This window comes from Rhodospirillales bacterium, assembly GCA_023898785.1.
In the GTDB taxonomy this organism is placed as follows: domain Bacteria; phylum Pseudomonadota; class Alphaproteobacteria; order Micavibrionales; family Micavibrionaceae; genus TMED27.
The window spans coordinates 1,554,333-1,610,548 of the sequence record CP060239.1 but is presented as its reverse complement, the minus strand read 5'-3'; the positions used below and the strand labels follow the sequence as shown (position 1 = coordinate 1,610,548).

63 protein-coding genes and 1 tRNA gene (2 of these 64 cut by a window edge) are annotated in these 56,216 nt (G+C 48.7%); 32 read left to right on the top strand and 32 right to left on the bottom strand.

Annotated elements, in window-relative coordinates:
- A protein-coding gene (locus tag H6859_08165; protein ID USO05122.1) for a DUF3108 domain-containing protein crosses the window boundary here: on the bottom strand, nt 1-693 show its 5' portion. Its footprint begins 195 nt before the window's first position; only the first 693 of its 888 coding nucleotides appear in the window; its start codon is at nt 691-693; the stop codon falls past the left edge of the window.
- A complete protein-coding gene (locus tag H6859_08160; GenBank protein USO05121.1) occupies nt 614-1,435 on the bottom strand; it encodes a GNAT family N-acetyltransferase in 822 nt (273 codons plus the stop codon). Before H6859_08160 ends, H6859_08165 begins: the two co-directional genes overlap by 80 nt.
- A 123-nt stretch (nt 1,436-1,558) precedes the next feature.
- Between H6859_08160 and H6859_08155 the strand changes: the two genes are divergently transcribed.
- The 3 genes from H6859_08155 (at nt 1,559) to dapE (ending at nt 4,472) form a co-directional block, all read left to right on the top strand.
- Nucleotides 1,559-2,338, top strand: coding sequence for a hypothetical protein (locus tag H6859_08155; GenBank protein ID USO05120.1), 780 nt, complete (start codon nt 1,559-1,561; stop codon nt 2,336-2,338).
- Nucleotides 2,339-2,442: 104 nt separating this feature from the next.
- A complete protein-coding gene (dapD, locus tag H6859_08150) occupies nt 2,443-3,300 on the top strand; it encodes a 2,3,4,5-tetrahydropyridine-2,6-dicarboxylate N-succinyltransferase (protein USO05119.1) in 858 nt (285 codons plus the stop codon).
- 41 nt (nt 3,301-3,341) lie between these two features.
- A complete protein-coding gene (gene dapE / locus H6859_08145; protein ID USO05118.1) occupies nt 3,342-4,472 on the top strand; it encodes a succinyl-diaminopimelate desuccinylase in 1,131 nt (376 codons plus the stop codon).
- Here the strand turns inward: dapE and H6859_08140 are convergent.
- The 6 genes from H6859_08140 to H6859_08115 all read right to left on the bottom strand — a co-directional run bounded on the left by H6859_08140 (nt 4,460) and on the right by H6859_08115 (nt 8,811).
- Entirely contained in the window at nt 4,460-5,143 is a 684-nt protein-coding gene (locus H6859_08140) for a PRC-barrel domain-containing protein (protein ID USO05117.1), read from the bottom strand. The genes dapE and H6859_08140 overlap by 13 nt on opposite strands.
- 72 nt (nt 5,144-5,215) lie before the next feature.
- Entirely contained in the window at nt 5,216-5,545 is a 330-nt protein-coding gene (locus tag H6859_08135) for a hypothetical protein (GenBank protein USO05116.1), read from the bottom strand.
- On the bottom strand, nt 5,538-6,314 hold the full coding sequence (gene truA / locus H6859_08130) for a tRNA pseudouridine(38-40) synthase TruA (protein ID USO05115.1): 777 nt from the start codon (nt 6,312-6,314) through the stop codon (nt 5,538-5,540). Before truA ends, H6859_08135 begins: the two co-directional genes overlap by 8 nt.
- Nucleotides 6,311-7,171, bottom strand: a complete 861-nt coding sequence (locus H6859_08125) for a DMT family transporter (protein USO05114.1) — start codon at nt 7,169-7,171, stop codon at nt 6,311-6,313. Before H6859_08125 ends, truA begins: the two co-directional genes overlap by 4 nt.
- Complete coding sequence (locus H6859_08120) at nt 7,168-8,139, bottom strand: methionyl-tRNA formyltransferase (protein ID USO06735.1); 972 nt, start codon at nt 8,137-8,139, stop codon at nt 7,168-7,170. The genes H6859_08125 and H6859_08120 overlap by 4 nt, the downstream gene beginning before the upstream one ends.
- 147 nt (nt 8,140-8,286) lie before the next feature.
- Nucleotides 8,287-8,811: a peptide deformylase gene (locus H6859_08115; GenBank protein USO05113.1), complete on the bottom strand. Its 525-nt coding sequence runs from the start codon at nt 8,809-8,811 to the stop codon at nt 8,287-8,289.
- A gap of 104 nt (nt 8,812-8,915) precedes the next feature.
- On the opposite strand from H6859_08115, the gene H6859_08110 reads away from it, so the two are divergent.
- Nucleotides 8,916-9,266 (top strand): hypothetical protein, encoded by a 351-nt coding sequence (locus H6859_08110; protein USO05112.1) that lies wholly within the window; start codon nt 8,916-8,918, stop codon nt 9,264-9,266.
- A 283-nt stretch (nt 9,267-9,549) separates the two neighbouring features.
- Here H6859_08110 and H6859_08105 read toward each other — a convergent pair whose 3' ends face one another.
- Nucleotides 9,550-10,467, bottom strand: a complete 918-nt coding sequence (locus H6859_08105; GenBank protein USO05111.1) for an IS1595 family transposase — start codon at nt 10,465-10,467, stop codon at nt 9,550-9,552.
- A 129-nt stretch (nt 10,468-10,596) separates the two neighbouring features.
- Here H6859_08105 and H6859_08100 point away from each other — a divergent pair, with 129 nt between their 5' ends.
- The 4 genes from H6859_08100 to H6859_08085 all read left to right on the top strand — a co-directional run bounded on the left by H6859_08100 (nt 10,597) and on the right by H6859_08085 (nt 12,446).
- The gene (locus H6859_08100; protein USO05110.1) at nt 10,597-10,824 is read left to right on the top strand and encodes a helix-turn-helix domain-containing protein; all 228 of its coding nucleotides are present in this window, start codon (nt 10,597-10,599) and stop codon (nt 10,822-10,824) included.
- Nucleotides 10,825-10,875: 51 nt separating this feature from the next.
- Complete coding sequence (locus H6859_08095) at nt 10,876-11,070, top strand: transposase (GenBank protein ID USO05109.1); 195 nt, start codon at nt 10,876-10,878, stop codon at nt 11,068-11,070.
- Nucleotides 11,071-11,200: 130 nt separating this feature from the next.
- Nucleotides 11,201-11,884 carry a hypothetical protein gene (locus H6859_08090; GenBank protein USO05108.1) on the top strand — a complete coding sequence of 228 codons (684 nt, stop codon included), beginning with the start codon at nt 11,201-11,203 and terminating at the stop codon, nt 11,882-11,884.
- Nucleotides 11,877-12,446 carry a hypothetical protein gene (locus H6859_08085; protein ID USO05107.1) on the top strand — a complete coding sequence of 190 codons (570 nt, stop codon included), beginning with the start codon at nt 11,877-11,879 and terminating at the stop codon, nt 12,444-12,446. Before H6859_08090 ends, H6859_08085 begins: the two co-directional genes overlap by 8 nt.
- 3 nt (nt 12,447-12,449) lie before the next feature.
- Here the strand turns inward: H6859_08085 and H6859_08080 are convergent, their stop codons facing one another.
- Nucleotides 12,450-13,229, bottom strand: coding sequence for a hypothetical protein (locus tag H6859_08080; protein ID USO05106.1), 780 nt, complete (start codon nt 13,227-13,229; stop codon nt 12,450-12,452).
- Between the two features lie 8 nt (nt 13,230-13,237).
- A complete protein-coding gene (locus H6859_08075) occupies nt 13,238-14,554 on the bottom strand; it encodes a D-alanyl-D-alanine carboxypeptidase (protein ID USO05105.1) in 1,317 nt (438 codons plus the stop codon).
- 404 nt (nt 14,555-14,958) lie between these two features.
- On the opposite strand from H6859_08075, the gene H6859_08070 reads away from it, so the two are divergent.
- The 4 genes from H6859_08070 (at nt 14,959) to clpA (ending at nt 19,462) form a co-directional block, all read left to right on the top strand.
- A complete protein-coding gene (locus H6859_08070) occupies nt 14,959-15,582 on the top strand; it encodes a phasin family protein (GenBank protein ID USO05104.1) in 624 nt (207 codons plus the stop codon).
- Nucleotides 15,583-15,762: 180 nt separating this feature from the next.
- Nucleotides 15,763-16,110 carry an ATP-dependent Clp protease adapter ClpS gene (clpS, locus tag H6859_08065; GenBank protein ID USO05103.1) on the top strand — a complete coding sequence of 116 codons (348 nt, stop codon included), beginning with the start codon at nt 15,763-15,765 and terminating at the stop codon, nt 16,108-16,110.
- Nucleotides 16,107-17,132 (top strand): sel1 repeat family protein, encoded by a 1,026-nt coding sequence (locus H6859_08060; GenBank protein ID USO05102.1) that lies wholly within the window; start codon nt 16,107-16,109, stop codon nt 17,130-17,132. Before clpS ends, H6859_08060 begins: the two co-directional genes overlap by 4 nt.
- Before the next feature lie 14 nt (nt 17,133-17,146).
- The gene (clpA, locus tag H6859_08055; protein ID USO05101.1) at nt 17,147-19,462 is read left to right on the top strand and encodes an ATP-dependent Clp protease ATP-binding subunit ClpA; all 2,316 of its coding nucleotides are present in this window, start codon (nt 17,147-17,149) and stop codon (nt 19,460-19,462) included.
- A gap of 11 nt (nt 19,463-19,473) precedes the next feature.
- Here the strand turns inward: clpA and H6859_08050 are convergent, their stop codons facing one another.
- Nucleotides 19,474-20,130, bottom strand: a complete 657-nt coding sequence (locus H6859_08050; GenBank protein USO05100.1) for a hypothetical protein — start codon at nt 20,128-20,130, stop codon at nt 19,474-19,476.
- 71 nt (nt 20,131-20,201) lie between these two features.
- Between H6859_08050 and H6859_08045 the strand changes: the two genes are divergently transcribed.
- Nucleotides 20,202-21,044 carry a response regulator gene (locus H6859_08045; protein USO05099.1) on the top strand — a complete coding sequence of 281 codons (843 nt, stop codon included), beginning with the start codon at nt 20,202-20,204 and terminating at the stop codon, nt 21,042-21,044.
- On the opposite strand, the gene H6859_08040 is transcribed toward H6859_08045, so the two are convergent.
- A complete protein-coding gene (locus tag H6859_08040) occupies nt 21,041-21,511 on the bottom strand; it encodes a RidA family protein (protein ID USO05098.1) in 471 nt (156 codons plus the stop codon). The genes H6859_08045 and H6859_08040 overlap by 4 nt on opposite strands.
- An 86-nt stretch (nt 21,512-21,597) precedes the next feature.
- On the opposite strand from H6859_08040, the gene H6859_08035 reads away from it, so the two are divergent.
- From H6859_08035 to H6859_08025, 3 genes are read left to right on the top strand one after another with little or no spacing between them, the layout of a single operon-like run.
- On the top strand, nt 21,598-21,993 hold the full coding sequence (locus H6859_08035) for an NADH:ubiquinone oxidoreductase subunit NDUFA12 (GenBank protein USO05097.1): 396 nt from the start codon (nt 21,598-21,600) through the stop codon (nt 21,991-21,993).
- 28 nt (nt 21,994-22,021) lie between these two features.
- Nucleotides 22,022-22,489 carry an outer membrane lipid asymmetry maintenance protein MlaD gene (mlaD, locus tag H6859_08030; protein USO05096.1) on the top strand — a complete coding sequence of 156 codons (468 nt, stop codon included), beginning with the start codon at nt 22,022-22,024 and terminating at the stop codon, nt 22,487-22,489.
- On the top strand, nt 22,470-23,006 hold the full coding sequence (locus H6859_08025) for a DUF2155 domain-containing protein (GenBank protein USO05095.1): 537 nt from the start codon (nt 22,470-22,472) through the stop codon (nt 23,004-23,006). The genes mlaD and H6859_08025 overlap by 20 nt, the downstream gene beginning before the upstream one ends.
- Here the strand turns inward: H6859_08025 and H6859_08020 are convergent, their stop codons facing one another.
- Nucleotides 23,007-23,702 (bottom strand): leucyl/phenylalanyl-tRNA--protein transferase, encoded by a 696-nt coding sequence (locus H6859_08020; protein ID USO05094.1) that lies wholly within the window; start codon nt 23,700-23,702, stop codon nt 23,007-23,009.
- Nucleotides 23,703-23,794: 92 nt separating this feature from the next.
- Between H6859_08020 and H6859_08015 the strand changes: the two genes are divergently transcribed.
- Nucleotides 23,795-24,130, top strand: a complete 336-nt coding sequence (locus H6859_08015; protein ID USO05093.1) for a hypothetical protein — start codon at nt 23,795-23,797, stop codon at nt 24,128-24,130.
- Here the strand turns inward: H6859_08015 and accC are convergent.
- The 7 genes from accC to H6859_07980 all read right to left on the bottom strand — a co-directional run bounded on the left by accC (nt 24,127) and on the right by H6859_07980 (nt 29,926).
- Nucleotides 24,127-25,467: an acetyl-CoA carboxylase biotin carboxylase subunit gene (gene accC, locus H6859_08010; protein USO05092.1), complete on the bottom strand. Its 1,341-nt coding sequence runs from the start codon at nt 25,465-25,467 to the stop codon at nt 24,127-24,129. The genes H6859_08015 and accC overlap by 4 nt on opposite strands.
- Before the next feature lie 9 nt (nt 25,468-25,476).
- Entirely contained in the window at nt 25,477-25,932 is a 456-nt protein-coding gene (gene accB, locus H6859_08005) for an acetyl-CoA carboxylase biotin carboxyl carrier protein (protein USO05091.1), read from the bottom strand.
- Nucleotides 25,933-25,968: 36 nt separating this feature from the next.
- On the bottom strand, nt 25,969-26,412 hold the full coding sequence (aroQ, locus tag H6859_08000) for a type II 3-dehydroquinate dehydratase (GenBank protein ID USO05090.1): 444 nt from the start codon (nt 26,410-26,412) through the stop codon (nt 25,969-25,971).
- Nucleotides 26,409-26,945: a copper chaperone PCu(A)C gene (locus H6859_07995; GenBank protein USO05089.1), complete on the bottom strand. Its 537-nt coding sequence runs from the start codon at nt 26,943-26,945 to the stop codon at nt 26,409-26,411. Before H6859_07995 ends, aroQ begins: the two co-directional genes overlap by 4 nt.
- Nucleotides 26,946-26,981: 36 nt before the next feature.
- Entirely contained in the window at nt 26,982-27,590 is a 609-nt protein-coding gene (locus H6859_07990; GenBank protein ID USO05088.1) for a thioredoxin domain-containing protein, read from the bottom strand.
- A gap of 22 nt (nt 27,591-27,612) precedes the next feature.
- Complete coding sequence (locus tag H6859_07985) at nt 27,613-28,365, bottom strand: DsbA family protein (protein USO05087.1); 753 nt, start codon at nt 28,363-28,365, stop codon at nt 27,613-27,615.
- A gap of 109 nt (nt 28,366-28,474) precedes the next feature.
- Nucleotides 28,475-29,926, bottom strand: a complete 1,452-nt coding sequence (locus H6859_07980; protein ID USO05086.1) for a M48 family metalloprotease — start codon at nt 29,924-29,926, stop codon at nt 28,475-28,477.
- Between the two features lie 33 nt (nt 29,927-29,959).
- Between H6859_07980 and H6859_07975 the strand changes: the two genes are divergently transcribed.
- The 4 genes from H6859_07975 to H6859_07960 all read left to right on the top strand — a co-directional run bounded on the left by H6859_07975 (nt 29,960) and on the right by H6859_07960 (nt 34,484).
- A complete protein-coding gene (locus tag H6859_07975) occupies nt 29,960-30,304 on the top strand; it encodes a hypothetical protein (GenBank protein USO05085.1) in 345 nt (114 codons plus the stop codon).
- A 155-nt stretch (nt 30,305-30,459) separates the two neighbouring features.
- The gene (locus H6859_07970; GenBank protein USO05084.1) at nt 30,460-31,125 is read left to right on the top strand and encodes an RlmE family RNA methyltransferase; all 666 of its coding nucleotides are present in this window, start codon (nt 30,460-30,462) and stop codon (nt 31,123-31,125) included.
- 180 nt (nt 31,126-31,305) lie between these two features.
- Nucleotides 31,306-32,790, top strand: a complete 1,485-nt coding sequence (gene guaB / locus H6859_07965; protein USO05083.1) for an IMP dehydrogenase — start codon at nt 31,306-31,308, stop codon at nt 32,788-32,790.
- A 395-nt stretch (nt 32,791-33,185) separates the two neighbouring features.
- On the top strand, nt 33,186-34,484 hold the full coding sequence (locus H6859_07960; protein ID USO05082.1) for an RsmB/NOP family class I SAM-dependent RNA methyltransferase: 1,299 nt from the start codon (nt 33,186-33,188) through the stop codon (nt 34,482-34,484).
- A 65-nt stretch (nt 34,485-34,549) separates the two neighbouring features.
- On the opposite strand, the gene metE is transcribed toward H6859_07960, so the two are convergent.
- The 3 genes from metE to metF all read right to left on the bottom strand — a co-directional run bounded on the left by metE (nt 34,550) and on the right by metF (nt 38,169).
- On the bottom strand, nt 34,550-36,886 hold the full coding sequence (gene metE / locus H6859_07955; protein ID USO05081.1) for a 5-methyltetrahydropteroyltriglutamate--homocysteine S-methyltransferase: 2,337 nt from the start codon (nt 36,884-36,886) through the stop codon (nt 34,550-34,552).
- 63 nt (nt 36,887-36,949) lie between these two features.
- Entirely contained in the window at nt 36,950-37,342 is a 393-nt protein-coding gene (locus H6859_07950; GenBank protein USO05080.1) for a hypothetical protein, read from the bottom strand.
- A complete protein-coding gene (metF, locus tag H6859_07945; protein USO05079.1) occupies nt 37,327-38,169 on the bottom strand; it encodes a methylenetetrahydrofolate reductase [NAD(P)H] in 843 nt (280 codons plus the stop codon). The genes H6859_07950 and metF overlap by 16 nt, the downstream gene beginning before the upstream one ends.
- 73 nt (nt 38,170-38,242) lie before the next feature.
- Between metF and guaA the strand changes: the two genes are divergently transcribed.
- Nucleotides 38,243-39,847, top strand: coding sequence for a glutamine-hydrolyzing GMP synthase (guaA, locus tag H6859_07940; protein ID USO05078.1), 1,605 nt, complete (start codon nt 38,243-38,245; stop codon nt 39,845-39,847).
- An 81-nt stretch (nt 39,848-39,928) separates the two neighbouring features.
- Here the strand turns inward: guaA and rfaE1 are convergent, their stop codons facing one another.
- A complete protein-coding gene (gene rfaE1, locus H6859_07935) occupies nt 39,929-41,488 on the bottom strand; it encodes a D-glycero-beta-D-manno-heptose-7-phosphate kinase (protein USO05077.1) in 1,560 nt (519 codons plus the stop codon).
- 209 nt (nt 41,489-41,697) lie between these two features.
- On the opposite strand from rfaE1, the gene H6859_07930 reads away from it, so the two are divergent.
- Nucleotides 41,698-42,624, top strand: a complete 927-nt coding sequence (locus H6859_07930) for a transglutaminase-like cysteine peptidase (protein ID USO05076.1) — start codon at nt 41,698-41,700, stop codon at nt 42,622-42,624.
- Nucleotides 42,625-42,790: 166 nt separating this feature from the next.
- Here H6859_07930 and H6859_07925 read toward each other — a convergent pair whose 3' ends face one another.
- Nucleotides 42,791-43,558 carry an RNA polymerase sigma factor FliA gene (locus H6859_07925; GenBank protein USO05075.1) on the bottom strand — a complete coding sequence of 256 codons (768 nt, stop codon included), beginning with the start codon at nt 43,556-43,558 and terminating at the stop codon, nt 42,791-42,793.
- Nucleotides 43,559-43,688: 130 nt separating this feature from the next.
- Nucleotides 43,689-45,119 (bottom strand): pyruvate kinase, encoded by a 1,431-nt coding sequence (pyk, locus tag H6859_07920; GenBank protein USO05074.1) that lies wholly within the window; start codon nt 45,117-45,119, stop codon nt 43,689-43,691.
- Nucleotides 45,120-45,519: 400 nt separating this feature from the next.
- On the opposite strand from pyk, the gene H6859_07915 reads away from it, so the two are divergent.
- The 3 genes from H6859_07915 (at nt 45,520) to H6859_07905 (ending at nt 50,319) form a co-directional block, all read left to right on the top strand.
- A complete protein-coding gene (locus H6859_07915; protein USO05073.1) occupies nt 45,520-47,340 on the top strand; it encodes a ribonucleoside-diphosphate reductase subunit alpha in 1,821 nt (606 codons plus the stop codon).
- Between the two features lie 116 nt (nt 47,341-47,456).
- A complete protein-coding gene (locus H6859_07910) occupies nt 47,457-48,554 on the top strand; it encodes a ribonucleotide-diphosphate reductase subunit beta (GenBank protein USO05072.1) in 1,098 nt (365 codons plus the stop codon).
- 349 nt (nt 48,555-48,903) lie between these two features.
- A complete protein-coding gene (locus H6859_07905; protein ID USO05071.1) occupies nt 48,904-50,319 on the top strand; it encodes an ammonium transporter in 1,416 nt (471 codons plus the stop codon).
- Nucleotides 50,320-50,329: 10 nt separating this feature from the next.
- On the opposite strand, the gene H6859_07900 is transcribed toward H6859_07905, so the two are convergent.
- On the bottom strand, nt 50,330-51,541 hold the full coding sequence (locus tag H6859_07900) for a threonine ammonia-lyase (protein USO05070.1): 1,212 nt from the start codon (nt 51,539-51,541) through the stop codon (nt 50,330-50,332).
- Between the two features lie 284 nt (nt 51,542-51,825).
- Here H6859_07900 and H6859_07895 point away from each other — a divergent pair, with 284 nt between their 5' ends.
- The 4 genes from H6859_07895 to H6859_07880 all read left to right on the top strand — a co-directional run bounded on the left by H6859_07895 (nt 51,826) and on the right by H6859_07880 (nt 54,205).
- Nucleotides 51,826-52,566: a PhoH family protein gene (locus H6859_07895; protein USO05069.1), complete on the top strand. Its 741-nt coding sequence runs from the start codon at nt 51,826-51,828 to the stop codon at nt 52,564-52,566.
- A 136-nt stretch (nt 52,567-52,702) separates the two neighbouring features.
- Nucleotides 52,703-53,236 carry a hypothetical protein gene (locus H6859_07890; protein USO05068.1) on the top strand — a complete coding sequence of 178 codons (534 nt, stop codon included), beginning with the start codon at nt 52,703-52,705 and terminating at the stop codon, nt 53,234-53,236.
- Nucleotides 53,223-53,459, top strand: a complete 237-nt coding sequence (locus H6859_07885) for a hypothetical protein (protein ID USO05067.1) — start codon at nt 53,223-53,225, stop codon at nt 53,457-53,459. Before H6859_07890 ends, H6859_07885 begins: the two co-directional genes overlap by 14 nt.
- Nucleotides 53,460-53,545: 86 nt before the next feature.
- On the top strand, nt 53,546-54,205 hold the full coding sequence (locus H6859_07880) for a hypothetical protein (GenBank protein ID USO05066.1): 660 nt from the start codon (nt 53,546-53,548) through the stop codon (nt 54,203-54,205).
- A 155-nt stretch (nt 54,206-54,360) separates the two neighbouring features.
- Here the strand turns inward: H6859_07880 and H6859_07875 are convergent, their stop codons facing one another.
- From H6859_07875 to H6859_07860, 4 genes are all read right to left on the bottom strand, one after another.
- Nucleotides 54,361-54,567 (bottom strand): DUF4102 domain-containing protein, encoded by a 207-nt coding sequence (locus tag H6859_07875; protein USO05065.1) that lies wholly within the window; start codon nt 54,565-54,567, stop codon nt 54,361-54,363.
- A gap of 59 nt (nt 54,568-54,626) precedes the next feature.
- Nucleotides 54,627-54,701, bottom strand: a tRNA-Gly gene (locus H6859_07870).
- 62 nt (nt 54,702-54,763) lie between these two features.
- Entirely contained in the window at nt 54,764-55,045 is a 282-nt protein-coding gene (locus tag H6859_07865) for a hypothetical protein (GenBank protein USO05064.1), read from the bottom strand.
- Nucleotides 55,042-55,365, bottom strand: a complete 324-nt coding sequence (locus H6859_07860) for a hypothetical protein (GenBank protein USO05063.1) — start codon at nt 55,363-55,365, stop codon at nt 55,042-55,044. Before H6859_07860 ends, H6859_07865 begins: the two co-directional genes overlap by 4 nt.
- A 138-nt stretch (nt 55,366-55,503) precedes the next feature.
- On the opposite strand from H6859_07860, the gene H6859_07855 reads away from it, so the two are divergent.
- On the top strand, nt 55,504-56,022 hold the full coding sequence (locus H6859_07855) for a prolyl-tRNA synthetase associated domain-containing protein (protein ID USO05062.1): 519 nt from the start codon (nt 55,504-55,506) through the stop codon (nt 56,020-56,022).
- Nucleotides 56,023-56,068: 46 nt separating this feature from the next.
- Nucleotides 56,069-56,216, top strand: the beginning of a protein-coding gene (locus tag H6859_07850; protein ID USO05061.1) for a co-chaperone YbbN. Its footprint extends 797 nt past the window's final position; the window shows 148 of its 945 coding nt (coding positions 1-148); it begins with the start codon at nt 56,069-56,071; the stop codon falls past the right edge of the window.

Genomic DNA, 56,216 nt, shown 5'->3' with positions numbered 1-56,216 from the left:
CATCCAGCCCCGTGGCTTTTTGTGCCATTCACCGTTTACGGGTACGACCTCGACTGTGCACTTTGCTGCCGGACCGCCATAAATATTATATTTTGATTCTGTAAGGGTTACGGCCTCTTCATGCCTGAATATCTGTTTAAAACGGCGTTTACCATCGAATATTTCCGATTCTCCAGCGCATGTCTCCATTTCATTATAGGCATCCAAAACCTGCAATGTTGCGCTCAAAATATCAACAGTGCCGTTGGTGACTTCGTCATCGACTTCACGCAACTCGGCGGCGCTATGCTCATCGGTGATGCGCAGGGATTTAAAGGAGCCATTTTTGTTATAAAGATATTCTTTTATATCGGCTTCGTTACGCCAAGTCGCCGTTGATTGGTGTCTTTCGGGCTGATATTTGCCGTCTTTGAGTATCCAGCCGTAACTTTCGAAAGAGCCTTCCCATGGAATTAACGAGCCTAGAAATCCACGGGTTTTGGCGTCGAGAACCAGACTGTATTTATTCTTTTTAGATAAATCGATATCCATGTGCGCCTGCACAGCGTGAATACCACCGGCATAGACTTCATAGACCAATTGCTGGCGCAGCGTTTCGCCAGCGGAAGCCGGATCAGCCGTAGAGACCAGCCAGAGTAATGCAGCGGCCGCCAAGCCCAGTCTTAAATTTTTTAACGCCTTGTGCGGTATCATCGTTTACGCCTCCAAGATCGAACGCTGAAAAACCATTCTCTTTTAAGTATAGCAAGCTTTGCCACAATAAGAAATTATGCGCTGATTTTTCCCGGCCCAGTTTGCTGGTGAAACCGATTTGATAGGTCGCGCTTTGACCATGAAACAGAATCAACACCCCGGCAATGGGCTTTCCATCCAGCAACGCTCGGCCTATCAAGAGTTCCTTTTCCTTTATACATATCTCAGCAAGCCTTTTCATAAATTGAACGGATGGACCGGGATAACCCTTCGTTGATTTATCCCGCGCATAACCCCGGAGTATCCAGTCTAGGTAACAACCTTCCACGTCCCATTCCACACTCAAACCGTTCTTCTCCGCTTGGCGAAGATGGCCGCGCCAATTGCTTTTTAAATTTGTCCGCAAAGTTTCTTCATCGTTGTTCAAATCCAGCCAAACTGTTTGGTAACCGGGTGCTTTTTTACGAAAGTCGTGCGCTTTCATAATGTTTTGAATTTCTTTGGAGTCTTCGATTTCGGGAATAAAACGCATAAATCGGCCTGGTCTGCGGGGAAATTCCCGGCGCAAAGCCGTACAAAAAGCGTCGAAATGCTCTGCGCTACCAAAACCATCAAACCATAATGGTCCGCGATCAAGCACTATAAAGTGAAGGAAGCCCTTGGCTATGCGGGTTTCAACAGTTTGCAGATAGCCCGCTTTGTGCCCATCAATCAATACCAGCGCCGCTTTTGAGATCTGCAAAGATGTGGGCTCTAGGGCAGACCTATACGAAAGAGCTTGTAAGATATTGGAATTTTTAACTTTTCCGAAATGTTCTTTCCTTATATTAGTAAATTGAGGTATCCAGTTAATCTGGCACTGTAAATGGGGCGGTTTCATACTTTTTCAATAACAAATTTTCGCCCTGATGATAAGGCATTGCAGGTTAATTTAGGAATTATTTTTAGGGGTGTGTACGTAAGCGGTATGAGTAAAACAGGGGTATCAGGAGATATAAGACTCAACGGAGAGCTATTGCAGTGCTTTTTTTCCGAATGCGAGCGGCATTTCAGGTTTTTAGAACAGCGCTACGGCTACATGTTTTTTTGCGGTCTTCTGGAATATCGCAATAATTATAAGATGATCAAACCCCTTAACCAACAAGAATTTAATGGGCCGTTTATGGCCGTAACTCGCTATGAAAAGGGTGAACAGGCATTTGAAATCACCTATAGCAGTATCCAGTTTCTTATAGAAGCCCATGCGTTTTATAACCCAATTGATAGATTTGAACTCAGCGAAATTATGACAGCGGCACGGAAATCTGATACGGCGTTGCGTGGCGATTGGGGCGTTAGTGATGTCAGTCTTATTAAAAAAACAATTCGTGAGATGGCACAGAGCTTTGAAAAACACAGCCGAATTTTACTAGAACCTGGCGATAAGCTGTTAAACCGCGCGATGACCATTCGCCATAAGCAGTTGGAACAAAGCATTCGTGAAAAACATAAGATCAGTATCGATGCAACGTGTCAGCATGCCGCTAAAGCTTACCGTGAAAAAAATTATCGGTTGGTTGTTCAGTTACTGGAGCCTGTTAAGCGCTATCTCAAGCGCGGGGAAATTAAAAAACTGGAGCGTGCGAAAAAGCTTCTTTTCACCTGAAAATATGCATGCCCTTTTGGCGAAATCCGCCTTCATCTTGATTTTTTATTCACTTCGTGGTCAAGTGCAGGCCATATTCGTTACTTATGCAAGGATACAGACATATGGGCCAGGCTGCAGCACAACATACCGATCTTGAAACCGCGATTGAAAGCGCATGGGATGCGCGTGATACGCTCAGCCCAGACACAAGTGGAGAAATGCGCGAGGCCATGAAGCAAGCGTTGGCGCTGCTGGATACGGGTGCGCTGCGCGTGGCAGAAAAAACAAGTGAGGGCTGGCAGGTCAATCAATGGCTGAAAAAAGCCGTCTTGTTGTCATTCCGTCTTAACCCCATGCAAAAAATTTCCGGCGGACCTGATGGTTCGGGTTGGTATGACAAGGTGGCCAGCAAGTTTGATGGCTGGGATAAGGCGGAATTTGAAAAAGCAGGTTTTCGTGCGGTCCCAAACTGCGTGGTGCGTTACAGTGCCCATATCGCCAAGGGCGCAGTGTTGATGCCCAGTTTTGTGAATGTTGGGGTGTTTGTTGATGAAGGCACGATGGTTGATACATGGGTGACAGTCGGTTCTTGCGCGCAGATCGGCAAGAATGTACATCTGTCCGGCGGCGTTGGCATTGGCGGCGTTTTGGAGCCCTTGCAGGCCGCACCGACGATTATTGAGGATAATTGCTTTATCGGCGCGCGTTCCGAGGTGGTTGAAGGCGTGATTGTTGAAGAAGGCTCTGTGCTTTCCATGGGCGTGTTTATCAGCGCATCCACAAAGATTATTGACCGCGAAACCGGTGAAGTTTTCCGAGGCCGTGTCCCGGCTTATTCTGTGGTGGTGCCGGGGACGATGCCGGGCAAGCCTTTACCCGACGGAACGCCGGGGCCAAATCTGGCATGCGCGGTGATTGTTAAGCGGGTAGATGCGCAAACGCGTTCTAAAACCAGTATTAACGATCTGCTGCGGGATTGATTGGATTCATTTCTAAACAATAATCCAGACAGGAAGTATTTATGGACGTTGTTAAACTCACACAAAAATTGATTGCTTGTCCCTCAGTGACGCCAGAGGATGCAGGGGCACAAGTACTTCTGGCTAATTTTCTGGAAGAGCTGGGGTTTGAATGCCATCATTTGCCTTTTGCCGAGGAAGGGTATGAAGTGCCCAATCTGTTTGCGCGCATTGGCTCTGAAGGCCCTCATCTGTGCTTTGGCGGGCATACGGATGTTGTGCCGCCGGGGCCGGAAGGCCAATGGACATTCGGTCCGTTTAACCCGGAAGTGAAAGACGGCGTACTTTATGGGCGTGGGGCCAGCGATATGAAAGGCTCGGTTGCGGCGTTTGCTGTGGCGGCGAGGGAATACCTTAAGAATAACGATCTTAAAGGTTCGATCAGCATGCTGATCACCGGGGATGAAGAAGATTTGGCCGTAGACGGTACGGTAAAGGTGCTGGAGTGGATGGAGAAAAATGGACATGTGCCGGATGTCTGCTTGGTCGGCGAACCCACCAATCCCGAACATTTAGGACAAGAGATCAAGGTGGGGCGCAGAGGGTCCCTGAATGGCCATCTCACCGTCAAGGGAAAGCAGGGTCATGTAGCCTACCAACATCTAGCAAATAATCCGATGCCACGGCTGGTAACGCTGCTTAATATATTAGCCCGCCATACTTTTGATGAAGGTTCGGAGTTTTTTCCACCGACCAATTTGGAAATTACGACTATTGATGTCGGAAATAAAGCGACCAATGTCATTCCTGAGCATGGATGGGCAACATTTAATATTCGCTTCAATGATCACTGGTCGAGCGCTAGTTTAAAAACCAAAATCACGGAATTACTAGATTCTACGGGGTTTGATTATAAAATTGAATTTGAAGGCAATGCTGAAAGCTTTATTACGCAGCCTGGTGCGTGGTCGGATATATTGATTGGGGCGGTTGAAGATGTTACCGGATTTAAACCGGAATGTACGACCGGCGGCGGTACGTCAGATGCGCGGTTTATTGTCAATTATTGTCCTGTGATTGAGTGCGGCGGCATTAATGAAAGCATTCACCAGATTGATGAAAATGCGAAGGTATCAGATCTTAAGGATCTGGTGAAAATTTATGGCCGTGTGTTGGAGCGTTATTTTTCCTGAGCAAAAGCCAATATGGTCTTTGCGTAGTCATTTTTAAGGGTGAGCTTACCTGCTTCGTAGTACGCCTCACGAAACGGTATAGCTAGCGATTTACCGCGAGCAGTTTTATGTGAAAACATAACATACAGCAATTCAGCGCGATAACCGTTACGATCAAATAAGACGTCTTTAATGGTGCCAAGTTTACGACCATCGGCGCTGTAGAATGTACGACCGACCAAATTTTTGATACTGTACGTATCTGTTTCCTGTCCGGATGCGCTTTCAAGACCAGCCAAAATTTGTGGTAGGCGTACGCGGATTTCGTCGTCGGTGTAGCTCGTTTTATAACCGTTGCTGGCCGGGCGCAGGCCCATATCATTATAATCAACCAGTATCGGGCCTGTTCCTAACCGCAAGCGGTTAAAATCGATATTGAGAGAGAAGATCGCGCCGTTGCGGTCCAACACAACATCACGGACTTCACCGATTACACGGTTGGTTCTATCCAGAACCCGATCAGAGATAACCGCTTTTGAGGAAATATATCTGGAGTTGCGCAATGGGCGTGATTTCTCGATTTTTTCGAGCTGTTCCCATGCGCGTGTGGTTTTGAGATCCTGAGCAAATGTGGCAGGTGCAGCAAAGCTTATAGCAAACATTATCATCAGGGGGCAAAAAATTAAACGCATGGTATGTGTCTCCTTGCGCTGATGTATAAAACAGGCAGACTCAAAAGTCCAATTATTTTTTACATAATCTATTCAGCCGTCAATAATCTGGCTATCGAATATCAGAATTACAGGTTCTTGCCAGGGGTGATGCTTTTTGAGGGCGGCGGTGAAATTTTCAAGAGCGGCAGGGTCATCAGGGATGGAAAATTCCATGCGAACGGATGGGGTTTGTTCGATCTCCCTATCCAGCGGACGGTATTGCTCCATGCCTTTTTCCGTTTTTGGTGTGCCCCACCAGCATACGGAATCGTAGCAGCCAAACAGATGCGGGATATATGCAGCCATAGACTTGGCAAATTCATTGGTGTGATCCGCCGGAACGAAAGTGACAACGCGTTTGGATTTTACCAGCTTACTCATAATCAACCCTTTCAAGGAATAACCCGGACGCCGGAGCAGTTGGCCCGCCTGCGCAGCGATCTTTGGCTTCTAATGCCGCAGCCACATCTGCAGCGCTCCATTTTCCCTCACCGACGAGACTGAGCGTGCCAGCAAGGTTACGCACCATATGGTGGAGAAAGGATTTAGCCTCAGCCGCAATACGGATTTCGATGCCTCCGCCAGTATCGTATTCGCGTGCGCTCACCTCAAGGCGATCAAGGGTACGCATCGCGGTTTTGGCCTGACATTCGGAATCGCGAAAGGTGGTAAAATCGTGATGGCCGAGCAGTACTTGCGCCGCTTCTTGCATTGCGGGGACATCAAGTGGACGCCGGATATGCCAGACAAAACCGCGCTCGATGGCCGGAAAAGCCTGACGGTTTAAGATACGATAAATATAGCGTTTGTTTTTAGCGCTAAAGCGTGCGTGGAAATCATCGGATACCTGCTCTGCAGATAAAATACAGATCGGCTGGGGGTACAGATGGGCGTTGATTGCCTTGGCAATTTCAAAAGGTTGCATGGGCCGGGTGAGGTCCTCCAGATCGACATGAGCGATTTGCCCGTACGCATGAACACCTGCATCCGTACGCCCGGACGATTGAACGGTCACATCTTGGCCGGAAAAAGCCTTGATGGCTTTTTCAATTTCGCCCTGAATCGTTTGTGGGCCGGCCTTTTCCTGGCGTTGCCAACCGGCGTAATCTGCGCCGTTATATTCGATCGTAAGGCGGTAGCGCTGAGTCATCGTTTGATCAGCCTCATAAGGTCTCGTAAATTGACAATGATGCAACCTGATACGATGAAGCTCGCACCCAGCGCAATCCAAATGTTGGCTGCCGTATAGCCGAATGCAATAAAAAGCAGAGTTGAGGCTAGCGGTACAAAATATGCCAAAGACGCTAAAAAAACAACATTACCGCCACGCATGGATTCATCCCAGAACAAATAGGATAGGCGAAAAAAACCTAGCAAAAGCACATACACCCACTCTATCCCCACCGGCATTACTGTTTTTTCAAACATCAAATGCAGGCCTGCACACAAAAAAGCCGAGATAAACATGGCTGGGGCCATTAATCCGGCAGGATAGGTTTTGTTTTTAGCCGAAGCAGAATAGGCCGCCCACAGGATAGCCGCAATCAGGGCTAAAAAATGTCCTGCTTGTAGACCGCCCATAAACCCGTTTGCGTGTGCAGGGACAAAAATAAGAAATGTGCCGATAAAGCCCATGACAATGCCAACAATTTTAGGTGCGTTGAGCCTGCCAGTATGAAACAGGGTGGCAAAAGCAACCAGAAGGATCGGCCAGAGATAGTTAATGGCATTGACTTCAAAAGGCGGCGCATGGCGGAAGGCCACATAAATCAGCGCGGTGTAAACACCAACGCCGCTGACCAAAAAGGCATAGTGTCTTGGCGGCTGACGCCAATAGGTGCGGATGGGTTGTCCCTTCACGGCTTGGTAAAGGGTCATGCCCAACGCGCCAAGGAAAAGTGACATCGCCGCCATTTGCAAACCGGGAATCGCATTGGTCAGCACGACCAGAATATTGCCGATAGTAAACATCACCAGAGCAATGAGGCCGTAAGAGGTCGTGCTCATGCGAGGACCTCGCCAATTTTGAGGTAACCACCATTGAGGGCGGCAGGAAGATCCATGGCCTGTTTCCCAGCGGGCTGAACGCGCTGGAGACACAAGATTGTGCCCTGCCCGCATTGGACATGGCCGGTTTTATCGATTAACATACCGACCGGTCGGTTTTTTTCTGCCTGCGTTGTATCGAGGGGGGAGGCGTCTGCAGGTTGTGCGGTGAGGATTTTGAGGCGTTGACCATCTGCGGTCTTGGTCCAGACACCGGGCCAGGGATTGAGGGCGCGGATTTGGCGATCAATTTGAGTCGCGCTTTGAGGCCAATCAACCCGGCCATCGTCTTTTTTGAGCAAATGCGCATATTCAACACCTGAATTTTCCTGTTCTTTTGCAGTTAAATGGCCTTTTATAGCCAATTTATCAAGCGTTTCAATAACCATATCAGCGCCCAGCGCGGCGAGGCGATCATGCAGGCTGGTGGTGGTTTCGCGCAGGTCTAAATCCAGAGCGGTTTTCATGATTTCCGGGCCGGTATCAAGCCCTTCATTCATCTGAATCAGGGTAACGCCGCTTTGTTTATCACCCGCCCAGATTGCGCGCTGAATCGGAGAGGCCCCCCGCCAGCGCGGTAAAAGCGACGCATGGATATTGATGCAGCCATATTTCGGCGCATTCAAAATAGCTTTAGGCAGAATAAGGCCATAGGCTGCGACAATGGCCACGTCTAAATTATGCGCTGTGAACTCGGCCTGTACGTCAGCAGATTTCAGAGATTTAGGATGAAATACGGGAATGCCGCGCTCATCGGCATATTGATGCACTGGAGAGGGCTGCAGTCTATGCCCACGCCCTTTGGGGCGGGGCGGCTGGGTATAGACGCACACCACATCATGCGCGCTGGCATCGATGGTCTTAAGTGCGCTGGCCGCAAAGTCCGGGGTGCCCATAAAGCCTACGCGTAAGGGTTTGGTTTCATTTATCATGTGACGCTTTTAGCACAGAAGCGGCGATTATAAATACGGATTTTGCAAAAACAGCCCATGTTGCCTTTTTATATCACCAACCGCAAAAAAGACCGACTGGTCGGTATTTCCTGTTCATGCTGCATTATAAAGGGGCATCGCACGCTAAAGAATAGTCTGTTTTTTGAGTTTTTCGACCTTGCGTACGATCATGTTACGCTTGAGCGTAGAGAGATAATCAATAAAAAGCACACCGTTGAGGTGGTCAATTTCATGCTGGACACAATGGGAGAGCAGACCGGAAGCTTCCAACTCGGCTTCTTTGCCATTGTAATCCAGATATTTAACACGGACATGGGCGGGGCGCTGCACTTCCGCATATTGCCGCGGAATTGAAAGGCAGCCTTCCTCCATCGTGCTCATTTCCTCAGATTCCCAGATGATTTCAGGGTTGGCCATGCAGATAGGCGTTTTTTCTTCGCCTTCGTCGGTGCGGGCCAGATCCATGACCAGTACGCGGTTAAGAAGATTGACCTGATTGGCCGCTAGACCAATGCCTGGCGCGGCGTACATGGTGGCGAGCATTGCATCCATTTGCTTTTGGATATCCAGATTGACACAGTTGACGGCCTGAGCAGTTTGTTTGAGCACCGGGTCGGGGATGATGATGATGTCGTACATCTTGGTCATAGAACTGAGGTAATCGGTTTTGCTCGTGCGGTCAAGCTTACAACGTTGCGGTTAACAAGCATTCTTATTTAACTTAGGCATAATGTTTTTCAAATGTAGGAGTATTGCGATGGCGTTATCAAGACGGGCGTTTTTACGGATTGCAGGTGCGGGTGTTTGTGGACTTGGCGCGGGCGGCGCAAGTGCGGGATGGAATATTTATGCGGTCCGTAGGACAGAACACCACGGGTTTACCCGTGGGTATCTATAAAAGCGATGAACAGGTTCAAACTGCCGTCAATAAAGGTATGACGCGCGATCAGGCCCGAAAAGTGCATACAAGCTTTACAATACGTCGAAGCCTTAACCTTGCGGCATTAGGAGCCTTTGTGGGAGCCGTAGCTGGTCCTGACGTCTGGAGTGATTTTGATACTCCGGATGAGCCTGATAACCCTGAATCGCGCCTTGAGGCCTAGGCGCGTTTTTTCTCACGGTTATCATCGGAGATCGGGGCAAGAGGGCGCGGGATTTTTTGAGTTCAAACGCAATGAACACCTCCGCCCCAAGGGGCGAGGTATCACGTCATTGCAAACCGCCAAAGACGGTGAAGCAATCCAGAATTTATCCTTGTGGCACTGGATCGCTTCGCTTCGCTCGCGATGACGATTACGCCGCAAGCGACGAGGAATTAAACCCGAAAGAGATTCAAATAACTCAATCAGCAGATTATAGTAATTCATGCCTATGCAGATGAGTGTCCTACCTACCAGATGTAGTGTTTAGGGCTTTTGCCGGGACCGGCCCGACCTGCAATGCCTGTTCAATCAATCTATAAAAGAGTTTGCCGCGCGAGCAAGATGTTCTGCGGTTGAAACGGAAGGTAAACTCATCAAGATAATAAGGCAAGTGCTCGTGCGATACGGCGCTTTGATGCGTGCCGAGGAGCCATCGTTTCAGAAGCGAGGCGACGAGATGGGCCGCCGGGGTTGCGTCTTGCTCGTTGGCGTTTTTATGGGCACAAGGCTCATGGATGTAGCCATGGTCCGGCAGGACGTTGTAGTCGCGCCAGCCGTACGTGCGGATCGCTGCGCCGGGTTCGACCATTTCAAGCGTGTTTGCTAAGAGCGTTTGCCCGGAAGCATCTGGGATACAGGCCAGCCGGATACGCCCGATGCATCCGTCTACCTCTTCCGCCGCAACCAGAACCTGTGCTTTGCGTGGATCGCTGCGGCCCAGGCGGCCTTCGTGAATGCCGCCGATGAGCGTTTCGTCCATCTCCACGATGCCATGAAGCCGATCGCGACCGGGGCGAACCATGGCCTTGCGCAGTTTGTGAAGCCATTCCCAGGCCGTATGATAGCTCCCAAGCCCCAAAGCTTTATGCAAACCCAACGCGCTCACGCCGTTCTTTTGATTGACCACGTACCAGATCGCCAAAAACCATAAACGAAGAGGTTTGTGCGTCCCCTCAAACAGCGTGCCTGCTGTGACAGACCCCGCATAACGGCAATCCCGGCAGCGGTATAAACCGCCGCTCATCTTCCACGCATCCCGACCCCCGCACCGCTGACAGATATAACCGTCAGGCCAGCGGATAAGGCTCAAATACTCCAGACACGCCGCTTCGTCCGGAAACATATCCATAAAATCCATAATGTCCGCAGGATAACGTGTCATCCATACGAATACTATATCTTGTGGTCAGGTTAGTAAACTGCATAGGCATAAGTAATTTTACTGGCTGAAGTAGCTAAAATACTGATATATAGTAGTTTAAAATATTGATTGGACGAGTTATGTTTTGGGATGCATTATCCGATCACATCTCGTCGCAAGGTTTTAGCGCACATAGAAGAAGGGATGAGCAAGCGCGAGGCTGCCCGTCTTTTCAAGATTTCCCCTCAGACATTATACAATTGGCTCTCTCGTAAGGACCTGCATCTGGCTCTTGCGAAGACCCGGCACCGCAAAAGCAAACAGTGGCTCGCCCCGATCCTGTTCGAAGGCTCATGCAAAGGGACAACCGTCCTGTAGTGAATCAAGGAGCCATTACTGGGAACCCTGACAAAACCAAGCGTCATCGTGATGGATAACACGCCCTTTCATCCGAAAGCAAAGGGCAAAGCCATCCTGGAAGAAAAAGGGCACAAACTCTTGTGCCTGCCCAAATATTCCCCGGACCTCAACCCTATCGAACAATCCTTTGGGGCTATAAAATCCAACTGGAAACATGCCGACAAAAACACAACGCTCGATAAACTTGTGACGTTCAATTGTTAATTTAAATTACTATAATTTATAGACTTCGGCAAAAGCTCTGTACCCGCCTTCACAGAATTGCTAGACTAATCGGCAGTGAATAAGCTTCACACTCACTTTATGATCTATTTTTGAATCAGGATTTTTACTTATGCGCACTGTTGTTGTTTCTTCTATGCTTGTATTGGCTCTTACCGGCTGTAAGCCGGTTTGGGACCCGACCTACATGCCCTCCGGTTATGCCCATCACCAGAAAGCCTATAAGGCTCCACCAGGTCCGGAAGCAGATACTATTGGCTATGAATACTCTGTCGCACAAAATGCGGCCGTACAAAGACAATGGCGCATGGTTGCCAATGACTTAATTCTCCGCGCACAGGCACACGACATGTTGGATGCGCCCGTCTTCTTGACCACAGATATAAAACCTGGCCCGTTTGCCTCGGCCTATGATTTTGCGCTACGTGAGGAACTGCGGGTGGCTGGCGTAATCCTTGCCGCCAACCAGGAAGAAGGCGCAGAGTTATTCTACTCTGCTTATGATCCTGATGAGGAAGGTCCGGCCGAATCACTAACCGGCTATAATGATGAGGCTGCTCACCCGAATAAAGATGGTGATTTCCTTCCGCCTTCAAAAACGTTGAAGTTTATTTTGGCAAAAACGCAAGACGGCATCATCAGCAAAAAAGTTTCCAGCATGCAAGAGGCCCCACTTTATGGCTTTAAACCTGCAGGTTACGCCCCATTGCATGAGCGCCCTCGTGAACTCGCACCGAAGCAATGTAGTCACCATGAAGCACAAGCAACATCGACAGATCCATCGTACAATGACTAAGCAACCCCTTTTATCAAAAAAAGACTGCTTATGTGCGTTAGCGGTGCTTATGCTGGCGTCTGGATGCTCACCAGAAGCGTTGAACACAGCGGCTTATGGTATTTTCCCGCAAGAGCAGACAAACTTTAAAGAGCAGAATTATGCAGCTGCGGATTATCTGATACAACAGGCCCGCACTTTTATTGGCCGGGGCGATTTACTGATTGCAAAACCCTTAAGCGATACGAACCAACCGAGTATGAGCTCAACCATCAGTAAAATGATTCCTGAGCAAATCGGCATTCGCCTGTCTCAACTCGGTTATCGTATGGATTTGTCTGGAGTGGCTACAGGGCCGGACATAAACTATCTCAAACCCTCAATCACGCGCGAAGAAAAACCAGACTTTGTTCTATCCGGAACATATTTACGCCGCCGCATTGAAATGGATGTAAGTTTGCGCATCGTTGATATTAAAGCCGGAAGGGTGGTTGCCTCCTATGATTATATCCTGCCGCTCAATCGTGAAACCGCTGAGCTTTCAAAGCCTCAGCCTAAAATCGTCCGTATGGATAACGAATAGCGATTAGCGTGCTAACAGCACATGGTAAAAGTGATAAGTAGGCCCGATTGCGCATTTTACGCAGGCTTGCGGCGCTGGCACGGCAGCGCCTGTATTGGGATCTTGTGTAAAGGTCGTTTCATCCACGGTGTTAATGGTTGTATAGAACTGCCTTGTATCATTAAATCTCCCCAGCGCACCAATATTCAAACACGCCCCCGGATCGCTGCCCGACGCCGCACTTGCTCCCGTATCCTCCGGTGGTCCCGGCGGATTAGGTAAAGAAAGTGGTTGATCGTTGATTTCATTAATCTTGTTACAAAAAGCCTGTGTAACGTTCGGAAGCACGGCAATCAGTTCCGCGCGGCTTGCCGTACCCATACCCGGAATATGGGTGCCGGCGTAAAATTCCCATGCGCTGCCATCGTTAATACCGCCGGGCGCTGCACGATAACTGGCTCCACCCCCAGAGACATGAAAGACCTGATCCGACGGATCGGCGTCAGCGCTGAGGTCTCCATAATCCGAGTGGGCATCGGGATGCGCAAAGCGCAAATCGGACTCACTTGCGCCGTTTTGCATGATGAAGGTTACTGCGCGCTCAAGCTCTGAGGCGTAACGCTGCACCTCACTGGCACGAATCACAAGCGTTTCGGCATCAATATTAGAGCCTTCCGAACGGTTGCTTGATTGAATGGCCGCTGTAAGCGCGCCGATCAAAACAATTGCCAGCAGAATAATGAACAGCACGTTTCCGGTTTCACTGTAACGCTGTTTAAGAAGAAAAGGGTTTTTAACGATCATGATCAACGCTAGTTTTGTGGAGCGACAGGCAGACAATCGCGGATATAATTACACGCAGCCAAAGCTTCATCTTTTGTGTAGCCGCTCAAACGTGCGCGAAACAACCATCCTTCGGCTGTACGTAAAGGTGCGATGGACGGCTGGGCATTTGAATAAGGATGCGGCAGCGTCTTCAGGATTTTTTGAATCTCTTTATCGGTGGCAGCACGGCTGGTAAAGGCTCCAATTTGCACAGACCATGGCGCGTTGTGATTGGTCAGTATCGGCCGCGCCGCCGCTGTAACGCTTGGCGCTTGATAAGTGCTGCGCGCCGTTCCGGAAGCCGGGGATGCAGAGGCCAAACGAATGCCCGGCATAGCTTCTTGCGCCGCAGCAATCTCTCCGGTGTGGGCCGCAATCGCCATCAGGCCGGTTTCAATGCGCCGGGAATTGGCAGGGTCAATATCACCTTCGCCTATTAATCTCTCAAAACCTTGCTGTAAAGTTGGACTGCTCAAGGCAGCGTAAGCTTGTGCGATAGCCGGTTTGTGAGATGGCAGGGGAACCTGCGCCTTTGCCACGCGGATATTTTCGATTTTGCCAAAGCCCTGATCAAGCAGCTCTTTCATATGCGCATTACGGGTTTTTGAACTCCGCCCGCCAAACACCACGCCGATAATTCGCCGATCGCCACGTACTGCCGAAGCAATTAAGTTAAAGCCGGAAGCTGCAACATAACCTGTTTTCATGCCATCCATGCCGCTGTAAGAATCCATCAGGCGGTTATGATTGCGATAAGTCTTACCGTTATAGGTGAAGTTTTTACGGGAAAAATAGCGGTAATACTCCGGATAAACCTGAATGACGTAGCGTGCCATTTTCGCCATGTCACGCGCTGTACTGACCTGGCGCTCATCATGTAGACCCGAAGCGTTTACAAAAGTCGTGCGTGTCATGCCGATGTCATGCGCCTTTAACGTCATGCGCTGGGCAAAATTGCGCTCTGAACCTGCCAGATGCTCGGCCAAAGCCACCGCCACATCGTTGGCCGATTTTGTTACCAGCGCGTAAATTGCGTCTTTAACCCGGATGCTCGAACCGGGAGACAGCCCCAACTTACTGGGCACCATATTTGCGGCGTGGTTTGAAATCCGTACCCGGTCGTTTAAACTGATACGTCCTTGTTCTAACGCTTCGAAGGTCAACAGCAACGTCATGACTTTTGTCAGTGATGCCGGATGCAAAGATTTATTCGCGTAGCGCTGATGCAAAATCAGCCCCGTATCTGCGTCCATCACGATCGAAGCATATTTTGGATTGCCCTTGGCAAATGCGCTTGTATGCACACTTGCAATCCCCAGGAAAAGTATGACAAGCGTAAATAAAAAAGCGGCGCGCCTAACCGATGCCGAAAAACCGTCAAAATGATTACAGCCTGTATATGCTCTGTTAAATGTCACGTCGTGCCTGCGTTCAAATGAAGAGGTTTTCAAGCCCTATGCCTAAACCTGAAAAGAGTAAAACGTCCAGTGCTGATGATACAGTTTTTTGTGTTCCTTGTCTAATGCAACATGTGGGAAACTTCTTTACCAGCGCCGATAATCTATTTTTGTGCGCTGCAATAAAAAATGTTGACGGATATAAAAAATATATGCTAAAAAATTTTCGTGTTGTGATGCACAATCAGACTTGCAAATTTTGTATTTGCTGTCATACTGCGCTTGCATAAAACAAAGAAGGATAAATTGTTATGGCTGTGAAGAAATCACCTGCGGAAAAGACCGTGTCGAAAAGATCGGCGAAAAAAACTGTGGCAAAAAAAACAACTGTGAAGAAAACAGCCAAAGCCAGCGTAAAGAAAACTGCAGCAAAATCTGCTGCTAAGCCTGCTGTAAAAAAAGTGGCTACAAAAGTTGTAACAAGCCTTCCTAAAATGCCGATGTCCCCGCCTGCTATTACGGGCGCATTGGACCCTTTTAAAGAAATGGAGAAGATCATGACAAAACAACCTTTCCAATTTGACAAAATGGCGCAAGACGCCGCTAATCAAAGCCGTGAGGGCATGGAAGCTTTTGTAAAATCGGGAACGATTTTTGCGAAAGGTTTTGAAGAAATTATCAAAACTGCAGCTTCAATGTCTCAAAACGTTGCAGAAAAACAAGCGGAGTTTGCCAGACAATTGATGAGCTCAAAAACGCTCAACGAATATGCTGAAGCGCAAAATAAAATTGCCCAGGCCAACTTCGATCAGTTCATGTCTGGCGCAACACAAATTTCAGAGATGAGCGTCAAGGTTTTGAACGAAGCGTCCGAGCCTTTGAATGCACAAATGACAAAAGCGATGGCTAAAGCCAATAAACAAATGGCGGCTTAAGCGCTTTAAAAGCTTTTAAAAAGCCCTGCAGATTCTTGCGGGGCTTTTAATTTACCCAAAAACACACATATCTATTCTCAAGCGGGCCTTTTATGATAAAATAATAGCGTATCCATAAACGATATGAAGTGAGTTCTGGCTAAAAATATGATGATTGGCGATAAAGAGATATTTCCACACATGAGTGACGAAGATCCGGCCTACAGCGATTCCGGCGATGATACGCAAGAATCCGATGAAACCGGCCTGATGCTCAAAACCCGGCCCAAGACTAAAAAACCCGCCATGTACAAAGTCTTGCTTTTGAACGATGATTTCACGCCGATGGAATTCGTCGTCCATGTCGTTGAGAAATTCTTCGCCAAAAACCGCGCCGAAGCCACCGAAATCATGCTCCATGTTCACCGCCGCGGCGTCGGCATCTGCGGCGTCTTCACCTACGAAATCGCCGAAACCAAAGTCGCGCAAGTGATGGATTTCGCCCGCGCCAACGAACAACCCCTCCAATGCACGATGGAGAAGGAATGAGATTCTTACATATAAAAATTATTCTCGTTCCATTTGCTCTTCTTTTTATTACTGCTCCTGCAAAAGCAGAATGTCTCGATAAAGACATAAACTATGAAGGAACGATAGAAGTTTTTAGTGCCATGGCTATGGCGCATGATAGTTTTTTATCCTCAAGAACAGATATCGAAAAAAGAGCGCAAGATGGTGATGAAAAAGCACAAGGGATCCTTAATTTTCTTAACGAGGAAATAAATCTGGATGCCGCGCGTGCGGGTGATAACTTTCATAGAATGTGGATTGCCTTTCGGCGTGCTTATGGTGAATTGCTGACAGATGATTTAAACAATCACAAAATGCAGATTGACGATAAAGAAATTTTCAAATGGGTATTACAAGCCGCTGAGAAAGAAGATTATAGAGCTTACCACTTATTAGACTGGTATTACACACAAGGAATCGGAACAGAAAAAAATATTCAGGAAGCTTTCAGATGGCGGCTCAAGCTGGCTGAAGAGGCTGAATGTTATTATAAGATAGACAATGCGTTAGGTCCTCTTGAAGGAAATTTAGCGGAAAATTTTTTGCATGGGACAGGAGGAGCCGAGAAAAATACTAAAGAAGGCATAAAATGGTATGAAAGTGCTGCAAGCCATAATCACAAAGTTGCTCATTTGATGCTGGGTTTCTTGTACCAACTGAGTGGTGAAACCAAAATGGAAGGAAAACCAGTCACAGACCCATATTTCACTAAAAGTGATGTTCCAAAAAATTATAAAAAAGCGATCGAACATTTCACAGCCTATATGACGCTTGATCCCGAAGCAAAGGAATTACATTACATGATCGCTCTAATGTATGAAGCTGGCGGTTATGGTATTGAAAAGGATTTGGCAAAGGCATTTAAGCATATGAAAATTTCTGCCGAAAATGGGAAGTCTGATGCTCAAAAAGCACTTGCACAGTATTACGAGCAAGGCATAGGCATAGAAAAAAATGCCAAAGAAGCTAAAAAATGGCATAAACTGGCAAAAGAAAATTAGAAAAAGCGAAATAAATGCTCTCAAAAAATCTCGAACAAACCCTCCATAAAGCCCTCGCCATCGCCGGGCAGTACCATCATGAATACGCCACGCTGGAACACCTCCTTCACGCGCTGACGGACGATCAGGACGCGATGGCCGTGCTGCGCTCCTGCGGCATTTCGATCCCCGATCTGCGCGATCAGCTCACCGCCTATATCGAAAACGAGCTGACCTATCTCATCAATATGGACGCTGAAGAATCCAAACCCACCACGGCCTTCCAGCGCGTTCTCCAGCGCGCCGCTATTCATGTCCAGTCCTCTGGCCGCGAAGAAGTCACCGGCGCCAACGTGCTCGTCGCCCTGTTTTCCGAGCGCGAAAGTTACGCCGTTTTCTTCCTGCAAGAGCGCGATATGACGCGCTTTGATGCGGTCAACTACATCTCCCACGGCATTGCCAAAGTCCCGACGCAGGGCGATACATCCCGTACACCGCGCGGCACCGACGAAGACAGCATCAAGGAGGTCAAAACCGGGGATGAAGCCCTCGATGCCTATTGCGTGAACCTCAATGAAAAGGCGAAGGACGGCAAAATTGATCCTTTGATTGGCCGCGATAAAGAAGTGGAGCGCACGATCCAGGTTCTGTGCCGGCGTTCTAAAAACAATCCGCTTTATGTTGGCGATCCGGGCGTTGGCAAAACCGCCATCGCCGAAGGCCTCGCCAAAAAGATCATTGAAAAAGACGTACCTGAAGTTCTGCACGATGCCACGATTTTCTCTCTTGATATGGGCGCGTTGCTCGCTGGCACCCGCTACCGCGGCGACTTTGAAGAACGCCTGAAAATGGTTATCAAAGAACTTGAGCAAATCGACGGTGCGGTCCTGTTTATTGATGAAATCCACACCATTATCGGCGCCGGCGCGACCTCCGGCGGGGCGATGGATGCTTCCAACCTCCTTAAACCCGCCCTGTCCAACGGCAGCCTCAAATGCATCGGCTCGACCACCTATAAGGAATACCGCAACCATTTCGAAAAAGACCGCGCGCTCGTGCGCCGCTTTCAGAAAATCGACGTTTATGAACCCTCCGTCGAAGATGCGATTGCGATTCTGATGGGCTTGAAACCCTATTACGAAAAGCACCACGGCGTGGAATATACGGATGAAGCGATTGAAGCGGCGGTAAAGCTTTCCGACAAATATATGGGCGATCGCAAATTGCCCGATAAAGCCATTGATATTATCGACGAGGTCGGCGCGGCGCAGATGCTTGTTCCTGAGGACAAGCGCAAAAAGCTGATCAAACAGGCCGATATAGAAGGCGTTGTTGCAGCCATCGCCCGCATCCCGGCAGCCGCCATGACACAAAGCGACCGCGAATCTCTGCAAAATCTCGAGCGCGACCTTAAAACCATGGTCTATGATCAGGACAAAGCCATCGACATTCTGGTCGATTCCATCAAAATGGCGCGCGCGGGCCTGCGCGAAGATGAAAAACCCATCGGCTCATATCTGTTTTCCGGCCCAACCGGCGTGGGGAAAACCGAGGTTGCGCGCCAGCTTTCCAAAACCATGGGCATAGAATTGATCCGCTTTGACATGTCCGAATATATGGAGCGCCACGCCGTTTCCCGCCTCATCGGCACACCGCCGGGCTATGTCGGCTTTGAACAAGGCGGCCTGCTCACCGATAAAATCGACCAGCACCCGCACTGCGTTCTTCTTTTGGATGAAATTGAAAAGGCCCACCCCGACCTGTTCAACATTTTGCTGCAGGTCATGGATTATGGCAAGCTGACCGACAATAACGGCAAAACCATTGATTTCCGCAATGTTATCCTTATCATGACCACAAATGCGGGCGCCGCTGATATTGCCAGAACGCCGATCGGTTTTGGCCGTGAAATTGGTGATTCCGGCGATGATTACGCCGATAACGAAGCAATCATCAAAACTTTCGCTCCGGAATTTCGTAACCGCCTTGATGCGATTGTACCGTTCAAAAACCTCTCTCATGATACGGTTGAGAAGGTCGTCGATAAATTCATTGCTGCGCTGGAAGGCCAGCTCGCCGATAAAAATATCGAAATTATTCTCACTGATAAAGCACGCAAATATCTGGCCAAAGAAGGTTATGACCCCGCGATGGGCGCGCGGCCCTTAAGCCGCGTCATCCAGGAACAGGTCAAACGGCCTCTGGCCGAAGAAATCCTGTTTGGGAAGCTGGAAAAAGGCGGTCAGGTTAAGGTTGATCTTAAAGGCGACGAACTGACCTTTGCCTATAAAACTGAAAAGTCAAAAACGTCTGAAAACACCGAGGATGAGACAGAAGAGCCTGCCGAATAATCACCGCATCATTACCGCGCGATGAGCACCTGATAGAAAAAGTAATTATCACCGCTATTGACGTAGTCCAAACAGCCTGCTGCAAAACCGGCTGCAAAATCAATAGTTTGAGTAGAAGAATATGTATCGGTAAACTTCGAAAAATCGATCGTTGCATCGTTGCCCAGCGCAGTGATGCCCATTTTATCATTAATGGCATTGCATACGACCAGATTGATATTCGGCAAAATAGCAATCAAATCCGGCGCGGTTGTGCCGATATTATCAACAATATTAGAGCCATTAAACACCCAATCACTGCCGTCACCATATTCTGTTGACGGGGCGATATAAGACAGTCCGCCACCATCAGTGTGAAATAATTTACAGTTATCGCTTGCCACCGGTGTATGCGTATATCCACCAACCGTAGAGTTTTCAAAACTGATGTCTTCGTCTTCACAGCTATTTGAAATGCGCAGCGCTTGCACGGCCTGCCGGTACTGATGTGCAGTTGCTAAAATCTCGTCAGCCAAAACGCTGGCTTTGCGCTCTCCTACGCCCTCCGCATCACCTGTACGTAGCATCTGTGCGACTGTAAAGCTCAGCGCGCCAAACAGCATAACCCCGACCAAAATCAGAAACAGCACGTTGCCCGCTTCTTTTTTTCTATTTGTCTTATAAATCATGACAAACATTGTATCACCTCAAAGGATATTTTTCTCCCCCCCATTTGTTCAAAATATGCTTTAATACGCTCATGAGTGAAGACAGCTTTATAAATGTTCTTATCGCCGAAGATAACGAGGTCAGCCGCGATATGATGACCGGTATTTTGCGTGCGCAGGGCTATAATGTTCTGGGCGCTGTGGATGGCGAAAGCGCGATTAGAGTGGTTGACGACAATCTGGTTGATATAGCGCTGGTTGACATCAATATGGCACCTACCGGCGGTTTTGAATTCATGAAATATGTGATATCCAAGGGGCTGAAAATTCCGGTTGTGATTATTACAGGTGATGATTCTGCGGATCTTTTAACGGAGGCCAGCTCTTTGGGCGTGGCCAAGGTCATCCAAAAACCCGTGCAACCGGATCGTTTGCTTCAAACGGTCCAGCGCATCTTAAAGCGTCAGGGGCTCAATCCCGCGCCATTAGCCGTTGAAGGGCGCGCAACGCGCTACAGCGCTGAAGAGCTGATGGACCAGACAATTGAACTTGCCGCAGACAACGCACGCCGAGGGCGCGGCGGGCCGTATGCGGCATTGGTTGCGACAAAAGAAGGCCAGATTTTAGGCACCGGTGCTAATGGCCGCTCCGCGCGTGTTGATCCGACCGCCCATGCCGAGGTAATGGCCATCCGCAAGGCAGTTGAAAAAACTGGGCGTGATGATTTATCGGACTGTATTCTATATTGCTCATCCCAACCGACCAAAGTCGGAGAAGCGCTGATCGTCAGCGTTGGCATTCAGCAGATCTATTACGGCCTGTCCCATGAAGATACCGGCCAGATCAAGGTCCACAAACAGGCTTCTCAGCCCACCTACAGCCAGCTTTGCCAAAATCAGGCGCTGGAAATGTTTAAAACTGCGAAAAAAGACTAGAACCTAAACAACTCGAAAATCGCATCAATCTCAACCGACACGCCCAGCGGCAAAGATGGCGCGCCTACAGCAAAACGCGCATGTTTGCCTGCTTCCCCCATCACTTTAACCATCAGGTCAGATGCACCGTTAATAACTTTCGGATGATCGTAAAAATTAGGCGTACAATTCACAAACCCGCCCAGCTTGACCAGGCGTTTGACCTTACCCCAATCGCCATCTACAGCCGCATTGGCCTGGGCCAGAATATTCAGCGCGCAAGCCTGAGCTGCTTCCACGCCTTGCTCAACGCTTAAATCTTCGCCCAACCGCCCTTTATGCATCTGCTCACCATTTAAAAACGGAATCTGCCCGGCTATATACAGCATATCGTCATCCGCAACCACGTACGGGACATAGTTGGCCGCCGGTGCCGCTGCTTGCGGCAGTTCAAGGCCAAGTGTTTGTAACTTCTCTTGTAAAATCATATGGGGGGTGTCCTTTTCACTTTTTCGTGATATTAAATTCTATCGAGCTTTTGTAAAGAAAAACACAAGCGGATTATAGGCATATTATGGGACTATTAAGCTTTCTAGGCGTTTTATCGCCCGCGCATATCAACTTCTTTACCATGACATCAGGTGGAGAAAAAGTCGGAAGCGACCAACTCGGCAATATATATTACCGCGCCAAACCGCGCCTTGGCTATAAGCGTGAACGCCGCTGGGTCATGTATAATGGTGTACCTGAGGCTTCAAATGTGCCTCCAGAATGGCATGGCTGGCTGCATTACCAGACCGATGAAATTCCCGAAGAGGGTGCAGAAAGTTTCCGCCGTCCATGGCAAAAACCGCACCAGCCTAACATGACAGGCACTAATCAAGCGTATCGCCCGCCGGGTCATATTCTTGAAGGCGGACAAAGAGACAAGGCCACAGGGGATTATAAACCCTGGATGCCTCCCGAATAGATCGAGTTGAAAAGAAAAGGATAGATGCATGAAACGCTCCGTAGTTGAGACCGCCCTTGGCGCATTGGTTGTGATTGTCGCCGTGAGTTTTCTGATGTTCAGCTATAAACTCTCCAATATCGGCGCGGGCAGCGACGGTTATGAAGTGATTGCCAATTTTGCTGGCATCGGCGGGCTTGCCGCTGGCGATGACGTACAAATCAGCGGGGTAAAAGTCGGCACAATCACCGCTGTAGAACTTGATGAAAAAACCTATCTGGCGCGTGTTCACATCAAAGTTGGAAATGAAGTTAAACTTCCGCTCGATACCGCAGCTTTGATCAGCAGTGAAAGTCTTCTCGGTGGGCGTTATCTAGCGCTGGAACCTGGCGCTGATGAAGAATATCTCGGCCCCGGCGGCGTCATTGAATATACGCAGGCTCCACAAAATCTGGAGCAACTGCTAGGCCAGTTTATTTTCAACCAGCAAGGTGAAAATGCCGCACCTTCACAATAAAGCAGCGCTGTTATTCCTGACCGGAGCAGTGTCACTGTGTGTAGCGGCGCTGCTCATATCATCGAGGGCCGATGCAAAGCCCAGCATTGATTATCCAATTGTTAAACTTCGATCACTTGATAAAATCACCGCCCGCACAGAGGTGTTTGAAGCCAATGTCGGGCGCACGATTAAATTCGGTTCAGTCTATATTAAGGTCCAGGCCTGCCGTAAAGCGCCAGAGCTGGAAAAACCGGAGGCCGCCGCTTTCCTGCAGGTCTGGGATGCTCCACCTGCTGCTGAAGGGGAGGAAACAGAGCCAGAATGGATTTTTAGTGGCTGGATGTTTGCGTCCTCACCGGGGCTCTCGGCTATGGATCATCCTATCTATGATGTCTGGGTACTTGATTGTCTCAAGCTGGAAAATGAACGTGAGCAACCAATGATAGAAGAACCTGAGGCTTTCGATGAAATTCGTGAAGGTGAAGGTGTAGTATCTGAAGAGGCTGCGCCCGATCAGCCGGTAATCGCACAGTAATTAATTTTCGCCGGGCAGATGCTTTTTGCGCATTTCAAAATATTCGTTCACCAGCGTTGCCTCATCCAAGCCCGGCGTATCCGAAAGCGTAAAATCGGTTTGTTTTTTCACCGCCGCGTTCAAATTCTCAATATAATCGCAGTGTGAAACCTCATAGGCGCCAAATTGTAACAAATGATCATTTACAAACTGCGTATCAAATATCAGATAGCCCGCCTTCCAAAGCCGCGCACATAAATGAACCAGTGCAATTTTGCTGGTATTGGACTTGCGGGAAAACATACTTTCTCCAAAAAAGGCGCCGCCAAGGGAAACGCCGTAAACCCCGCCAACAAGCTTCTCATCTTCCCAAACTTCAACGCTATGGGCCATCCCGCGCTTATGCAATGCGCAATAGACTTCTATGATAGGCTCATTGATCCAGGTTTCAGGACGATCTTCCTGTGCCGCTGCACATTCGCGCATAACACGCTCAAACGCTGTATCGATTAATATTTTATACGGACCGTTTCGTTTTATGTTATTAAGAACAGTTTTTTTGAGAGATTTTGAAACATGCAGATCCTCAATCGGCAATTGCCCGCGCTCTTCTGGGCAAATCCAATGCACATACGCACTCTCTCCGCTATAAGCCATCGGGAATAATCCCTGCCTATAAGCTTCAATCAACAATTCCGGCGTCATCACAAGCTGCATAGCGCCATTATAGCAAAAGCACAGCTTTTACAAAATATCTTGACTGCACAAAGAGGGTGATATAGAAAATAAACGTAATTATGAGGATGAATATGTCAAATATAAGAGTTTTCACTTTAGTAGCTATAGCCGGGGGTTCAGCATTAATCAGTGGCTGTGTGGATGATGGGACGCCTGTAAGCCGTCAATGTCCACCGGAAAGCGAAAAACAGTTCCTGTTTACCTTTGTTGATAACAGTGATGCGTCGAACGTCAATCCGGATCGCCTGGAAGTCACACCAATGAGCGGCAAGGAGAAGGGGCTTCCTCATATTTTTAACACGCAAAACATGGATGTAATGAAGGTACAAGCAGTATCGGAGAAACTTTGTGCTGGGCGTTTAAAGCTAGAAGATGTTAATCCCGCAGACCTGGCAGCCGATCTTTAGCGATCTTTAAGCTGCTCTTCCAACCAGTGAATCGTATAATCGCCGCTCAGAAAAGCATCTTGCCGTAAAATCCAGTCATGCAGCGGCAGGGTCGTTTTAATCCCGCTAACAATGGTTTCATGGATTGCTCGTTTCATGCGCCGGATGCATTCCTCGCGATTCCGCCCATGAACAATCAGCTTGCCAATCATCGAATCATAATAAGGCGGGATCGTATAGCCATTATAGATAGCGCTATCAAAGCGTACACCAAGGCCTCCAGCAGCATGAAACTGAGTGATCGTACCAGGGCAGGGGGTAAAATTATCAGGATCTTCCGCATTAATGCGAATCTCCATCGCGTGGCCACGCAGGCGCAAACGCTCTTTTTTCACCGTCAAAGGCTCCCCGGCGGCAACCCGAATCTGCTCGGCTATCAAGTCAATTCCTGTGATCATCTCAGTCACCGGGTGTTCAACCTGAATTCGTGTATTCATTTCCATGAAATAAAATTTGCCGTCTTCATACAAAAACTCAATTGTTCCGGCACCCCGATAACCCATCGCTCTGATAGTATCAGCTGCCAGACAGCCAATTTCATCACGCAGATCTCCCGATAAGATCGGCGATGGTGCCTCTTCAATCAGCTTTTGGTGGCGGCGCTGGATTGAACAGTCTCGCTCACCCAGATGAATGGCGTTACCATGCGTATCTCCAAAAACCTGAATTTCAATATGGCGCGGATTACCAAGGAATTTTTCGATATAAACCGTATCATCACCGAAATTGGCTTTAGCTTCGCTACGAGCTCGAACAAAGCGTTCTTCAAAATCATCCGGATCGGATACGACCTGCATCCCTTTTCCACCGCCACCGGAAGCCGCCTTGATAATCACCGGAAAGCCCATATTCTTGGCAATTTTCAGGCCTTCTTCCGGCGTATCTACCCCGCCATCAGAGCCCGGAACAACCGGAAGTCCAAGCGCTGCGACCGTTTGTTTGGCCGTAACCTTGTCGCCCATTTGCTCAATATGTTCGGGCGTTGGCCCGATAAAGGCAAAGCCGTGTTCTTCAACCATTCGTGCAAATTGCGCGTTTTCAGAAAGGAACCCATACCCCGGATGAACCGCATCCGCGCCCGTCAATGCAGCGGCGCTCAGGATTGCTGGGATATTCAAATAGCTGTCTTTACTCTGCGCAGGTCCGATACACACTGATTCATCAGCTAGCCGCACTGCCATCGAACTGGCATCGGCAGTGGAATGCACAGCCACAGTTTTAATGCCCATTTCTTTACAGGCCCGGATGATCCGAAGGGCGATTTCACCGCGATTGGCTATGAGGATTTTTTTAAACATGAAAAAAGCTTACTCAACAACCATAAGAACATCGCCAAACTCAACTGGCTGACCGTTTTCAATCAAGATTTGTGTTACGATTCCGCCTTTTTCAGCCTTAATAGGGTTCATAACTTTCATGGCCTCTATAATCAGCAAGGTATCGCCGGCTTTCACATTGTCTCCCTTTTGAACAAAGGAGGGTGCGCCGGGCTCGCCCTGCAGATAGGCCGTTCCAACCATTGGCGAAGTTACAGCTCCCGGATGAGTGTGTGCTGTCGTATCAGGAGCACTGGTATTCGCTTGCTGAGGAACAGCAGGGTCAGAAGGCATAGATACAGCCGGAGCGCTTGCAGCGGCAACAACTGTACCGCCGCCCTTGCTCACACGAATGGCTTTATCACCATCAGCCACTTCAATTTCGTTCAGGCCTGTTTCTTCCAGCAAATCAGCCAGTTGTTTAATCGCTTTAGAATCAATTTTCATGGGCTTACATATTGTTGTTTTTCAATAAATTCCTGCTTACAAGAGTTCTTTGAGCTTTTCAAGGGCTAGTAAATATCCCTTTGCTCCTTCTCCGGCGATTACTTCGTCTGCAAGTGGCTCTATATAAGAGTTATGACGAAATTCTTCGCGGTTTTTAGGATTGGATAAATGTACCTCAATGATAGGAATATCCAAAATCTTGAGCGCGTCATGTATGGCAATCGATGTATGGGTATAAGCGGCCGCATTGATTACCAGAGCGTCAAAATCGCCTTTTTTACGAGGATGTGCATCTTGAATCCACTCAACAAGAACACCTTCATGGTTAGACTGACGAAAATCAATCTCCATATCCAGCCCCTGGGCCTTTTCGAGGCACAGACTCTTGATGTCATCCAGCGTTTGATCACCATAAATATCAGGCTCACGCAGGCCTAACATATTCAGATTGGGACCGTTCAGGATCAGGATTTTTTTCAAGGTGCAGTCTCCGGCATTTGAGCAGCGTCCGTGACGCTCTCAACAGCCTCTTCATTATGCTCACTATGAGCCTTTGGCTTGTCCATAGTCTCGCCGGGCGCTTTAACCTCTACAGTGAAGGTCAGGCCTGCACCATGTTCATCCATCACGGTAACAGGGAAGCTCCCACCCACAATTAAAGGCGCTTTCAACCCCATCAGCATGATGTGGTGCCCCATCGGCTCCAGCCTAACACTTGCGCCCGCAGGAACGTCATAACCATCAACTTCGCGCATCATCATCATATCACCATCCATGAGGTGCGTATGCAGCTCCACACGTTCAGAAACATCAGCCTTCGCGCTGGTGATTTTGAGATCATCCTCAGTAATATTAGAAAACTCAACAAAGACAGCGCCATTTTGTTGCACAGGGCTGGTGGCGTAAGCATAAGCATTTTGTGCACTGACGCCCAAGACCAAGTCATCAGCTTGCACAGTGTTTGCAGATAGGCCTAATAAAACACAACCAAAAGTCAGTAATAAAGTTTTCATGATGTGTCCTTACTTTTGTAAAATTATTTACAAAAGTTATAATCCTCTTGCCTGATTAAACAAGCCCAGAATGGTATCGCTGGTCACACCTTCTTCGTTGGGCGTGTACAAGACGTCGCCATTCAACAGGAGTGTAGGAACACCACGGGCCCCCAATTTTTCAAGACTTACAAGATTATTATCAATTTCATCATCGATTTCCGGGTCTTTCATGCCTTCTTTCAGCTGCGCAAGATCCAAGTTTAACGCGGCGGCGAAATTCTCGATATAGGCATCGTCAACAACGCGGTAATTCTCAATAAGATGCTTATGCGCTTCTAAAAATTTGCCTTGCTTACCTGCAGACAAAGCCAAACGTGCCACGGTTTTTCCTTTGTCTGTCATATCAGAAGGGATAGGGCGTAATACAAGGCGCACAGCGCCGTCACGCTCAACTGCTCGCATAAGGGCAGGTTGAAACTCCCGACAAGACGGGCAGGTATAATCAAAAAACTCAACCACGCTCATATCCGCTTGCGGCGATGTAATAACATTACCTTCATATCCCTTTTGTACCGCAGATTTGAGCATGACAAACGAAACCGTGCTATACGCCATATAGGCGCATAGCAAAGCAATGATCCCGATAAAGATTCTAAAAATCATGAAGATCTACCAACCCGGATTATTATTTATTTTTCTCGCGCTCGGCGTTAATCGCTGATTTCAAGCCATCCTCACCGACATATCCGGGAATAAAGGTTTTACCGACGATAAAAGCAGGCGTACCACTTACACCGATTTCACGGCCAACTTCTGTAACTTTGTCGAGTTCTTTTTGAAGCTCTTCGCTATCAATATCCTTTTTCATCTGCTCAACATCCAGTCCCAAATTTCTGGCCAGCTTTTCAAGCTCGGCTTCTTCTTTTGGACCCTTATGCTCCATCAACGCAACATGGTAATCAAAGTACTTACCCTGTTTATGCGCGGCCAGTGCCCAAAGCGCCGCTGTTTTAGATGTGGGCCCGAGAATTGGCATATCCTTAAATACAACGCGCAAATTCGCGTCATCTTTAATGGCCGCTTGAATATCCGGCAAAGCGCGTTTGCAGTATCCGCAATTATAATCAAAGAATTCAATCACCGTCACATCTGCGTCTGGATTGCCGATAGAAGGAGCTTCGGCGCGAGTCAAATACGCGATATTTTCCTCAATTTTAACCTCGGCATTTTTCTGCGCTTCTTCTTCTTGCTTTGCGCGTCCGGCTTCAATCGCTTCGAAAATCACATTCGGGTTTTCCATCAAATAATCTTTGATGATCGCGCCCATCGCGTCTTTTTGCGCATCGCTAAAAGCCGCCTCTTCAGCACCAGCCGCACCGCTTGCTAATATCGTCAGCGCGCTAAAAGCCAGCGCGGTCTTGTGAAATGTGAATCTCATAAAAAATCTCTCCCAAAAGTTGATTAAACCAGCAAAGGGCATTGTACCTTACCACATGGATATTAAAAGGAAATTCGTTTGGAATGACCTAAATGTTACAATTTTTAAATCAATTCATTTGTTGTTCTAAAAGCGCGATATGATTGAGTACATCTTTGGTTTTAATCCATTCAGAGCTACCGGCACGAAAGTCTTTTAATGCACTTTCGGCCTGCGCTTTGGCATAGGGCAAGCGTTGTTGTAACACTGCTTCCTCAGCCAGATGCAATTTCGCCAGACTTTCGCGCCCTGAGCGCCCATACGCTGTAGCCAACAGGCGGTGTACGCGCGTTGAACGTTTCTCTTTGATCAAAGCACGCTCAAGGTGACGGATGGCCTCTTCAACCTGCGCCCGATTATCTTCATCCTGCAGCAAGGCATGGGCCAGTGCAATGCGCAGCAAAGGTCCCTCAGGCATCAGCTCAACCGCCTTGCGGTAAGCGGGCAGGGCTTCTTCAACGCGGCTAAAATCCACCAGCATTTGCCCTTTTAACTCATAAAAATACGCATTGTGCGGTTCATCGTGCAAAAGTTCGTCAATGCCGCGCAAGGCTGTGGGAATATCATTCCGTCGATAGGCCGCAATGGTTCTGGCATAGCGTGCCGGGATTGATGTATCCTCTTTTGGATAGGCCCAGGCTGTTTGCTCAGGATTTATAAAACCAATGAGCTTGGCCTTCATCCGCGCATGCTGGTCCTGCCAGCGCGCGGTGGGCGCTTGATCTTTGAGAGGGCTTTTGGCAATTAGTGCGTCCATGGCCTCAATCCGGTTGCGGGTAATCGGGTGGGTGCGAACATATTCGCTTTGTTGCGTTGCCGGTAAAAGCTCCTGATCCTGCAATTTTTTGAAAAAGCTCGACAGCCCCGAAGGGTTAAGCTGCGCGCGGGTAATATAGCTAAAAGCCGCTTGATCCGCACTTGCTTCATTGATCCGGCTATGGGCTAAAAACCGCCGCCCGGCGATATTCTGGCTGCCTGTAATAATTGCACTGGCTGCTGCGCCGTTACCGGTCGCAATCGCTGCGCCAAGCCCCAAAACCGCGCCCAAAATACTCTCATAACTTGCACGCTCAAGCGCATCTTGCGTAGTGATCAAATGTCCACCAGCAATATGGCCCATCTCGTGGGCGAGAACGCCAATGACTTCTTCCGGCCCATCGGTTTTCTTAATCAATCCGGTATAAAAGAAAATATTCGCCCCGCCGGCAACAAACGCGTTGACCTGATCACTTTGTACCAAAATGATCCGCACATTATCCGGCCCTATTTCCGAAGCTTTCAGCAAAGGCGTAGTCCACTCGCTGAAAATCGCCTCAATCTCCGTATCACGAATAATCGGCGGCAAGCCCGCTTGTGCATTGGGTAAAGCAGGAAAAATAAAGACAAAGATGACGGTCATTGCGAGGAGGCAAAGCCGACGACGCAATCCAGGGATTTTAGCAATTATGGCTGGATTGCTTCGCCGCGCTCGCAATGACAGCGAAGAATACATTTTGATGTTTCTATATTTTTCCCGCATCATGGCTCCATAATGAATGCAATAATGAAATAAGTCATGAGTTTTATTCTTCAATATATTGATCTGCTCTGGTTGCCGCTTGGTTTGCTTGCGATGCATAAACAGCACCGTTGCTGGGCTATCGGGTTTTTTATCGGCTGCATGCTGATGATGCGTTTGCAGGCTGAACTTATGGTCTCGACCGGCTATGATAACGGCTTTTTGGGGCTGTTTGAAATGGGTGCTCACAGGCGCGGCCAAATCACTTACAGCATTTTTTATGTGATTTATATCGCGTTGGCGGTATATTCTCCCGGCACCAAAGGGCCGATTTTCATGGCGGCTTCGATTTCTATATTTTTTGCTGCCTTGTTTACCTCAATGATTGTGATGCTAATATAACAGGAAAACCATGAGCCGTAATAAAGCCAAAGAAAGAGTCAAAAGCGCCCGCGAAGCAAACCGCAGGTTTGTTCGCATACCTAAGAAAGCAGCAAACCGCAGGTTTGTTCGCATACTTTAAAATCTGTAAAACAAAAAAGCGAAGTTTAAGTGTTGTGAGTAGAAATAAAGCCAAAGAAAGAGTCAAAAGCGCTAAGGGACGCAAAAGCGGCTCAACACGTTGGTTAAAACGCCAATTAAACGACCCTTACGTCAATCGCGCACAAAAAGATGGTTATCGTGGCCGCGCGGCATATAAGCTTTTGGAAATGAACGAAAAACTGGATTTTCTTAAACCCGGTCAGGTTATTGTTGACCTTGGTGCAGCTCCTGGAGGCTGGTGTCAGGTAGCGACTGCCAAAGGCGCAAAAGTCATCGCGATCGACCTGCTGGAAATGGATGAACTGGCCGATGTCGATTTTATCCAGATGGATTTCATGGACGACGATGCTCCGGACCGGCTCAAAGACATGATTTCAAAATACAACTCCGATGGTTTGGCTGATCTCGTCCTGTCCGATATGGCCCCCAACACCACTGGCCATAAACAAACCGATCACCTCAAAATTATGGCCGTGGTCGAAGCGGCTTCTTATTTCGCTGCCGAAGTGCTCAAACCGGGCGGAACATTCGTCGCCAAAGTCCGGCAGGGCGGCGCGCAAAACACGCTGCTGGCAGAGATGAAAAAGGACTTCGAAACGATCAAACACATGAAACCGCCTGCCAGCCGCAAGGAATCTTCAGAGCAATATCTTATAGCTCAAGGCTTTCGGGGGTGTTAGAACCTACCGGATCAAAATCAATTTTCCACGATAGCGCAGCATCATTATCCTGATTGTCAATCTTCTGATAAGATCAAAACATCTTTACATCTTTGATTTTTCCGCTATAACTCACTTGCAAATCGAAGTCTTCGCGAAAGGCGGGGATCTCCGCCCACAATAAGTGCGAGGAATTTGCAAATGGTTAAAATTAAAGATCCCACCAAAATTCGTGAAGCCCTGACGTTCGACGACGTGCTGCTCGTCCCGGGTGCCTCGGAAGTGCAGCCCAATGAAGTCAAAACGGCCACGCAACTTACCCAGACCATTATTTTAAATATTCCCATTCTTTCTGCCGCGATGGACACGGTCAGCGAACACCAAATGGCGATTGCCATGGCGCAAAATGGTGGTCTCGGCATCATCCACCGCAACATGGAAATCGAAGCGCAGGTGGGTGAGGTGCGCAAAGTTAAACGCTTTGAATCCGGCATGGTTGTTGATCCCATAACGATTTCCCCGGATGCAACGCTTGAAGATGCGCTGCTATTGATGCAGCAAAACAACATCTCCGGCATTCCCGTCACCGAAACATCTGGGCGTCTGGTTGGTATTCTGACCAACCGCGACGTACGTTTTGCCGAAAACCCGTTCCAACCCGTGCGTGAGTTGATGACCGCCGATAATCTTGTCAAAGCCTACAACACCGTCGATAAAGACGAAGCCAAAAAACTTTTACACAAACACCGTATTGAAAAACTTCTCATTGTCGATGATGCAGAAAAATGTATCGGGTTGGTGACAGTCAAAGACATTGAAAAATCAACGGCCTTCCCGCATGCCACTAAAGACACCCATGATCGCCTGCGCGCGGGCGCGGCTGTCGGCACGGGCCCTGTCAACGGCGTGGAGCGCGCCGCCGCACTGGCCGCCGCCGGCCTTGATCTGGTTGTTGTTGATACCGCTCACGGCCATTCCCGCGCTGTGCTCGATACCGTTGCGCAAATTCGGGCCGATAATCCCGATCTGCAAATCATGGCCGGAAATGTGGCCACCGGCGATGCCGCGCTGGCCCTTATCAAAGCAGGTGCGAATGCCATCAAGGTCGGCATCGGGCCGGGTTCGATCTGCACCACCCGCGTTGTCGCGGGTGTTGGCGTGCCGCAACTCACCGCGATCATGGATGTGGTGAAAGCAGCGTCCAAGAAAAATATTCCCGTTATCGCTGACGGCGGCATCAAATATTCCGGCGATTTTGCTAAGGCGATTGCCGCCGGCGCCGACGCCGCGATGATGGGCGGCGTCTTTGCCGGAACGGATGAGGCACCCGGCGAAGTCATCCTCTATCAAGGCCGCTCTTATAAATCCTACCGCGGCATGGGCAGCGTCGGAGCGATGGTCAAAGGCTCGGCTGATCGCTATTTTCAGGCGGGCGTTACTCAATCGAATAAGTTGGTGCCCGAAGGGATCGAAGGCCGCGTCCCTTACAAAGGTCCGGTCGGCACCGTCATTCACCAGATGGTTGGGGGCTTACGCGCGTCCATGGGCTATACAGGCTGCGCAACCGTGGCTGAAATGAAAGAAAAGGCGGAATTCGTCCGCATGACCAGTGCAGGACATAAAGAATCCCACGTCCATGACGTAACCATCACCCGCGAAGCGCCCAATTACCGAACTGAGAGTTAGAAAACCCTTTCCACTTTTAAAGCGTAAGGGGCTGGGGCTTAGAGAGAATTTAAAAGCCTTAAATCGATTTAATCATGCAGGATCGGGTTAGGGATGTGAATACCTTACGTAACCAAAACTTCACGCATTAAACGGTCCATGTCCTGACGGCCATACACCAGCGCATCACCAATTTTCAAAGGCGGTCTATGTGGTTTTGTATATTTCATTGCTTTTCTCCTGTGTCATCTTTGTCTTGTGGCTAATGCACCCTCGATCACAAAATTGCTTGCAATAGAATTTGTTTGTTGTGTTCGGACATCTGTTCGATTTCCTTTTATCACAGGTTACAAACCCGGTGCAAAATTAGAAAAAAACTGCTGTGAATCCAATATCTTCGCGTGTATAAAGCGACCATGAAACCCGCATCCAGAATCCAGGCTACCATTGATGTGCTTGAAAAAATCGCTGCCAACACCCGCGTTCCGATGGATTCTGTAATTGGCGATTATATGCGTGTACGCCGTTATATTGGTTCGAAAGACCGCAGCGAAATTGCCGAACGCATCTATAACATAGCCCGCTGCCATGCCCGCCTTGGCTGGTGGCTGGAGAAATTCTCCGCCGAAGATACGCCGCGTAACCGGGTTTTGCTCTGGTTGATGACGGCCGAGGGCGTCGATGAAAAACGCCTTAAAGATCTCTTCGACGCATCCAAGTATGCTCCTGACGAATTGTCCCCCCAAGAAACAAATTATGTGAAATTAATAAAAGAGGGCAAATATATCGGCGGCGGGATTGATCATTACGACATGCCGGTTGAAATCAAAGTCGAGTGTCCACCACTTTATGAAGATAAGCTCAAAGCCTATTTCGGCGATTCGTTTGAAAGTGAAATGTCTGCGATGCTCCAGCCCGCGACGCTGGATCTGCGTGTAAACACCTATTTGGCGCCACGTGAAAAAGTCATCAATTACCTCGAAGCTGACGGGGTTAAAACAAAAGAAACCGCGCTTTCTCCATGGGGGTTGCGCTGCGAGAGCAAGGCCTATCTTGCCAAAACCAAAGCCTTTGGCAAAGGGTGGATTGAAATTCAGGACGAAGGCTCACAAGCCATCGCCACTATGTGCGATGTTAAACCGGGAATGCAGGTGCTTGATTATTGCGCGGGTGCAGGCGGCAAGACTCTTGCGCTGGGCGCTGCGATGCAGCGCAAGGGACGTATTGTTGCTATGGATAACGACGAACGACGTCTTAAAAAAGGACGTGATCGTTATAAAAAAGCGCAAATCGCCGACATTATCGAGATCCGCTGCATCGAAGATGAAAAAAACCGCAAATGGCTCAAACGGCAAAAAGGCAAATTTGATGTCGTGTTAACGGACGTGCCTTGCACCGGCACGGGCACATGGCGGCGCAACCCGGATATGCGCTGGCGCGTTTTTGGCCCAAGCCTGGAAGAACTCACTGAAATTCAAGCCGAAATCCTGGGCAAAGTCGCTCCCCTTGTTAAACAAGGTGGGCGACTGGTTTATGCAACGTGCTCACTGCTTCCCGACGAAAATGAGGTGCAAATTGAAAAATTTCTAAAAAGTCATGAAGACTTTGAAATTGTTCCTGTTCCAGAAAATTTGGGCAGCCCCTTCATGCGCTTAACCCCCCACCGCCACGGCACAGACGGGTTTTTCACTGCGATCTTACACCGTCGCGTATAAAAAAAACGCCTCTGGAAATTGTAGAGGGACACTTGCCGGTAAGTGTCCCCAGTGGTTTGTGGTGTTTACGCAGCTTTCGCGCCTTTCGATTTTTCGCGCATTTTTTTGGCTGCGGCCACCATGTTCTTCAGCGCTTCCTTAGTTTCCGGCCAAGCACGGGTTTTTAGACCGCAATCCGGATTTACCCAGATTTGGCGCTCATCAAGATTAAGCTTGGCTTTTTCCAGCAGGTTAACCATTTCGGAAACGCTCGGCACACGCGGGGAATGAATATCATACACGCCCGGACCAATCTCGTTTGGATATTTGTATTCGATAAACGCCTCCAGAAGTTCCATCTGTGAACGAGAGCACTCAATCGAAATTACATCCGCATCCATCGCACCGATAGAATCAATCACATCATTGAACTCGGAATAACACATATGCGTATGGATTTGCGTTTCATCTTCAACACAACATGATGTCAGGCGGAAATTTTCAACTGCGTTGTCGAGATATTCCTTCCAATCATCCCGGCGCAAAGGCAAACCTTCACGAAACGCGGCTTCGTCAATCTGGATCATCTTGATCCCGGCTTTTTCCAGATCCTCAACCTCGTCACGGATCGCCAGCGCAATCTGACGCGCTGTATCATTACGGGGTTGATCATCACGAACGAACGACCATTGCAAAATCGTAATCGGCCCGGTCAACATGCCCTTCATGATCTTATCCGTGCAGCTCTGCGCAAATTTCGACCATTCGACAGTCATGGCGACAGGCCTTGAAACATCACCAAAAATGATCGGCGGCTTCACGCAACGCGAACCATAGGACTGCACCCAACCATATTTCGAAAACGCAAAACCTTTAAGCTGTTCGCCGAAATATTCCACCATGTCGTTACGTTCCGGCTCACCGTGTACCAGCACATCAATATTGCACTCATGCTGGAAATCGACGACCATTTTAATCTCATCCTGCATCGCCTTTTTATATGCGGCCTCATCAATAACACCTTTTTTGAAATCTGAACGGGCTTTACGAATTTCCGGTGTCTGCGGGAAAGAGCCGATCGTTGTTGTCGGATAAAGCGGCAGATCCAAAGCCTTATGCTGCACATCCTGACGCTTGGCAAACGGAGATTTGCGTTCCTTCATATCCTCGGTAATATTGGAAATTCGCTCCTCAACAGCTTTATCATGAACGCGCGTTGAAGTCTTACGAGACTCTTGTGCGCCGTTACTCGCCGCCAGTTCGGCCGCAACATTCTCACGTCCTTCATTAGCGCCTTTGGCGATTGTGACAATTTCGTCAAGCTTTTGCGTCGCATAAGCCATCCAACCTTTTAACTCATCATCCATTTCGGTTTCAGAATCTAGGTCTACTGGCGTGTGCAGCAAGGAGCAACTCGGTGCTACGAACACACGTTCCGAACCGATTTTAGAGACGGCTTTTTCAATCTTGCTTAAAGAATTGGCCAGACTGTTTTTCCAAACGTTGCGGCCATCTACAACGCCCAAAGACAGGATCTTTTCATCACCGATCAAGTTAAGAGCCTGTTCAATATCCTTACCGGCATCATTGGCCGTGGTGTTGGCCCGGCCAGAGCCACGGCACAGATCGATATGAATCCCATCAACCGGCAAACCAAAGGCCAGTTCGGCATTGTCTTTCAAGGACTCAAAATAGGTCGCAACCAGAACTTTCAGCCCTTCCGGTTTTTTCAGGTTCGCATAGGCGGTTTTAATCGTGCCCTGACCAATCGGACACATATCAAGGCTGAACACAGGCTCGTCGATTTGCACCCATTGACAACCACGCTCGGCCAGCCCGGCTAGAATTTCGTTATAAACCGGTATCAAAGTCTGCACGAAGTCCTCATGCTTGAACCCGTCATATTGCGGCTTACCTAAGAATGTATAAGTCGCAGGGCCAATCAAGACCGGACGGGTTTCAATGCCTAAAGCCTTGGCTTCTTCATATTCATCAAAAATTTTGGTTGAGGAGAGTTTCGGACTCATGCCTTTTTCGAATTCCGGCACGATATAATGGTAATTCGTATCATACCATTTCGACATTTCCATGGCCGTAACATCAAGACTGCCGGTTTGCGCGCCGCGCGCCATTGCAAAATATGTATCCAGGTCAACATTGCCGCCGCTGTGTTGATAGCGCGAAGGGATTAAGCCCAGCGATGCTGTCATACTTAAAACCTGATCGTAAAAAGCAAAATCATTCGATGGGATGTGATCAAGGCCTGCGTCCTGTTGTAACTTCCAGTTTTGCGCGCGCAGGGTTTTCCCAATGGCCAGCAATTCGTCCTGAGAGCTTTTTCCTTTCCAATACGCTTCTACAGCTTTTTTCAACTCGCGCATCGGACCGATACGGGGAAATCCTAAATTTGTTGCCAGAACCATTTTTAAACTCCTTGGTAAAATAAAAATCCGTGTGAGATTAACGGGACACAGGCCGCATTGCAATTACTCTTTTAATTCTGAAATTGCTTCATCAATGGAAGAATAGAAAAAATCTGAGGGGAAACTTGTATGAACGGTAATCTTGTTTACAGACAGAGAACATTGTGACAAATACTCTTTCAATTTATTCATTTGCTCAATCCTCTCCTGTGTTTCTTGCACAAAATGGACTTTGGTCAGAGCAATATTAACGACTTGATTGCTTACAGGGCAGTCTTCTCGGGATGAATTATTGAGATTAATTATCGTAAAGGGTTTTTCCTCTTCTGTAATTTCAATTTCTCCCTTAGCGCCAACCTCTATCTCGGTCTTAGGTTGAGAACAAGCTGTCGTTAGTAAGATAGAGATCAATATAGTCAGCTTCGGTTTTTTACCCTGCCTTAATTGTTGAGGCATTGAACAACCTCTTGTGTAATCATCGATTTATTCAGCGTATAAAAATGGAGGTGTTCCACACCGTTTTGCGCTAAATTCTGTGCTTGCAGAATCAACAAATCCGCCGCCACTTTTTGCGCCTCTTCCGGCTTGTCTTCCAACCCTGCAAATTTTTCATGAAGGCCTGCTGGCACACTCGCCTGACACTTCTTGGCGAAGTTGCACATGGACTTGAAATCATGGATCGGCAACAACCCTGGCACAATCGGGGTTTCAATGCCTGCCGCCGCGCATTCATCGCGAAAATTATAATACACATCATTATCAAAGAAAAACTGGGTAATGGCTCGGTCCGCGCCCGCTTCGCACTTTAATTTCAGCGCCGCAATATCGGCGCTCATATCCAGCGCATCCGGGTGCTTTTCCGGATAACACCCGACCGAAATCTCAAAATCATGCCAGCCTTTCAGGCCTTCCACAAAATCACTCGTATACTGGAAATACTCACCGTCCTCATCCAGCGGCCATTGTAAATCATCCGGCATATCCCCGCGCAACGCCACGATATGACGAATACCCGCTGCCCACAGCGCGCTCGTAAATTCATGCAGTTGATCCTTTGGCGTATTGATAAAGGTCAGGTGCGAACCGATGGGAAGGCCCGTATCCTCTTTCATCTTCGCAATCGTATCCACCGTGCCATCACGTGTAGACCCACCCGCGCCATAGGTCACTGTCATGAATTTCGGCCCCAGCGCGGCCAGATCAGCCACTGCTTCCCAGAGCGCTTCACTGGCTTTCTCGGTTTTAGGCGGAAAAAATTCGAAAGATATTGTTGGCGCGCTCATAAGCTCTACAGACCTTTACGTTTGTTGAAATTTAGCTTAATACAATTTCATAAATTTTACCGAGAGGAAAGACATGTCTGCGGAAAACGTCACGGTCCCCAAAAACGCAAGCGAAACCAATAAAACCCACGACCACATCTTGATCCTCGATTTTGGCTCGCAAGTTACCCAGCTTATTGCCAGGCGTGTCCGCGAGTCCGGCGTCTATTGTGAAATATGGCCTTTTAATCACGCTGATGATGATCGCATTAAATCGTTCAACCCTAAAGGTATCATCCTGTCCGGCGGCCCGTGCAGCGTCCTTGACGAAGAGGCCCCCGCCGCGCCAGAGATTATCTTTACCCTTGGTGTTCCCGTGTTTGGGATTTGCTATGGCCAGCAAACCATGGTCAAACAATTGGGAGGTCGCGTTGCCCCCGGCGAAGGCGCTGGTGAATTTGGCCGCGCCCATGTCGAGGTGACCGACCATTCCGATCTTACGCAGGGCGTTTGGGATGCTGGCGCGCGTGAACAGGTCTGGATGTCCCACGGCGACCACGTGGCTGATCTCCCTGAAGGTTTCCATATTGTGGCCAAATCCGAAGGTGCACCTTTCGCCGTTATCGCCAATAAAGACAAAAAATTCTACGGCGTCCAATTTCACCCCGAAGTCGTGCACACGCCTCATGGCCGCGATTTGTTCAAAAATTTTACCCACAACGTTGCGGGGTGCGCCGGGGACTGGACCATGCAAAATTTCCGCGAGGAATCGATCGCTAAAATCCGCGAACAGGTCGGCGATAAAAAAGTCATCTGCGGTTTGTCCGGCGGCGTGGATAGCTCCGTCACCGCGATTTTACTACACGAAGCAATCGGCGACCAGCTCACCTGCATCTATGTCGATACCGGCCTGATGCGCGCGGGTGAGAGCGAACAGGTCGTCGCGCTGTTCCGCGAGCATTACAATATCCCTCTCATCCACGAGGAAGCTGAAGATCTCTTCCTCGGCAAACTTGATGGCGTAAGCGATCCTGAAACCAAACGCAAAATCATTGGCGGTCTGTTTATCGACGTGTTTGATAAATGTGCAAAAGAGGTTGGCGATGCGGCGTTTTTGGCGCAGGGAACCCTCTATCCTGATGTCATTGAAAGCGTCAGCTTCACCGGCGGCCCATCCGTAACTATTAAATCCCATCACAATGTCGGCGGCCTGCCAGAGCGCATGAACCTCAAACTGGTCGAACCGATGCGTGAACTGTTCAAGGACGAAGTGCGCAATCTTGGCCGTGCGCTCGGCATGCCGGAAGATTTCATCCGCCGCCACCCCTTCCCGGGACCGGGGCTGGCCATCCGCATGCCCGGAGAAATCACCCGTGGCAAACTCGAAATCCTGCGCAAGGCCGACACCGTCTACCTCGACGAAATCAAAAAGGCCGGGCTGTATGATGAAATCTGGCAGGCTTTTGCGGTGTTGCTGCCTGTGCGCAGCGTAGGTGTTATGGGTGATGGTCGTACATATGATTATGTCTGCGCCCTACGCGCGGTGACCTCTACCGATGGCATGACCGCCGATTACTACCCGTTCGAGCATGAATTTTTATCCCGCGTGTCTACGCGTATCATCAACGAAGTTGCCGGCATCAACCGTGTCACCTACGACATCACCTCCAAACCCCCCGGAACAATTGAGTGGGAATAATATACATAATATAAAATTGATTATTAACCTTTGTTGGGCATAAATCAACTCGCTATGGAATCCTGTTTATAGGTCCTGAGCCTAAGCTGCCTCATTATTGATTTTGGCGATAGAGCCGGTGGTAGAGTGGCCTTCATAGATCGGCATAACGTTCACTTCGCCGCCATAGCCTCGTACAGTCGGGCTTTCAGGGATCTGATCTTCCGTGTAATCTCCACCTTTGAAATAGATGTCAGGTTTAAGAGCCTCTAACAGCTTGATAGCGGTATTATCATCGCCGTCTGTATCCGCGCCAAACAGCACCACCATATCGACAGAGCCGAGCGCCGCAAGCACACCGGCGCGGGATTCTTCATCATGGACGGGGCGCTGCGGGCCTTTTAAAGCACACACCGATGAATCCTTATTGAGGCCGACAATCAAGCGGTCACAATGATCGCGCGCATTATTGAGATACGATACGTGCCCATAATGAAGAATATCGAAACAGCCATTAGTGAAACCGACTTTGAGACCGCGTGCTTTCCAACGGCGAACATGTTCGGTGGCTTCTTCCCATCCATGATCGCTATGTTCCAGCACATCTCCTTTACGTGCGCGATCCTGTTTTTGTGCCCCTGCACTCGTACGAGCCATAACATCTCCGTGGTCGCTGGCGAGTGCGGCGGCGAGTTCTTCGCTACGAATTGGTGCGGTTCCGACTTTGGTGACAACAACAGAGCCCGCAACATTGGCAAGCGCGGCGGCTTGAACCAGCGTTCCGCCTGCCGCCAAACCAGCAGCAATCGTGGCAATTACAGTATCGCCAGCGCCGGAAACATCGAACACCTCGATGTCGATTGTGCGTAAATGTACAGGCGCTTCGCCTTTAGCAATGACGCTCATACCATCGCCGGAGCGGGTTGCAACCACGGCCTTTATACTGCATTCATCAATTAAACTTTGAGCGGCGTTTAGCACTTCATCATCGGTGCTTACAGGCGCACCTTTGGTTGCCTCGCTAAGTTCTTTTTTATTGGGGGTGAGCGCGCTGGCACCGCGGTATATAGAAAAATCCTGTCCTTTAGGGTCGACAAGGACAGGAACGCCACGCGCCTTCGCCGCTTCTATTATGGCTCTAATCACATCTGGGCGCAGCAGGCCTTTGCCGTAATCTGAAAGGATAATGGCGCGGGCCGTTTTAAGGGCCGTTCTTGCCGTTTCAACCAGCAGAGCGGCGGTTTCATCGCTGATCGGAGCGCTGAGCTCAAAATCTGTACGCAAGAGTTGCTGATGTCCGGCGAGAAAACGGGTTTTCACAGTTGTTGGACGGGTTTTTTCAATCAGCAAACCATCGCTGGAAAAACCAAGTTTTTCAATTTGGTTTTTAAGCGCAACGCCTTCATCATCATCTCCAATCACAGAGATAAACTGAGCCTTCGTTTTTAATCCGGCTAAATTGGCCAAGGCATTCCCGGCCCCGCCCAGCATTTGATCTTCATGCTTGATGGTCAAAATCGGCACAGGACTTTCGGGAGAAATGCGTTCAACATAGCCGTAAACAAAGCGATCAAGCATAACATCGCCAATCACCAAAACTTCAGAATCTTGCATCTTTTTAAGAATTGGCAACAGTGTTTCTTCAGATAGATTTTGGGTCATAAAATTTTCCATATTCTTATTTTGTTCTGTTTTTCTGAGTTTTTGCGTAAAAATATCCTGAAAACCTCGCTTTTATGCCCGTTTGTTAGGAATTCGTCAATCTTTGTGAGGTTTAATAAGGGGGTACGAATTTTTACGTGTGTACCTATTGCTTTAAACAAAAATGAAAAACAAGGATGAGAGCAGGGTCTTAAAAAGGGATAAAGTCTATGAACAAGGTGGGCCTTTTCAAATATTTTCGAGCTGCGCTAAAGCGTAGGCGGGTCGGTGAGTTGCTGGTTACCAAAGGATTGATCACGCCTCAGGATCTCCGCAACGCCTTGCGTACGCATCAGGAAACGCGCGCTCCACTGGGGCAGGTTTTCGTTGAACAAGCGGCCATTTCCAAAACACAATTGCGTCTTATTTTATTGAAACAAACGGCTTTGCATACTTGTACGGCTTTACTATTGTGTGCGGCTTCGCTTTCGGGTGGTGCAAAAAAATCACGCGCCGATATGATCAAAGATGTGCCCGCGCAAATTCGCTTGGTAAGTGCGAGCAGTGAATTCAAACGTGTTGCCTCTTACCCGGCGTTTTACGGCACACAAGAAAAGCGCTCAAGCAATCTGAGCGCTTTTACGAAGTGGACGAGCATGTTCGATCGTTTTGATCGGCAGTTAAAACAAAGCGCATCGTCTCGTATCGTTCATGAGTGGCAGGAAAATCTGCGCGGCATTGAAGGGCAAAGCCTGAAAGCCATGGCCGACCGGGTGAATGATCTGGTGAATGAAAAGCGTTACATCGTGGATTCAAAAAACTGGGGCCAGTCCGATTACTGGGCCACGCCGGTTGAGTTTCTCCAGCGCGGCGGTGATTGCGAAGATTTTGCAATCATGAAATATGTGGCGCTGCGCAGCCTTGGTGTGCCGGAAGATCGGATGCGCATCGCTATCGTACAAGATACGCAGAAGAATATTCCGCATGCAGTTTTGGTGGTTTATACAGAGCAGGGCGCCTATCTGCTGGATAACCAGAATAAACATCTGATTAGCGCGGAACGCGGATCACGCTATCGTCCGATTTATTCCATTAACCGTCAGGCCTGGTGGCTGCATAGCGCACCGAGTAAAACGATTATCGCCAGCGCGGAATGAACACCCCCGCCCCAAGAGGCGAGGTATCACGTCATTGCGAACCGCCAAAGGCGGTGAAGCAATCCAGAATTTATCCTTGTGGCACTGGATCGCTTCGCTTCGCTCGCGATGACGATTACGCCGTAAGCGGCGAGGAATCAAACCTGAAAGAGATAAAGCCTTGCGGTTAGACGGGTATAGCCTGTAGATATGTGTCTTCTAATGGGTCTGAATCCACACTTAGCCAATCCTTAAGGCGTGATCTGAGTCGCAGGGTCGCTTGTGAATGAATCTGGCATGCTCTGGATTCGGTATGCCCCAAAACCTCGCCGATTTCTCTTAAATTCAACTCTTCATCGTAATACAGGGCAATAACAAGTCTTTCTCTTTCAGGCAAGCGTGCCATAGCCTCGGCCAGATCTCTTTTAAATGAATCTCTGGCAACTTCGGAGAAGGCAGAGAGGGCTGTCTCTAATTTGGGATTTATCATTTGCTCCAGACTAAAAAGATTTTTTTTGGCGACCGACTGATCGATTTTGTAGTATTCCTCCAGGGAGATTCTCAGTTTTTCCGCGATTTCTCGGGGAAGTGCGTCCTGCCCTGTTTCATTTTCAACTTCAATTTCCGCCGCCGCGAGCATTCGAGCTTTTCTATGGACGGAGCGCGGGGTCCAGTCAGAGCGCCGGATTTCGTCCAGCATGGAACCGCGGACGCGGATACCGGCATAGGTTTCAAAAGAGGCGCCTTGCGAAGGATCGTAATTCTTTGCTGCCTCCATTAACCCTATGAAACCGGCCTGGACGAGATCGTCTGGCTGAATGTTTGGAGGAAGCCTTGATTGAAGATGGTAGGCTATATTTTTAACCAACCGGGCGTGTTTCCGAACCACGGCGTCTAAATCGACGTCAGAATCTACGGCTGAAGCTGAGTATGCAGTTTTTAATGCGCTGTCCATTGTCCTTCCCATTTGCATAACTGTTAAAATTATGGGATGCACAATAGAATATTTTTTTATTATATCAAGCTTAATTTATTGTATAAATATACTTTTTTTATAGAAAAGCTCCTTCCGATTTGAATGTTCTTTACTCCACTTCCGCAATTCTGAGAATATTCGTCGTCCCGGCAACGCCGAAAGGCACGCCGGCGGTCATGACGAAGCGCTGGCCTTTTTGGGCAAGACCTTCTTCCTGCAAAATTTTGCACGCATAGGGCACGGGGCCAGAAAAATCACCTTTAATCTCTGGCATGCATACTGCGTGAACACCGTAAGACATAACCATTCGCCGCGCAACGCCCTGATGCGGTGTCAGGCACAAGACAGGCATATCGGGGCGCTGGCGGGCCATGCGCAGGGCGGTCGAGCCTGAGGCTGTATAAGTCACAATGCACGCGGCATTAATATCGTGGGCGACGTAAAAAGCTGCCGAGGTGATGGCATCGGAGGGATCATCGCCAGCGTCTGGGCGTGTCTCTTCCATCATGGTTTTATAGATGTCATCGCTTTCGGTGCGTGCGCAGATGCGGTCCATCATCTCGACACTTTTCACAGGGTGTTGGCCGGCGGCGGTTTCAGCTGAAAGCATCACCGCATCAGCGCCATCATAGACGGCCGTAGCCACATCTGAGGCTTCGGCGCGAGTCGGCCGGGAAGAGGTCACCATCGACTCGAGCATCTGCGTGGCGACAACGACCGGCTTGCCCTGGCTATGCACATAACGCACAACCCGTTTTTGAACAGATGGAACGTCTTCTGGTGGAATCTCAACGCCAAGATCGCCGCGCGCCAACATAACTCCGTCAGCCAGTTCGACAATCTCTTCCAGATTTTGAATGGCAGCCGGTTTTTCCAGTTTGATCATCAGGGCTGCACCGCCGCCAATAAGCTTACGAGCTTCTTTTACATCCTCGGCGGTTTGCACGAAACTTTGTGCTATCCAGTCAACGCCAATTTCAAGAGCCGCCTTGATGTCCTTTTTATCCTTATTTGTTAAAGCAGGAATCGGCAGAAAGGTTTCAGGAACATTAAAGCCTTTTTTGTCCGAAAGCGTTCCGCCGGCGCGAATTTCAGCTACAAAATAATCCTGCCCGATTTCACGTACGCGACAGCGGATCTTGCCGTCATCAATAAAGAACAGGCCGTCTTTTTCCAAACTGGAGAAAATTTCCGAATGCGGCATATAAACCCGCGTTTCATCACCCGGGGCAGGATCAGAATCAAAGCGAATCATATCGCCGCATTCAAGTTCGATCCGGCCCTTTTCAAATGTACCAATTCTGAGTTTGGGGCCCTGCAGGTCGCCGACAATGCCAATCGGGCGGTTATATTCAGATTCGATTTCACGGATTATAGCCGCCAGCGCTGCTATGTCTTCATGGCTGCCGTGGCTGAAATTGAGACGAAAGAGGTCAGCGCCGGTTTCAAATAGTTCGCGAATCTGGTCCTTGGTGTTGCTTGATGGTCCTAATGTGGCAAGAATTTTAGTTTGACGGATGCGTTTAAGAGAGGCGCTCATAAGGATTTCCTAGCGTCAGGCTTGGTGAATTTTCAAAAGAATCATAACATATATTTGACATCGCACCAGAGCCAGAACACAGTAAGAACATCACGGGTATTATGTGCAAATTACCCGCAGAAATTTCGGGGCTTTTGTGTAATTTTATTACGTTTGTAAAAAAACATCATGTTTTTCCACGGGGATAAGGCTGCGGATATCCCTGTTAATTTATTGAAAGAAAAAGATTTTTAAAAAAATTGCAACTGTTTTTAGGACCATATTCCTATTGCTGCACACCACGAGATGTAGTAGCTTATCTCTTAACGAACGCTATAGATAGTGTCTTCACACGCTGTCTGCACCCCATAAAACCCCGTCCTTTATGGATAAAAGAAGACTTATAATAGGAGTAAGGCTTATGTTTGACGTTGCGCAAATGGAGAGGGGCAATCGTGTCCAGATTGACCGCTCTCGGGATGAAAACCTGACTGGTTTTGGTAAAGCAACTCTGGTTGATCGCTATTTGTTGCCGGAAGAACAACCTCAGGATTTGTTTGCGCGCGTTTCGATGCATTATGGGGATGATAGCGAACATGCACAGCGCATATATGATTATATCTCAAAATTATGGTTTATGCCTTCAACGCCTGTTTTGTCAAATGGCGGCACAAACCGTGGTTTGCCGATTTCCTGCTTCTTGAATGAAACACAGGATAGTCTCGAAGAGATTGTAGAATTGTGGAATGAGAATGTCTGGCTGGCCTCTTTGGGCGGCGGTATTGGTTCTTACTGGGGCAATGTACGCTCTATTGGTGAAAAGGTTGGCCGCAATGGCAAGACAAGCGGCATTGTTCCCTTTATCCGTGTTATGGATTCCCTAACACTGGCGATTAGCCAGGGCTCGTTGCGCCGCGGCTCTGCTGCGATTTACCTGCCGATCTGGCATCCGGAAATTGAAGAGTTTATTGAGATTCGCCGCCCGACTGGCGGGGATCCGAACCGTAAAGCTCTGAACCTGCATCATGGTGTTTTGGTTGATAACCGTTTTATGCATGCGGTCGAAAATAATGAGGAGTACGCGCTAAAATCCCCGAAAGACGGTCATGTCGTTGATAAAATCAATGCGCGCGATCTTTGGATTCGTCTATTGACCGCCCGGGTGGAAACCGGCGAGCCGTACATTGTTTATATTGATCATGTGAATGACCACATACCGGCGCACCATAAGATGGCGGGTCTCAATGTGAAAATGTCCAATCTGTGTTCGGAAATCACTTTGCCGACAGGGGTGGACCATCTTGGCAATGACCGTACGGCGGTGTGTTGTTTAAGCTCCTTGAACCTTGAGACATTCGATCAATGGCAGGATCATCCGCAATTTATCGAAGACGTAATGCGCTTCCTTGATAATGTTCTGAGCGACTTTATCGCTAAAGCGCCTGATTCAATGAAGCGCGCGAAATATGCTGCAATGCGCGAGCGCAGCGTTGGCCTGGGCGTTATGGGCTTCCACGGCTTCCTGCAAGGCAAGATGATCCCGATGGAAGGTGTAATGGCGAAGGTGTGGAACCGCAAAATGTTTTCTCATATTCGTCGTCAAGCTGATGAAGCATCTGTAAAACTGGCCGATGAACGCGGCGCATGTCCGGACGCAGCTGATTACGGCATTAAGGAGCGTTTTTCCAACAAAATGGCCATCGCACCCACGGCCAGCATCTCCATTATTTGCGGCGGCGCGTCTCCGGGCATTGAACCCAATGCGGCAAATGCTTACACGCATAAAACGCTGTCGGGTTCTTTCCCGGTGAAAAATAAATATCTGATGGCGTTGCTGGAGGAAAAAGGGCAAAACACCGATGATGTGTGGAGTTCGATTTTTACGAATGAAGGCTCTGTCCAGCATCTTGATTTCCTTTCAGACGATGAAAAAGACGTGTTTAAAACCGCGTTTGAGATTGATCAGCGCTGGCTCATTGAGCATGCGGGCGATCGCTCCGAATTTGTCTGCCAGGCGCAATCTTTGAATGTGTTCCTGCCGGCCAATGTTCACAAGGCTGATCTCCACGGCATTCACTATGAAGCATGGAAGAAGGGCGTAAAGTCTTTGTATTACTGCCGCTCTAAATCCATTCAACGCGCGGAAAGCGCGGCCAGTTGGCAGCGGGCGAAAGAAGGCGAAGACAAGGCTAATGAAGAAGCCCAGCAAGGCCAGTATGAAGAATGCCTCGCGTGTCAGTAGAAGTTTTTCTTTGACCAAGATTATGGTTTTTTGTCGTCAGGGCGCGGCAAGCTTGCAAAACGCAATCATTCTTAGTATATGCAAATCTTCAACTTATTTTAAAAAGGATACTCCTTATGTCTGCGCAAAACGCCGCCCTTACCGATGATGTCACCAATTCCAATTCCCCGTTGTTGCAAGAACGCCATGTCTACAAGCCTTTCTTGTATCCCTGGTGTTATGAAGCATGGCTGACCCAGCAACGCGTACACTGGCTGCCGGAAGAAGTGCCGATGGCGCAGGACGTTCATGACTGGAAAAAAACGCTGACTCCGGCTGAGAAAAACCTGATGACGCAGATCTTCCGCTTTTTTACCCAAGCCGATGTTGAGGTCAATAACTGCTATATGAAACATTATGCGCAAGTGTTCGGCCCGGTTGAGGTGCAGATGATGCTTAGCGCCTTTTCAAATATCGAAACCATTCACATCGCGGCCTATTCGCACCTGCTTGATACGCTGGGTATGCCTGAGGTCGAATATCAGGCCTTCCTCAAATACAAGGAGATGAAGGACAAGTACGACTATATGCAAACGGCTTCGATGAAATCGCGTCGCGACATTGCCAAAACGATGGCGCTGTTTTCCGGCTTTACGGAAGGCGTGCAGCTCTTTGCCTCGTTTGCGATTTTGATGAACTTCCCACGCTTTAACAAGATGAAAGGCATGGGCCAGATTATGACATGGTCGGTGCGCGATGAAACGCTGCACTGCCTGTCGATGATCAAGCTGTTCAAAACCTTCATCTCTGAAAACCCGGACATCTGGGACGATGAATTGAAGGCGGAAATCACCGCCTCTTGCCGTAAAGTCATCGAGATCGAAGATAACTTCATCGATTTGGCCTTTGAAATGGGCGGTATTGAAGGGTTGGAGCCACAGGAAGTGAAAAACTATATCCGCTGGATTTCAGACCGCCGCCTGCAGCAGCTTGATCTCGAGCCTATCAATGCGCAGATTAATAAAAATCCGCTGCCATGGATGGATGAAATGCTCAATGGCGCCGAGCACACGAACTTCTTTGAAAACCGCGCGACGGAATATTCCAAAGCTTCTACGCAAGGCACATGGGAAGAGGTTTTTGCGCAGGATATTTTCTCCGGCAATTATGCGCAGGGCGAGGAAGCACAGAAGATCGCCAAGGATACTGAAGATGCCAAGGGAGAGGCTGCTTAAGTCTTTCTTTGTTCTCTTTCGGGGCCAATCAATACTCCCCTTGAGGCGTCATTGCGAGGAAGGCCGCGAAGCAAGCCGGTAAGAATGCATCCCAAACTTGATTTGGGATCTCCTTCGGGTAGATCCTGACTTTCGTCAGGATGCAATTTATAGATTGCTCCTCTTCCACAGCCTGCCCCGGCGGAGGCCGGGGGTCGCTTGCAATGACGGTGTCCGATAGCCCCGCTGTTTCCAGCGGCTTTTTTGTGTACAAATTCAAAAAATCAGTATTATCGCTATTGCGCAATGCAGCATTTTATTACAAAATCGACAGCGTTTTTAAAACAAAAAGCTTTGAAGGGTATGCATTATGGCATTTTTGAATGTGAAATTTTTAGTCATGGCACTTTTTGTCAGCGCGCTGATGTTTTCTTCTACTCCGGCGCTGGCGCAGGACGCGACGCTCGATTCTGGTGATACGGCCTGGATGCTGGTTTCCGCTCTTCTTGTTTTGATGATGACTGTGCCGGGGCTGGCGCTGTTCTACGGCGGGCTTGTTAAACGCGATAACGTGCTTTCCACCCTCATCCAAAGTTTGGCGGTGGCCGTTGTCGTAAGCGTTGTTTGGCCGGTTATCGGCTATTCACTGGCCTTTACGCCGGGCAACAGCTTTATCGGCGGGATGGATCAATTCATGTTAAAAGGCCTTACACCGCAATCCCTTGTCGGAACAATACCGGAAAGCGTGTTCATTATCTTCCAGATGACTTTTGCGATTATCACCATGGCGTTGATGGTGGGCGCGGTGGCAGACCGGATTAAATTTACCTCACTGCTAATTCTTACCCCGCTTTGGGTTATCGCTGTTTATGCGCCGATTGCGCATTGGGTTTGGGGTCCGGGCGGCTTTATCGGCGGGGTTGATCGTGAAGGTTATGAAGGATTTTTCGGCATGGGCGACGCGCTGGATTTTGCCGGTGGTACGGTTGTGCATATCAATTCCGGAGTCGCCGGTTTGGTGGCCGCCATCGTTATTGGACGAGGCATGAAAACGCGGCAGGATCCCTCGACCTCGACCAACCTCATCCTTTCGGTCATCGGAACGGGGATGCTCTGGGTTGGCTGGTTTGGTTTTAATGCAGGTTCTGCGCTTAGCGCCGGTACAGGCGCGGGGTTTGCCATGCTGGTTACCAATGCTGCGGCTGGTGTGGCGGCGGCTATCTGGATGGGCTTTGAGTTGATTCATAAAGGAAAAATCAGCGTGCAAGGTACGATCTCAGGCGTAGTGGCCGGGCTTATTGCCATTACTCCAGCAGCAGGATTCGTCGATTTTCAGGGAGCTTTGATTATTGGCACCGCTGCTGGTGTGATCTGTTATCTTGCCGTGACCTATCTCAAGGTATTGCTGAAATATGACGACGCTCTCGATGTTTTTGGCTTGCACGGCGTTGGCGGCATTGTTGGTGCGATCCTGGTTGGCGTGTTTGCCAACCCGGAGATTGGCGGCGCGGCAGGCGCACTTTACGGCAATGATAAACAGCTTATCGCGCAAATTCTGTCTGTCGTTGTTACTATGGTCTATTCCGGCGTGGTTACGCTTATTCTGCTGCTGATCATTCGCACACTGATGGGGCTGCGGGTTGATCCGCGCGTGGAATATTGGGGGCTTGATCTGGCACATCACGGTGAAACCATCGTTGAATATATGGAAGGTCTGCCGAAGAAAAGCCCATTTAACAAAAATAAAAGCAAGCCCAAGGCCGCCAGTAAAAAAGCAGGTGACTAAAAGCAGGTGACTAAACGTCGCTATCAGTTTTGACCTTGAAGCCAGCATCGCGCAGGGTTTTGACGATCTCTTTAACGTGGTGGCGATCACGGGCTTCGATGACAACTTCAAGCTCGGCCTTTTTCAGGGAAACGCTTTGCATCATGCGCTGGTGGATAACCTCGATGACGTTGGCGCCGGATTCACCGATGATGCGGGAAATATCGGAGAGCTGACCCGGCGTATCGTCAATTTCAAACGTTAAGCGGCAAATACGACCGTCACGGACCAGCCCGCGCAAAATAAGCGTGGAAAGCAAGCGCGAATCGATATTGCCGCCGCAGACAACGAGGCCGACTTTTTTGCCTTTGTAGAGCTTTTTGTTTTTCTTGATGACGGCCAGCCCCGCGCCAGGGGCGCCTTCGGCAACCAGTTTTTCAGAGGAAAGCAGATCAAAAACAGCATCTTCAATTTCTGCTTCGCTGGCAGAATCAATACGATCAACAAGTTTTTCAATGATCTTCATGTTTTCTTCTGAGGGCGCTTTCACTGCAATCCCCTCAGCCAGCGTTGCGCCGCCGACAGGGCCGGGGCGTTTTTCGAGGTTCGCCTTGACCGCGTCGAACATTTCGGCCTGCGCGCCGACAACCTCAATTTCAGGCTTTACGCCTTTGACAGCTGTCGCCACCCCTGCGATGAGGCCGCCGCCACCAACAGGGACTACGATGACATCAAGATCAGGCTGCTGTTCCAGCATTTCCAGTCCCAGCGTCCCTTGCCCCGCTACAATCAACGGGTCGTCAAACGGATGAATGAAGGTCAGGCCTTCTTTTTTGGCCATGTCCAGTGTGAACTGGACAGATTCATCAAAGTTATTGCCGTGAAGTACGACCTTTGCTCCGAAATCTTCTGTTCTTTTAATTTTGTTAAAAGGCGTGCCGCTTGGCATAACAATAGTAGCGGGAATGCCAAGACGCTGCGCATGATAGGCAACCCCTTGGGCGTGGTTTCCCGCGCTGCAAGCAATGACTCCCGCTTTTTTCTGTGCTTCGTCAAGGGTTAAAAGCTTATTCAGCGCACCTCTGGCCTTAAATGCATTGGTATGCTGGAGATTTTCCAGCTTAAGATACAGGTCAATGCCTAAATGCAAAGACAAGCGTGCCGCCTTAACACAAGGTGTGCGCATGGTGGAGTCTTTGATTGCCTTATAGGCGGTCTGAACGTCATCAAATGTTACGGTCATAGTTAAAGCTCTTTTCTTTTAAGCAGGTGACAATAAAAGCCTATGTGGGGAATAGCTAGTCTTTTTTTTGTGATCAAAACCGGAAATACATGGCGAAAGCCGCAGAAATTTGGTACTGTTAGAGTGTCTTGGTAACTATAAGGACTTCTCCTTGATCGCAGTTTACCTTCTTCAGAAATATAAACCATCTGGCGCTTTTCAACAGATCGCCCCAAATTCTTTAATCTCTCCTTTTTATTTGTTTTTTAAAGCCCTCCCCACCCCCATGGAAAGGACCATCACGCATGTCGAAAAAATCCCGCAAACCCCGTAATAACAAAGATACCAATATCGTCCACACTGCTTTTGATAATCGAGATTGGCACCCTTTAGACGATGAAATTAACGGCCGCCGGGATCAAAAATATGTGAAGAATATCAAGCCGCGATCTGATGGACAGGCGGCGCTTATGAAAGCGATTGATGAATATTCGTTGACGATGGCCATCGGCCCGGCAGGAACCGGAAAGACCTACATTGCGATTTCCAAGGCCGCTGAAGCCCTTGAAAAAGGACAGATTGAACGCATTATCCTCTCTCGCCCAGCGATGGAAGCCGGAGAAAGTCTGGGCTATCTACCCGGTGACTTACAGGAAAAGATGGCACCATATTTGCGCCCCTTGTTCGATTCATTAGGGGACCGAATGGGCGGCAAGAAGGTGCGCCAGTATATTGAGGATGGCACGATTGAGATTGCCCCGGTTGGGTTTATGCGCGGGCGTACACTGAACAACGCCTTTGTTGTTATTGATGAAGCGCAGAACTGTACGTATGGACAGCTAAAAATGTTGCTTTCCCGTCTGGGCTGGCATTCGACCATGGTTGTGACGGGCGATCCTGAACAATCGGATTTATTGGATGGGATGTCCGGGCTGGCCGATATTTCACGCAGATTGGAAACCATTGATAACATTGCGATTTGCCGGTTGAATGAGACAGATATTGTCCGTCATCCATTGGTGGCGGAGATGCTGGGCGCAATATAAGGTATAAATTCCTAAGTTTATTCTTCTCCTTCTCTAAAAGGCCGGTTTTGTACTGGCCTTTTTTGTGTCTCTTTTACCGAAAATTAACTCCCGTAGCGCACACTAAGTAGGTGAAAATAAATGAGGGTTTAACGCAATGCATACAGATGGGGCGACAAGTGCGCATAATGAAGGGGCTACGGATTTGCCCGAAGCCATGCATTCCATTCATATTATGAGTGCTGAAATGGGCGGATCGGGAGGCCCTGTTTATAATTATATCATTTTCCGGGATCATAGCGGCGCAGACAAAGTGATGATGAGCGGTCTGGCGATTGAACGTAATGACAGCGATGTGCGGGCGCTGCGCGGGGTTATGGCTCCGCCGAATGAAGGCGGCCTGCCGAGCGAGCATTTCACGATCGTGAAAGAAACCGAGGTGTTTCGCGGCCCGGTGAAAGAGTATTTGCGCAAGATGGCGATGGCCGTTGAGGCGCTGCATTTCATCAATGCACAAAATTTGAATTACCGTCCGGAAGATGAAAACGGCGATAGCCCGAATTCGATTGCCCATACGCTGATCAAGGCGATGGGGCTAGAATTCCCGGATGAGACGTCCGCGTTTTGGGCGCCGGGCCATGAACGCATCATTTTACCGAAAAACTGGAGATCGAATTATGCTACAACCTGATTTAAATGACCCTATTGTTAAAGCTTGTGTAGAGATTATTCAGAGCGCACCACAAATAACCCCCGTTACTGATGAGGCAGCTGTTTCCATGTGTAATAAACAAAGAAACTTCGATCCGGAAAATCCAACCGTCACGGCTGATCAAATTCCCGCCTTAAACGCAAATGAAGATTGGAACAGAGCCGCCGGAATTGTGCCGAAGGAAATGCCTAGTATGAGATAACAATAAAGTTTAAACCACGGAAAACGAACGGGTCTGCTGTGAGCAGACCCGTTTTTTCGTGGGCCATTATCTGATAAGGTCATGCGATGAGTGAGCCATTCGAAAGCCCGTATATGCGTCTGTCTGATCCGTCTCTTTGGGGAATTATTTTCGGCAATCTGGTTTCTATGGTTCTGGCGATTACGCAAGATTGGCCGCTGGGCCAGATCATGTGGATTTACTGGAGCCAGAGCGTGATGATCGGCGTGGTCAATATCATCCGGATGCTCTCATTAGAGAGCTTTACCACCAAAGGCATGACGATGAACGATGAACCTGTGCCGGAAACCGAGGCAGGAAAGCGTTCTGTGGCGATATTTTTTGCGATTCATTACGGAATTTTCCACGCGGCCTATTTTGCGTTTTTATGGCAGGAACAGCCACTAAATGCGTTGAACATGACCGAGGCAATGTTGATGCTGCTGGGCTTAAGCGCTTTCGTTGGCTCTCATAGTTTTTCCTATATGCATAATTTGCGCGCGGATTTTCGCCAGAAAAAGCCCAATCTGGGGACGTTGATGTTTTACCCGTATTTGCGGATTATCCCGAGGCATCTGGCGATCATTTTCGGCAGCGGGATCGAGGCTATGGGGATGCTGGTGTTTATGGGGCTGAAAACATTCGCCGATGCGGGGACGCATATGATCGAGCATTATTTGTTTCAAAAGCCGGGGACGGATTTGCGGATGAAGGATTTGGAGGCATGAGCGAGTTGACGATCAATAACCTCATGCCTATAGCTGTAGTTCTTTGATGTCGATACAAGCATAATGGCTTTTGACCACTGGCTTCAAAACCATTCCGACTTCGCTTGTCGGGTTTGTATCAACGAGTTCATGAATAATGGTGTATTGAAATGTATTCATACAATATTGCCGTCCTCAGTGCACTTGCTATCAGCTTCTTTCAAAGAAATTTCGGGATAGACACCCAAAGCCAATCGTTTCTCTTTATATTTATCACCTGCTTTAATGCGGTATTTCATGCGCCAATATTTTGAGCCGTTGGGCATGACCTCGAGATATAGCCCACGCCCAGCCGATAATTTATGCTGTCCTACGGACCGCATAAAAAAGCCCTGAAAATCAATGTTTTTCGGGCTTTATTGGACTATATTGGGTGATAAAATGGAGCGAGCGAAGGGATTCGAACCCTCGACCCCGACCTTGGCAAGGTCGTGCTCTACCCCTGAGCTACGCTCGCATCGTTTGGGAATAGATTTGAAGATTTATAGAGGTTTTGTGACAGAACGCAAGGTCAAAAATCTAAAAAAGTTCTCCGACCTTGATGAGCGGCACTCTATAGCCGATCGGATCATGGTTTTTGAACATTGTGTAAATGATTACATTCGGGCTCTTCTCAATAGGATGAGACATATCTTCCGGAATTTCGTAATCCATTAATTGCCCTTCATCATCGTTATTATAGACCAACATGAATATCCGCTGATCACGATAATATTCAACGCGGCGTACCACTTCCGGCAACGGGTTATCACTCACCAGAACAACACCACCATCATTGAGAATGCCCAGCTCTATATTCATAACAGCATCCTTGGATCAAGAGTTAAATCTGCGTTTTGCTGAGGAGCTTCTGTGCCTGCGACCTGACAGAAAGCCATTCTCGGGTTAGCCATTGCTTCAGGAAGCTTTTCAACCAACTCTTTAAACATATCACCATTTGTTACATAGACTTCACGGATACCCGGCTGGCCATCTTTCGGGGCCGGGTGGAGCCCGAGGCATTGCCCCGGCGGCATACGTCCGGCCATCCACGCGTTATTGACGGGTTCATTCCCACATGCCTGTAATTCTGCAATTAAAGCTTCTGCCGCATGGGCATCGCTCTCTACCGTATCACTCATTTTCCCTATCCACACATTATTTTTTATTATTTGCTGTGTTTGTGCTTATTATGATAAGTGAAAAAACTTAAGAAATTGCTTATATATGAAAACAATTTATCTAAAATTTTATCTATTTTTATATGTAGGAAAGGACGTATGAATAGTTTGGATTTTCCATTATCTCCTCTTCCAACCACGCCCGAAAACCTTTTCAATGCATTGAAAAATCTGGATATTTCTTATGCCCTTTATCATCACCAAGCCGTCTTTACGGTTGCGGAAAGCGATACGCTCGACCGTGATATTCCGGGTGTGCATTGCCGCAATTTGTATCTGCGGGATAAAAAGAAGAAAAATTTTCTGGTCGTTGCAGCCAATGAAACAGCGGTGGATTTAAAAACGCTACAGAGCAAATTGAATTGCGGGCGGCTATCTTTTGGTTCGCCAGATCGTTTATGGGAATTTTTGGGTATCCGCCCCGGTTCGGTTTGCCCATTCACCGTGATGAACGACCCGGAGCATCGTGTGCAAATTGTGCTTGATGCACGTATGATGGCGGCGGAAACCGTAAATTATCACCCTTTGGACAATAGGATGACGATTGGCCTTACGCCTGCAGATTTGCTTAAATTCCTGGGCCATACAGGCCATCAACCTATAATTCTTGATTTATAGGGACAAAAGCGTACATAAAGGGCTGTTATAATGAGGATTAAAAAGCATGTTTGGATCAAAACCGCGAAATATTCAGCCCTCTGCTGTGCGAGCACCCGGTGCACAGCAAGAAACGATCTTTGATGTTGGCACCGCCGACTTTGAGACCAAGGTTATGGCCGCATCGATGGAAAAGCCGGTGATTGTTGATTTCT

Coding starts and splice junctions, on each gene's coding strand:
- H6859_08140 (USO05117.1), bottom strand. CDS start 5,143: ATGCGTTTAATTTTTTGCCCCCTGATGATAATGTTTGCTATAAGCTTT.
- H6859_07990 (USO05088.1), bottom strand. CDS start 27,590: ATGATTTTTAGAATCTTTATCGGGATCATTGCTTTGCTATGCGCCTAT.
- H6859_07960 (USO05082.1), top strand. CDS start 33,186: ATGAAACCCGCATCCAGAATCCAGGCTACCATTGATGTGCTTGAAAAA.
- mlaD (USO05096.1), top strand. CDS start 22,022: ATGAAACGCTCCGTAGTTGAGACCGCCCTTGGCGCATTGGTTGTGATT.
- H6859_08085 (USO05107.1), top strand. CDS start 11,877: ATGACTAAGCAACCCCTTTTATCAAAAAAAGACTGCTTATGTGCGTTA.
- H6859_08095 (USO05109.1), top strand. CDS start 10,876: ATGGATAACACGCCCTTTCATCCGAAAGCAAAGGGCAAAGCCATCCTG.
- H6859_07975 (USO05085.1), top strand. CDS start 29,960: ATGAGTTTTATTCTTCAATATATTGATCTGCTCTGGTTGCCGCTTGGT.
- clpS (USO05103.1), top strand. CDS start 15,763: ATGAGTGACGAAGATCCGGCCTACAGCGATTCCGGCGATGATACGCAA.
- H6859_07880 (USO05066.1), top strand. CDS start 53,546: ATGAGTGAGCCATTCGAAAGCCCGTATATGCGTCTGTCTGATCCGTCT.
- clpA (USO05101.1), top strand. CDS start 17,147: ATGCTCTCAAAAAATCTCGAACAAACCCTCCATAAAGCCCTCGCCATC.
- H6859_07875 (USO05065.1), bottom strand. CDS start 54,567: ATGCGGTCCGTAGGACAGCATAAATTATCGGCTGGGCGTGGGCTATAT.
- H6859_07895 (USO05069.1), top strand. CDS start 51,826: ATGTCGAAAAAATCCCGCAAACCCCGTAATAACAAAGATACCAATATC.
- H6859_07900 (USO05070.1), bottom strand. CDS start 51,541: ATGACCGTAACATTTGATGACGTTCAGACCGCCTATAAGGCAATCAAA.
- metF (USO05079.1), bottom strand. CDS start 38,169: ATGAGCGCGCCAACAATATCTTTCGAATTTTTTCCGCCTAAAACCGAG.
- H6859_07915 (USO05073.1), top strand. CDS start 45,520: ATGTTTGACGTTGCGCAAATGGAGAGGGGCAATCGTGTCCAGATTGAC.
- H6859_07855 (USO05062.1), top strand. CDS start 55,504: ATGAATAGTTTGGATTTTCCATTATCTCCTCTTCCAACCACGCCCGAA.
- H6859_07910 (USO05072.1), top strand. CDS start 47,457: ATGTCTGCGCAAAACGCCGCCCTTACCGATGATGTCACCAATTCCAAT.
- H6859_08035 (USO05097.1), top strand. CDS start 21,598: ATGGGACTATTAAGCTTTCTAGGCGTTTTATCGCCCGCGCATATCAAC.
- H6859_07985 (USO05087.1), bottom strand. CDS start 28,365: ATGAGATTCACATTTCACAAGACCGCGCTGGCTTTTAGCGCGCTGACG.
- H6859_07930 (USO05076.1), top strand. CDS start 41,698: ATGAACAAGGTGGGCCTTTTCAAATATTTTCGAGCTGCGCTAAAGCGT.
- H6859_08100 (USO05110.1), top strand. CDS start 10,597: ATGCATTATCCGATCACATCTCGTCGCAAGGTTTTAGCGCACATAGAA.
- H6859_07885 (USO05067.1), top strand. CDS start 53,223: ATGCTACAACCTGATTTAAATGACCCTATTGTTAAAGCTTGTGTAGAG.
- H6859_08125 (USO05114.1), bottom strand. CDS start 7,171: ATGAGCACGACCTCTTACGGCCTCATTGCTCTGGTGATGTTTACTATC.
- H6859_07980 (USO05086.1), bottom strand. CDS start 29,926: ATGATGCGGGAAAAATATAGAAACATCAAAATGTATTCTTCGCTGTCA.
- rfaE1 (USO05077.1), bottom strand. CDS start 41,488: ATGACCCAAAATCTATCTGAAGAAACACTGTTGCCAATTCTTAAAAAG.
- H6859_08025 (USO05095.1), top strand. CDS start 22,470: ATGCCGCACCTTCACAATAAAGCAGCGCTGTTATTCCTGACCGGAGCA.
- H6859_07860 (USO05063.1), bottom strand. CDS start 55,365: ATGAGTGATACGGTAGAGAGCGATGCCCATGCGGCAGAAGCTTTAATT.
- H6859_07890 (USO05068.1), top strand. CDS start 52,703: ATGCATACAGATGGGGCGACAAGTGCGCATAATGAAGGGGCTACGGAT.
- dapD (USO05119.1), top strand. CDS start 2,443: ATGGGCCAGGCTGCAGCACAACATACCGATCTTGAAACCGCGATTGAA.
- accB (USO05091.1), bottom strand. CDS start 25,932: ATGAAAATTGATTCTAAAGCGATTAAACAACTGGCTGATTTGCTGGAA.
- H6859_08135 (USO05116.1), bottom strand. CDS start 5,545: ATGAGTAAGCTGGTAAAATCCAAACGCGTTGTCACTTTCGTTCCGGCG.
- H6859_08115 (USO05113.1), bottom strand. CDS start 8,811: ATGACCAAGATGTACGACATCATCATCATCCCCGACCCGGTGCTCAAA.
- H6859_08105 (USO05111.1), bottom strand. CDS start 10,467: ATGACACGTTATCCTGCGGACATTATGGATTTTATGGATATGTTTCCG.
- dapE (USO05118.1), top strand. CDS start 3,342: ATGGACGTTGTTAAACTCACACAAAAATTGATTGCTTGTCCCTCAGTG.
- H6859_07925 (USO05075.1), bottom strand. CDS start 43,558: ATGGACAGCGCATTAAAAACTGCATACTCAGCTTCAGCCGTAGATTCT.
- H6859_08020 (USO05094.1), bottom strand. CDS start 23,702: ATGCAGCTTGTGATGACGCCGGAATTGTTGATTGAAGCTTATAGGCAG.
- H6859_08060 (USO05102.1), top strand. CDS start 16,107: ATGAGATTCTTACATATAAAAATTATTCTCGTTCCATTTGCTCTTCTT.
- H6859_08015 (USO05093.1), top strand. CDS start 23,795: ATGTCAAATATAAGAGTTTTCACTTTAGTAGCTATAGCCGGGGGTTCA.
- H6859_08155 (USO05120.1), top strand. CDS start 1,559: ATGGGGCGGTTTCATACTTTTTCAATAACAAATTTTCGCCCTGATGAT.
- pyk (USO05074.1), bottom strand. CDS start 45,119: ATGAGCGCCTCTCTTAAACGCATCCGTCAAACTAAAATTCTTGCCACA.
- H6859_08080 (USO05106.1), bottom strand. CDS start 13,229: ATGATCGTTAAAAACCCTTTTCTTCTTAAACAGCGTTACAGTGAAACC.
- H6859_07865 (USO05064.1), bottom strand. CDS start 55,045: ATGAATATAGAGCTGGGCATTCTCAATGATGGTGGTGTTGTTCTGGTG.
- guaB (USO05083.1), top strand. CDS start 31,306: ATGGTTAAAATTAAAGATCCCACCAAAATTCGTGAAGCCCTGACGTTC.
- H6859_07905 (USO05071.1), top strand. CDS start 48,904: ATGGCATTTTTGAATGTGAAATTTTTAGTCATGGCACTTTTTGTCAGC.
- truA (USO05115.1), bottom strand. CDS start 6,314: ATGACTCAGCGCTACCGCCTTACGATCGAATATAACGGCGCAGATTAC.
- H6859_08050 (USO05100.1), bottom strand. CDS start 20,130: ATGATTTATAAGACAAATAGAAAAAAAGAAGCGGGCAACGTGCTGTTT.
- accC (USO05092.1), bottom strand. CDS start 25,467: ATGTTTAAAAAAATCCTCATAGCCAATCGCGGTGAAATCGCCCTTCGG.
- metE (USO05081.1), bottom strand. CDS start 36,886: ATGGTTCTGGCAACAAATTTAGGATTTCCCCGTATCGGTCCGATGCGC.
- H6859_07950 (USO05080.1), bottom strand. CDS start 37,342: ATGCCTCAACAATTAAGGCAGGGTAAAAAACCGAAGCTGACTATATTG.
- H6859_08070 (USO05104.1), top strand. CDS start 14,959: ATGGCTGTGAAGAAATCACCTGCGGAAAAGACCGTGTCGAAAAGATCG.
- H6859_08045 (USO05099.1), top strand. CDS start 20,202: ATGAGTGAAGACAGCTTTATAAATGTTCTTATCGCCGAAGATAACGAG.
- H6859_08040 (USO05098.1), bottom strand. CDS start 21,511: ATGATTTTACAAGAGAAGTTACAAACACTTGGCCTTGAACTGCCGCAA.
- H6859_08090 (USO05108.1), top strand. CDS start 11,201: ATGCGCACTGTTGTTGTTTCTTCTATGCTTGTATTGGCTCTTACCGGC.
- guaA (USO05078.1), top strand. CDS start 38,243: ATGTCTGCGGAAAACGTCACGGTCCCCAAAAACGCAAGCGAAACCAAT.
- H6859_07995 (USO05089.1), bottom strand. CDS start 26,945: ATGAAAACTTTATTACTGACTTTTGGTTGTGTTTTATTAGGCCTATCT.